Genomic DNA, 50542 nt, shown 5'->3' with positions numbered 1-50542 from the left:
GCTATCGCGAGCAAGCTCGCTCCCACAGGGGATCTCACCGTTCAGGCATCAGGAGTTCACCATGCAACGCATTGACCATTCACTGCCCTGGAGCCACCTGGGCACCGAACGTACCCTCAGCGTGTTTCGTTACGGCGCGGGCACGCGCAAGGTCTACATCCAGGCCAGCCTGCATGCGGATGAACTGCCAGGCATGCGTACGGCATGGGAGCTGAAAAAGCGCCTGGCCGAACTCGAAACCCAGGGGCAGTTGCAGGGCGTGATCGAACTGGTGCCGGTGGCCAATCCGATTGGTCTGGACCAGCACCTGCAAGGCAGCCATATGGGCCGTTTTGAACTGGGCAGCGGTAAAAATTTCAACCGTTCGTTCGTGGAACTCGGCGCACCCGTGGCTGAGCTGATCGGCGACCGGTTGGGCAACGATGCGCAGGCCAACATCGCGCTGATCCGCCAGGCCATGGGCCAGGTGCTCGACGGTTTGCCAGCACCCGCCTCGCAGCTGGAAGCCATGCATCGCTTGCTATTGCGCCATGCGTGCGATGCCGACATCACCCTCGATCTGCATTGCGATTTCGATGCGGCGATTCATATTTATGCGTTGCCGCAGCACTGGCCGCAGTGGCAATCCCTGGCGGCACGGTTGAAGGCCGGCGTGGCATTGTTGTGTGAAGATTCCGGCGGCAGCTCGTTCGATGAATCGTGTTCGTCGCCGTGGTTGCGCCTGGCGCGAGCGTTTCCTGAGGCGGCGATTCCACCGGCCAATCTGGCGACCACGCTGGAGCTGGGCAGCATGGGCGACACCCGCGTCGATCAGGCTCAAGCCAATTGCGAGGCCATCTTGGGTTTCCTCGCCGAGCAGGGCTTCATCAAAGGCGAATGGCCGGCAGCACCGGACGAGTGCTGTGAAGGCATGCCGTTCGAGGGCACCCAATACCTGTTTGCGCCGCATCACGGGGTGGTCAGTTTCCTGCGCGAGGCCGGTGAGTGGGTGGCGCAGGGCGATGCCCTGTTTGAAGTGGTTGATCCACTGCAAGACAAGGTCACGACGGTGCATGCCGGAACCAGCGGTGTGTTGTTTGCGATTGATCGCGGGCGCTATACCCAGCCGGGCACGTGGCAGGCGAAAGTGGCGGGACGGGAACCGATTCGGGTTGGGAAACTGATCAACGACTGAAGTCTTTCGTTGTTCTTGAGGGCCTCATCGCGAGCAAGCTCGGCTCCTACCGAGGATGGGTGTTGTACACACCTTTGTGTTGCAACAAAGACATCTGTGGGAGCCGGGCTTGCCCGCGATGGGGCCATCAGCAACACCTGATCTATCAGGTGGCCGCAGTGCTACGCTTACCCCGGAAACCCTGCACCCTCTGGAGGTAGGCTTATGTTGAAATTTCTCGCCCTGTTGGCGCTGCTGGCATCCGCCACGGTCCATGCACAAACCACGCTGCAAACCGATCTGCCGCTCAACTACCAGGAACAGACCACCGCGGATTCAAGCCATCAGCCACTGGTGATTTTCATCCACGGTTACGGCAGTAACGAGCAGGACCTGTTCGGCATCAAGGATGATCTGCCTGCCACCTACACTTACCTGTCGGTGCGTGCGCCAATGACGTTGGAAGAGGGCAGTTACCAGTGGTTTCGCCAGAAGGGCGAGGGCGCTTATAACGGCCATACCGACGACTTGAAAACCGCCGGCCAGATCCTGCTGGATTTCATCGCACGCGCCGCAAAAAAATATCACACCGAACCGCAGAAGGTGTACCTGGTGGGTTTTAGCCAGGGCGCGATCATGTCTTACGAGGTGGGGTTGCGTCATCCCGAAGCAGTCGGCGGGATTGCGGCGTTGAGCGGACGGATTTTGCCGGTGCTCGAATCCGAACTGAAACCCGATGAAAAACTCCAGAAACTGGCCATTTTCATTACTCATGGCACTGAGGATGACATCCTGCCGTACAAGGATGGCACTGACGCCGAGAGCCTGTTGCAGAAACTCTCACTCAAGCCCGAGTTTCATGCCTACGAAGGGCTCGGCCACACCATCAGTGCAACCGAGATCGAGGATTTGAACGCCTGGTTGCAGCGCCTCAACCCTTGACGCTTACTTGCTGACGATCTGTTTGATCAACGTCTCATGCGCGGCCATGTCGCCCGGACGGGAAATGACCTGAACCACGGCCATGCGGTTGCCGGACGCGGCCATCAGTGTGGTGTTGAGGGTCATGCCACCGCCCTGTGTGGCCGTGCTGTCAACCTGGCGAAGCCCCAGCCCGGTACCTCTTTGCGTCAGGCTTTTTTCGCTGAGCTTGTTGAAGTCCGGCAGGGCGTTGCGTTGTGATGCGTCGAAATCGGCGACCGTACCGTCGAGAAACGCACCGTCGTTGTCGGTGACGCTGACGTCTTTCGGCAGGTTGTTTTCAGCGGTGATCACCACGGTTTTGGTGGTTTCGTTGGTGTACATGGTGCCGCTCGCGCCGGTCGGGCTGGACGGCAGGGTGTTGGCGGTAAAGCCTTTGGGCAGGGTGAAGGTGAACTTGCCGCCCAGCATCGAGACTTTCTGAGCCGGCTCGTTATTGCTGGCAGGGGCCTTGGCCGCCTGTGCATGCAACGCGCCCAGACTGGCAACCGCGGTCAGCAACAGGACAGCGGTTTTTTTACTCAACAGTGACATGCAAAAACTCCAGGGATGATCGCGCTTTGACGGCGATCATCCCATGGACGTTGTAAAGCATTCCAGCGCGGTGTCGGTTTACACCTCGCGGCGCGACGGATAGCTGCGGATCACTTCCAGAAACTCGATCCGACGCTCCTTGGCCAACAAGTCCGGCAATAGCTTTTCGTATTCCTGGCGATACGGTTTGCTCAGGTGACGCGCGATGAAGTCTTCCTTGCTGCAGTTCCAGGTTTCGTAGAGCACCAGGGTGTTCGGTTCGTCCTGCAACTGGTGGACCCAGGTGTTGACGAAGTCTGGCTCGGCGGACATCTGGTGCACCACGTCCAGCAGCCGCTCTTTGGTTTCGGTGAACCGTTCGGGTTTGGCCGGCAGGTAAACGATAAACGCGACGTGATCACTCATTTCATCACCCTCGAATGCCGTAATTGGTGGATTAAGCCTGGTTCTGCGGGAACAGGTTGCGACGGGTTTCTTCGTCGAACTCAGCCTTCAATACCAGTTTTTCTTTCAGGCCGTGGGCTCGCTGCGCGGCCGGGCGGGCACTGATTTCATCGAACAGGCGCTTGACGTTCGGGTATGCCGCCAGGCCGTTCTCGCCAAGGATGTACGGTGCGTAATTGGCCCAACCCCAGAGCGCCATGTCGGCGATGCTGTAAGTGTCGCCGGCCAGGTATTGATGATCGGCCAGACGCTGGTCGAGTACGCGGTAGTGACGCTCGACTTCTTTCAAGTAGCGGTTCTTGGCATAAGGCAGGTCTTCGGGGGCGTGGTGCAGGAAGTGCACGGCTTGCCCCGAGAATGGCGACAGGCCGGTCGCGATGAACATCAGCCACGACAGCAGTTCGGCATTGCCGGCCGCGGTGGTCGGCAGGAAGCGTTGATGTTTTTGCGCCAGGTGCAACAGGATCGCCTGGGAGTCGAATACAGTGGCGTCGCCGTCAACCAGTGCGGGCACCTTGGCGTTCGGGTTGATCGCCAAAAAGGCTGGCAGGTGTTGTTCGCCTTTGAAGGTGTCGACGCCGATCAATTCATAAGGCGTTTGCAACTCTTCGAGCAGCAGGGCCACTTTCATCGGGTTAGGCGAAGGGTGGAAAAAGAATTTCATGGTGTAGGCCTCAGTCAGTGATGGGGGGTGAACTGAGGTTGATGTTGCGGGAAACCTGTTCGATTGACGTGCGAGGTTGTTGCTCTACTCGTGCGAAGTGATCGAACGTGTTGCAGGGCTTTTGTCGGTGGCTTGCCACGTGGCAATCACCGCCCCGGCAATAATCAGCAGCGCCGGAATGATCAGGGTCGGCCCGGCATAACCATGGCCAACGACGATCAGCAGCAGGGTCGACATCAATGGCGCCAGATAGGACAAGGCCCCCAGCGTCGCCAGGTGGCCGTGTTTGGTGGCGTGGTCCCAGGCAAAAAACGCCAGGCCTGCCGGTCCCAGGCCGAGGACAATAATGGCGACCCATTGCGCCGAGTCGGGCCTCACGGTGGTTTCGAAGGCCAGGTGACAAACCAGCCCCGCAGCCGCGGACATGCCACAGATGCCGCCGATAATGCTGCTCGGGACTTCACTGAAGCGGCGGTTGAACACCGAGTATCCAGCCCAGATCAACGCACAACCGAACGCCGCCAGATACCCGGCCAAGGGCATTGCGCCAGCGGTGTGCGTCGCGCGTTGCTGCATGATGAACGCCGTGCCCGCCAGGCCCAGCAAGGCGCCGAGCACTTGGCGCTTGTGCAGCTTTTCTCCGGCGGCGAACGCCGACAGCAGCACCAGCAACAGCGGCCACAGGTAGTTGATCAGGCTGGCTTCGGCCGCCGGTGCGACCTTGAGCGCAAAAAAATACAGCGCGTGATAAACGAAAATCCCGACGAAGCCAGAGGCCCATACCGCCCAGGGTTGGCGCCAGCTATTGAAACCGGCCACCCCGCGGCGCCCCAGAATGATCAGGCTCGCGGCAAACGCGACGCCGAAACTCAGGGTCAGCAGTTCAAAGGGTGGAATGCCTTCGGTCAGGGTGGTCAGCAGCGCAAGACAAGACCAGAGGAAGATCGCAATCACGCCGACGGCCGTCGCCGGTCCGGCATTGCGCACGCGAGACTGAGTCATGTCTGTTCCTTCAGCGCATAGGGGCGGGCAACATCCTTGCCCGATGACTCGTTGGAGCTTAGTCCTTGATCGCTGTTCGTCCAGCGCCCGACGTCGCGCCGACCGGCCGCGCCAGCAAGCGTTTGGTCACGGCCAGCATGGCGACCGACACGGCAACGCCCAGCACAAAAGCGTTGAGCCCCATGTGCGGCAACGCCAACGACAACACCAGGCAAAACGCCGCGAACGAATACATGCCCGTGGCCGTCGCTCGCAGCAACGCCGCTGTGAACGCCGGGCCTCGGGTTTGCTGGGAAAACACCGCCATCACGCTGCCCAATACCGGGAAAACCGCGAGCAGGCCGCTCCAGCGGTCACCGACGGTGCTGGCCAGGAAGGTGACGATCAAGGTGAGCAGGGCGCCGGCAATCATCCGCAGGATCAGTTTGTCGGACTTGGGTGCCGGGCCGCTGGTCAAGGGCTTCACGGTCGGGAACAGGTACGGTGCGGCGAGCAGCGCGGTCGCGGCGGCGCACACGGAGAACAGCAGGGACGCAGGGATCAGCGCCAGTACCATCGCCACCCCCATCCAGACTGACAGTGAAACCGTCAACGCCAACGGCCATCCGGTCCGTTGGGCGACCTGGGCATAGGTCACGCAGAAGGCAATCATCGCGAACATCGCCGACAACGCCGCCGTGGCCGATTGCGCGGCGAACGCTTCACCTTGTTCGAGGGCGAGGAACAGCAGAATGGGCCCGACCACCACCGGCAATCCCGACAGCCAACCGGCCACGCTTGGCCCCCAGCGTTTACCGGCCAGTGAAATCAGCAGCAGAAATCCCGGGATCACCAGCAGTTTGAGGATCAACACGCGCACATCTCCGATCAGGGTGAGGTGGCAACGGTAACATTGCATGCAGTAGATTGCGCTACGGATAGGGTGATTTTGTATACAAAAATAAGAGCACCGAAAATTGTACGAAACCCGCTTTTACACATACGTTTTATCAAGGCATTCCTCGAGGGGGGCGAGCTCAGCATGAACCGCCAACAATCATCACTGCGCCATGGTCTTTGGCTGCTGGCACTGCTCGGTTGCCAGGCGCTGGCTAATTGGCAGGAGGCGTTACCCGGTGCGCAGCTCATTGGCAGCGGCGAGTTTCGCAAGTACGGTTTTGACGTCTACAGTGCGCGGCTCTGGAGCGTGGAGCGACCGTTCTCCAGTGATAAGCCGTTTGCCCTTGAGCTGATTTACCAGCGCTCGATCTCCCGCGAGCAGTTGGTGCAAGCGACCGTCAAGGAAATCAAGCGAGTCTGCGGCGATACGGTCAGTGCCGAGCAGTTGGCGGCGTGGCAGGCACTGATGCAGCAGTCGTTCATCGATGTGCAGCCCGGCACGCGATTGACCGGCGTCTATCTGCCAGGGCAGGGCGCGCGTTTTTTTGTCGGTCAGCAATTGTTGCGTGAAGTGAACGACCCGCAATTCGCCCGGGCGTTTTTCGCGATCTGGTTCGACCCGCACACGAGCAATCCCGAGTTGCGCCAGCAGTTGCTGGGCGTTGTCCCGTAAAGTTTGCGATGATCTGCGCGCGACCCCGCGCCTTACCACCTGTTGATGGATCATCGTGTGAAATTCAGTTTGCCGAAAACCGCTACTGCGCCGTTTTGCCCGCCAGAGGTGGCGGGCTCCGTCCCGGTCGACCCTCGTGCGTCATTCTTCAAACGTGTGTTGCGCTTTGCCGGCCCAGGCTTGCTGGTGTCCATCGGTTACATGGACCCCGGCAATTGGGCGACCGCCATCGAAGCCGGTTCGCGGTTTGGTTACAGCCTGTTGTTTGTGGTGCTGCTGGCGAGCCTGGCCGGGATGGCGGTGCAGTGTTTGTGTTCGCGGCTGGGCATTGCCACCGGGCGCGACCTGGCGCAGTTGTCCCGTGAGCGCTACAGCACCCGTACTGCGCGAACTCAATGGGTGTTGGCGGAAATCTCTATCATCGCCACCGACCTCGCTGAAGTGCTCGGCTGCGCGCTGGCGTTCCATCTGTTGCTGGGGTGTTCGCTGACGTTTGGCATCGCACTGACCGCGTTCGACACGCTGCTGGTGCTGGCCCTGCAAAACCGTGGTTTCCGTCGACTGGAAGCGATCATGCTGGTGCTGGTGAGCACCATCGGCGTGTGTTTTTTTGTCGAACTGTTGCTGATCAAACCCTACTGGCCGGAAGTCGCCCGAGGGTTCACACCGTCACTGTCCGCCATCAGCGAGGCCGCGCCGCTGTATTTGGCGATCGGTATTCTCGGGGCCACGGTGATGCCGCATAACCTGTATTTGCACACATCCATCGTACAAACCCGGTTGATTGGCAAGGACCTGGCCAGCAAGCAGGATGCGGTGAAACTGGCGCGCATCGACACCATCGGCTCGCTGGCGTTGGCGTTGCTGGTCAACGCGGCGATCCTGATTCTCGCGGCGGCCGCATTCCACAAGACCGGGCATACCGATGTCGTGGACATTCAGGATGCCTATCACCTGCTGGACCCGTTGGTCGGCGGGGCGATGGCCAGTGTACTGTTCGGCGTGGCGTTGCTGGCATCGGGGCAGAGTTCGACCTTTACCGGGACCATCGCCGGGCAGGTGATCATGGAAGGCTTTCTGAACCTGCGGATTCCGTGCTGGCAACGACGCTTGATCACCCGTGGGCTGGCGTTGATCCCGGCGTTCATCGGGGTCTGGCTGATGGGGGATGATGCGATCGGCAAGCTGCTGGTGTTGAGCCAGGTGGTGTTGAGTTTGCAATTGCCATTTGCGTTGTACCCGCTGATTCGCATGACCAGTGATCACAAATTGATGGGGCCGTTTGTGAATCGGTGGCCGACGCGGGTGTTGGTGTGGGGGCTGTTTGCGGTGATCAGTGGGGCGAATAGCTGGTTGATCTTCCAGTTTCTGGCCTGACGCTGATCGTTCCCACGCTCTGCGTGGGAATACCTCAACGGACGCTCCGCGTTCGGCTCTGGATGGGACGCGGAGCGTCCCGGGCTGCATTCCCACGCAGAGCGTGGGAATGATCAGCGTGGATTATTTCTGGAATGCGCCTACCACAAAATCAATAAACACTCGGGTCTTGGCCGGCATCAGCGTTCGGCTCGGGTAATACAGCGAAATCGGCCCCGCGTCCGCGTGCCAGTGGGGCAGCAAGCGCACCAGTTCGCCGCGCTGGAGGTTGGCGATCACGTCCGGCAACACCAGCAGCGTCACACCCAGACCGAGTATCGCGGCTTCGCGCATGGCCGCCGGGTCATTGAGCACGATGTTTTCACTCAGATCCGCCGACGCTTCACGGCCCGCACCGTCCTGCATCACCCAATGACGAATCCGCCCGGTGCGGCTGCCGCGCATCACGATGCCGCTGTGCCTGGACAAGTCCGCCGGATGCGCGGGCTCCGGGTGCACGGCCAGATAGGCCGGGGAAGCAACCGCCACCACGTGCGCCGACGCCAACGTCCGCGACACCACACCGGGCGTCAATTCGAAGCCGCCACCGATGGCCGCGTCATAGCCTTCGGCAATCAGATCCACGGGGCGGTTTTCGAAGTGCCATTCCGGTCGGATCAATGGGTATTGCTCAAGGAATGCTGGCAACAGCGGCAAGATATGACCGATGCCAAAGGTCGGTGCGAGGCTGACTTTAAGCACCCCGGCGGGCTCACCCCGATCACTGTTTACCGCGCTGATTGCCGCCTGCAACGCCTCAAGATTGCCGCCGATGCTCGCCAGAAAACGCTCGCCGGCCTCGGTCAGTGAGAGCTTGCGGGTCGAGCGTTGGAACAGCCGCACACCGAGGTTGCGTTCAAGCATCGCCACGTTGCGGCTGACGGCTGCCGGTGTCAGGGCCAGCAATCGCGCGGCTGCCGAAAAACTGCCGGTTTCGGCGCTGCGGGCAAAGCACTCGAGGTTGGCAAGGGTTTCCATGTCGGTTGCCTGATAGCAATGCTTGAAGATGATTCAAGGCATTACCGGCTAATCACGCGCTAATGGCAAGGGCAGTATTCATCCCACCGTTAATCACTTGAGAGGAATACACCATGAGCACTATCGGAATCATTGGCGCTGGGGCCATCGGCGCAGCATTTGCCAGAGCCCTGTCGCGCAAAGGCATTGAAGTAGTTATCGCCAACAGTCGCGGGCCGCAAACCCTCGCGTCACTGGTGGCAGAGCTGGGGCCGACGGCGCGTGCCGGCACCCGTGAAGAAGCCGCCGCCCAACCCATCGTACTGGTGGCGGTGAACTGGTCGAAATTGCCAGCGGCGTTGGCGGGGCTGTCGGATTTCGGCGGGCGGATCGTGATCGATGCCAACAACTCGATTGAGGCGCCATCGTTCAAGGCTGTGGACTTGCACGGACGCATGTCCAGCGAAGTGTTTGCCGAATGGGTACCGGGGGCGCGGGTGGTGAAGGCGTTCAATCACCTTCAGGCGCGGTTGCTTGAAAGCGACCCAGGCGCGGAGGGTGGTCGCAGAGTGCTGTTCATGTCGGGGGATGATGTCGAGGCCAAAGCCCGGGTGGCGGCGCTGATCGATCGGTTGGGATTCTTCGGCATCGATCTCGGGGCGTTGAGCATCGGTGCGCGGCTGGTGCAGTTTCCAGGCGGGCCGTTGCCAGCACTGAACCTGGTGAAGTTTGACTGAGCGCACGATCTGTAGCAGCTGGCGTAGCCTGCGTCCGGCTGCGAAGCAGTCTTAAAACCCGAGCACTCGGTCTTCCTGATGCACCGCATTGCCTGACTTTACGACTGCTTCGCAGCCGGACGCAGGCTTCGCCAGCTGCTACACAAGGTTATGTGCCAGCTGCTACAAGGTATGCGGTAGAACCCGGTGCGAGGTGAATCGCACCGGGGGTGTTACCAGACTGCGACGGATCTTCGTGGGTCCCCGCGCAGTCTGTTGAACGCTTTAGGCCCGTTCGATTGCCAAGGCCACGCCCTGACCACCGCCGATGCACAAGGTGGCGAGGCCTTTCTTGGCGTCACGCTTGATCATTTCATGCAGCAAGGTCACCAGCACGCGGCAGCCCGATGCACCGATCGGGTGACCCAGCGCGATGGCGCCGCCATTGACGTTGACTTTGTTCAAGTCCCATTCCAGTTCCTTGGCCACCGCCAGCGATTGTGCGGCGAACGCTTCGTTGGCTTCGATCAGGTCCAGTTGGTCGATGGACCAGCCGGCCTTGCTCAGGCAACGACGGGTGGCGGACACCGGGCCGATGCCCATGATCGACGGGTCTACGCCAGCGTTGGCATAAGCGGCGATTTTCGCCAGCACCGGCAGGCCAAGGGCCTTGGCTTTGTCGGCGCTCATCAGGATCACGGCAGCAGCACCGTCGTTCAGCGACGAAGCGTTGCCAGCCGTCACCGAACCGTCCTTTTTGAACGCTGCTTTCAGCTTGCCCAGCGCTTCAGCGGTGGTACCGGCGCGTGGCTGCTCGTCGGTGGCGAAGGACAGTGGGTCGCCCTTGCGCTGAGGAATCAGGATCGGCGTGATCTCATCGGCAAAACGCCCGGCTTCAATGGCTGCCGTGGCTTTTTGCTGGGAGGCGGCGGCAAAAGCGTCCTGCTGCTCGCGGGTCAGGTTGTACTTTTCAGCCAGGTTTTCAGCAGTGATGCCCATGTGGTAATCGTTGAACGCATCCCACAAGCCGTCGCTGATCATGGTGTCGACGATTTGCGCGTGACCCATGCGCAAGCCAGTGCGAGCGCCCGGCATCACGTAGTTGGACAGGCTCATGTTTTCCTGGCCGCCGGCAATGATCACCTCGGCATCGCCGCAGCGAATCGCCTGGGTCGCCAGGTGCAAGGCCTTGAGGCCCGAGCCGCAGACCTTGTTCAGGGTCATGGCCGGTACGGTGAACGGCAGGCCGGCCTTGATCGCGGACTGGCGCGCAGGGTTTTGCCCGGCACCGGCGGTCAGGACCTGGCCCATGATCACTTCATCGACTTCCGCCGGGTTTAGGCCGGTTTGCGCCAGCAACTGACGGATCACCGCCGCACCGAGGTCAACCGCGGATACGCCAGCCAGGGAACCCTGGAAGCTGCCGATGGCAGTGCGGGTGGCGGCAACAATTACGACGTCTTGCATGGAAGGATTCCTCACTGGGCAGCGAACTGCATTTCCGGGACGTGATCGGGAACAATCAGTTTACCCGCCGTCTTGGCAACGATCTCCTCGACGCTGACGCCCGGCGCACGTTCTTTGAGAATGAACGCGCCGTTTTCGATTTCCAGATACGCCAGGTCAGTCAGCACGCGCTTGATGCAACCGGCGCCGGTCAGCGGCAGGCTGCAATGGTCCAGCAGCTTGGACTCACCATCCTTGGACGCGTGGGTCATGATGACGATGATGTTGTCTGCGCCGGCGACCAGGTCCATGGCGCCGCCCATGCCCTTGACCAGCTTGCCCGGGATCATCCACGAGGCAATGTTGCCTTGTACGTCTACTTCAAAGGCGCCCAGCACGGTCAGGTCGACATGGCCACCGCGGATCATTGCGAAGGACTCGGCCGACGAAAAGATCGAAGCGCCGGTACGTGCGGTCACGGTTTGTTTGCCGGCGTTGATCATGTCGGCATCGATGGTTTCTTCAGTAGGAAAAGGACCCATGCCGAGCAAGCCGTTTTCCGACTGCAGCATGACTTCCATGCCTTCGGGGATGTAGTTGGCAACCAGGGTCGGGATGCCGATGCCCAGGTTCACGTAAAAGCCGTCCTGCATTTCGCGGGCGACGCGTTGAGCCATTTGTTCGCGGGAAAGTGCCATTGTTGTTATTCCTTCATTCGGTCCGGGGGCAGGGGATCACTTACGCACGGTGCGCTGTTCGATGCGCTTCTCGAACGTGCCGCAAATGACCCGGTCGACGTAGATGCCTGGGGTGTGGATCTGCGCCGGGTCCAGCTCGCCGGGTTCAACGATTTCTTCGACTTCAACCACGGTGATCTTGCCGGCGGTGGCGGCCAGCGGGTTGAAGTTCTGGGCGGTGTGGCGATAGATCACGTTACCGAAATGGTCGGCTTTCCAGCCTTTGACGATGGCGAAGTCGCCGGTGATGGATTCTTCCATCAGGTACTGGCGGCCATGGAATTCGCGCACTTCCTTGCCATCAGCGACCGGAGTGCCGACGCCAGTGGCGGTGAAGAAGGCCGGGATGCCGGCGCCGCCAGCGCGCATTTTTTCGGCGAGGGTGCCTTGCGGGGTCAGGACCACTTCGATGGCGCCGCTGAGCAGCTGCTCTTCGAACATCTTGTTCTCGCCCACGTACGAGGCCACAACTTTGCTGATCTGCCGGTCTTCCAGCAGCACGCCGAGGCCGAAACCGTCCACGCCGCAGTTGTTGGAAACCACCGTGAGGTCGCGAGTGCCTTTGCGCTTGATCTCGTTGATCAGGTTTTCCGGGATCCCGCACAGGCCGAAGCCGCCAGCGATCACGGTCATGCCGTCTTCAAGACCGGCCATGGCTTCCTCGTAGGAACTCACGCGCTTGTCGAAACCTGCCATATGCACCTCTTTTATTCTTTGTGGGCGGCTGGCTAGCCGTATGCGATGAAGTGTCGCGTCACTGCATTCATTTGTTAAGTTGATTTTTAAGGTTGATTGATAGATAAAACTCACTAATCAATCGCCCGTAATACGTTGGAGCCACCGGTCATGACAGTCAAGCAGATCCGCGCCTTCCTGGCTGTGGCCCAGAGTCTGAGTTTTGCCGTGGCGTGCGAGCGCTTGCACCTGTCGCAATCGGCGTTGAGCCTGACGATCAAGGCGCTGGAAGACGGGCTGGGCGGGCGCCTGTTCACCCGCAACACGCGCAACGTGGCGCTGACCGCCGAGGGCGAGTCGCTGGTGCCACTGGCTCGCCGGTTGATTGCTGACTGGGACAACGCCGAGGATGAGCTGCGCCAGCGCTTTACCCTGCAGCGTGGCCGCGTGACGCTGGCTGCCATGCCGTCGTTTGCCGGCAACCTGCTGCCGCCGATTCTCAAGACGTTCCGTGCGCGGTATCCCAAGGTCAACGTCACGGTCAATGACGTGATCAACGAGCAGGTGCTGGAAATGGTCCGCGACCGCCAAGTGGAGCTGGGCGTGGCGTTTGAGCCGACGCAGAGCTCGTCGTTGGCGTTCACGCCGTTGTACATGGACCGCTTCGTGGCCATCGTGCCCAAGGACTCGCCGCTGGTCGAGCTCGATGCCATCGACTGGCAAACGCTGCTCAAGGAGCCGTTCATCACCTTGCAGCGACCCTCTACGGTGCGGGTGATGCTGGAAGAACATTTGCAGGCGCGGGGCATGAAATTGCCGGTGGAGTTTGAAAGTCATCAGTTGGCGACCGTCGGGCGGATGGTCGCCAGCGGCCTGGGCGTAAGCGCGGTACCGGCGTTGTGCGCCGGGCAGATGCAAGAGCTGGGCGCACACTGCATTACCTTGCGTGATCCGGTGGTGGAACGGGCGATTGGCGTGCTGACCAAGCCAGGGGTAGAACTGTCGGCGGCGGCGCAGGCGTTGTTCGACATCCTCAAAGAAGGACTCGGCCAACAAATCTCCCTGCACTGATCACAATCCCCTTGTGGGAGTGGGGGGCTTCAGTGATGAAGATCGTTCCCACGCAGAGCGTGGGAACGATCAGTATGGGTTTCGTCAGGTGGACAGTTTTTGGGCCAGCAGGGGCAGGAGTTTCTCGCAGGACCCTTCAATTTTCAGATCCAGAATGTCATCTGCCCGAGTCTTCCCCAGGTTCATCGCAATCAACGGTTTGCCTTGATCCGCCACCGCCCGACACAACCGAAATGCCGAATACGCCATCAACGACGACCCGACCACCAACAACCCCGCTGCCTTTTCAACCGCCGCCATGGCCTTGGCCGCCGTCGCCTGCGCCACGTTCTCGCCAAAAAACACCACATCCGGTTTCATTCGCTCGCCTGCGCAATGCGGGCAGTGCGGTACTTGAAACCGAGCCTCAAACGCGGCGTCCAGCAAGGTGTCGCCATCCGGCGCTTGTACCGCATCGACACCCGCCAGGTAGGGGTTCTGCGCCTCCATCAATCGTTGAATGGAATCGCGTTCGCTACGTTCGCCACAATCCAGGCACAGCACCCGGTGCAGGCTGCCATGCAGCTCAATCACATCGTGACTGCCGGCCTGGTCGTGCAAGGTGTCGACGTTCTGCGTGATCAGCCCACTGATGTGCTGCGCGCTTTGCAAACTGGCCAACGCCTCGTGCGCCACATTCGGCTGCGCCAGACGTACGCGCGGCCAACCGAGCATCGCCCGGGCCCAGTAGCGTCGACGCGATTGCGGGGCCGAGAGAAACTCCTGATACATCATCGGTTGCCGGCCGCGTCGCACGCCCTGGTTATCGCGGTAGTCCGGAATGCCCGACGGGGTGCTGATGCCGGCGCCAGTCAGGACCACGAACGGCTGCTCGGCCATCATTTGGCGAAGCTGTTCGAGTTGTTCGCGCAGGAATCTGTCGAGCATGTTCAACACTCCGGAGAGAGCCATGAGTGCTTGCAGCGTAGCAGACCGGGCACCCGGACAGCTCGTCTGTCCGGGTGCGGATCGACGGCTATTTACGCGCCTCCAGAATCAGGTTGAACGGTGTTTCCGTCGCCCGCCGGAACGTCTTGAACCCGGCCTCGGTGAAGACCTTGCGCAAGCGCGCTTCACCGGCCTGGGCGCCGAGCCCGAGGCCGACTTCCTGGGACAGCGAATTGGGCGTGCAGATAAAGGTCGAAGCGGCGTAGAACAGGCGTCCCACGGGTGTGATGTTGTCGTCGAGGGAGTCATTGGCGAACGGCTCGACCAGCAACACCGTGCCGTCCGGTTTCAACGATTCATAGGCATGTTTGGCCGCGCCCACCGGGTCGCCCATGTCGTGCAGGCAGTCGAAGTAGCAGACCAGGTCATAGTCGTCGCCGGGATAACTCTTGGCCGTACCCTGGAAAAACCGGGCGCGTCCGGCCACGCCGCCTTCTTCGGCACGCTGGGTGGCGACGGTGACGGAGGGTGCGTGATAGTCGAAACCGACAAACCGCGAATCCGGAAACGCCTGGGCCATGATCACTGTCGAGGCGCCATGGCCACAGCCGATGTCCGCGACTTTCGCCCCAGCCTCCAGTTTCGCCACCACACCCTCAAGGGCCGGCAACCATTCGCTGATCAGGTGCGCCTTGTAGCCGGGCCGGAAAAACCGTTCGGTGCCGCTGAACATGCACGGGTGGTGATCGCCCCAGGGCAGGCCGCCATCGCCGCGCATGGCCTTGACCAGTTTGTCCTTGTCATGGAAAAACGAGGCGACCACGCCGATACCGCCGGCCACATACACCGGCGAATCTTCGTTGGCCAACGCCAGGGCCTGTTCTTCGGGCAGGCGGAACTGGCCGTCGCGGTGTTCCATGTAGCCGGAGGCTGCGTGGGCGCTGAGCCATTCGCGCACCAGTCGGGGGTTGCAGCCGGTTTTCCCGGCGAGTGTTTCAGGGCTGATGGGCTGGCTGTCGGCCATCGCCCGATACAGGCCAAGTTCCTCGCCGAGGATGACGTTGGCGAGCATCGCCGCGCCGCCCATGTCATTTACCAGTTTGCCCATGAAATCATTGAGTCTGGCCTCGTCCATCACGTGTGCTCCTTCAGCAGGATCACGGTCCGGAGGCCTGTTTTTCGAGGCATTTGCCCCTGGACAGTGGTCGTTGGAATGAACAGGACGCCAAGCGCGTCCTGGGTGCATTAAGTTTAGTCCGGGCCTCGAGCGTCGTGGTCTGCAGCGACGAAAGCCCCATTTCCCAGCCTGACACCGAACCCTTGTGGGAGCGGCGGTGCCTTGGGGGATTGGTGCTGTGTATCGCACTGTATCTAACCGCTGTCCCGATACATTCCACTTCATTCCCGACCATTGCCGAACACAGCCCGGATACAAACTTGCGATGAACTGTGAAGACCGTCCAGCGCCTGAAACCCGGATCTGCCTGGGCACTTTTCATGGTCGTCGCAACAGGCGGCCGTCTTCGCTTCTGACTCCGTTATGGGAACCCCCAATGACAACGCTCCTGTCTGAATCCAAGCCTGTCGACCGCTTGCGCGTCGACCATTACACCCAAGGCATCATCGGCCCAAGCCAGCCCATGCTCGGGCCGCTGGCCGACGGCGGTACGCTGATCACCGGCACCCCGCCGGGCTGCTGGGGGCCGATGATTACGCCGGCCTTCGAGGGGGGCCACGAAGTGACGCAACCGGTGGCCATCGCTGGCGCGGAAGTCGGCGATGCGGTGGCCATCAAGATCAAAAGCATGCGCGTGACGTCGCTGGCGACGTCGTCCGGGGTCATGAGTTTTGTCGAGGGGCGCTACAACGGCGATCCGTTCGTCTCCAAATTCTGCTCCAGGTGCGGCACCGACCACCCGGCCAGCCACGTCGAAGGCATCGGTGAAGACTCGATTCGTTGCAACAACTGCGGCGCCGAAGTCAGCGCGTTTCGTTTCAGCCACGGTTACGTGATCGTGTTTGATGCGCAAAATCAGGTCAGCCTGACCGTCAATCAGGACGTTGCCAATCGACTGGCCGGCAACGCCTCCGAGATGTCGGCACTGCCGGATTTCGCCGCCCAGCACTCGATCCTGTCGCTGGCCCGCGCCGACATCCCCGGCGTCGCCGCGCACATGCGCCCGTTCCTCGGCAATATTGGCACCACGCCGTCCCGTGACTTGCCGGACTCGCACAACTGCGCCGATTTCGGCCAGTACCTGATCAACGCGCCACACCGTTTCGGCATGACCCGCGAAGAACTGCACGCGGCGAAGACCGACGGCCACATGGACACCAATTCGATCCGCGAAGGCTGCGTGCTGATCTGTCCGGTGAAAGTGCCGGGCGCCGGCGTGTACATGGGCGACATGCATGCCCAGCAGGGCAACGGCGAGATCGCCGGGCATGCCACCGATTGCTCCGGGGAAACCGAAGTGCAGGTGGAAGTGATCAAGCACCTGACGCTGGAAGGGCCGATTCTCCTGCAAAACCTTGACGACCTGCCGCCCATGGCGCGCCCGATGACAGCCGAACAGCGGCAGAAAGTCCGCGAACTGGGCGAACGCTGGGGGCAGCACGAGATCGAACAGAGTGGCCCGATCACGTTCATCGGCAGCGGCGAGAACCTCAACGTCGCGGTCGAAAACGGTCTGAAGCGCGCCGCTTCGGTCACCGGCCTGCCGTATGACGAAGTGCTTAACCGCGCGACCATCACCGGCTCGATCGACATTAGCCGCTTGCCCGGCACCGTGCGCGTGACCTTCCTGTGCCCGATGACCGTGCTGGATCGCATCGGCATCGGCCACTTGGTGCGTGAAAAATACGACCTGGCATAACGCCCAACAACGGGTCTGTACCCAAGTGTGTACAGACCCGTCGCTGATACATCCCACCCGATTTTCTGCCGCAACCGAACACAGCCCCGATACAGCGCTTCGATTAACTGTGATTCCGTTTCGGCAATCATTGAGATCGACACCATGCAGACCTCATCCACATCAACCAGGGCCACCGTCGGGCTCGGCCTGCGCCGCGGCCTGATGAAAGACCTTCAAGCCGCCCGTACCGGTGATTTCGACTTCCTGGAAGTCGCGCCGGAAAACTGGATTGGCATCGGCGGTGCCCATGGCCATGCATTTCGCACCCTGGCCGAGCGATTTCCGTTGTCTTGTCACGGCTTGTCCCTGTCATTGGGTGGCCCGGCGCCACTGGATGTCGGGTTCCTGCAGGAAGTGCGGGTGTTCCTCGATCAATACAACGTGCCGCTGTACAGCGAACACCTGAGCTATTGCAGCGATGACGGTCACCTTTACGACTTGCTGCCGCTGCCCTTTACCGAAGAAGCCGTGCATCACGTGGCGGCGCGGATTCGCCAGGCTCAGGACATTCTTGGCCGGCGCCTGGCGGTGGAAAACGTTTCCTACTACGCCGCGCCACAGCAGGACATGGACGAAGTGGCATTCACCAACGCGGTGTTGCGCGAGGCCGATTGCGACCTGCTGCTGGACGTCAACAACGTGTACGTCAACTCGATCAATCACGGATTTGATCCGCAGTCGTTTCTGGCCAGCATCGATTCAGGCCGGGTGGTGGCCATGCACGTGGCCGGGCACTTCGATGAGTCCGACACTTTGAAAATCGACACCCACGGAGCCTCGGTGAAACCGGCGGTCTGGTCGTTGCTGGCGCAGGCGTATGGCCGATTCGGCGCGCAACCGACACTGCTGGAGCGGGACTTCAACTTCCCGGCATTCTCTGAATTGGTCGCGGAGTTGCAGACCATTCGCCGCTTGCAAACCGAGGGGATTCACCATGGATAAGCCGAGCCTTTCTGAACAACAAACTACCCTGGGCCGCTACCTGCGCGATCCTGATCACTGCGCGCCACCCGGTGAAATGAACGCCGCGCGAGCCCAGGTGTATCGCGACCTGATTTTCGCCAACCTGTCGACGTTGCTCAGCGGGACATTTCCAGTGCTGATCAAGATTCTCGGTGATGAGCAGTGGCGCACACTGGTGCGGATCTTCCTGCGGGACTACCGCGCGCGCACGCCGAAATTCGGCGAGATCGCCCAGGAGTTTGTCGAGTTCATTGCGGCTCAACCGCCAGCATTGAACGAGGGCGCATGGCCGCCGTTCATGGTCGAGCTGGCGCATTACGAGTGGGTCGAGATGGCATTGCAGCAGTCTGATGCCGAGCCCTTGCCGGCAAGCGATGCCGGGCAGTTGCTGGATCGACCGTTACAGGTCTCGGCGTTGGCCTGGCCGCTGGCGTATGCCTGGCCGGTGCAGTGGGTAGGGCCGGACTACCAGCCTGAAACGACACCGGTTCAGCCGACGTTGCTGCTGGTGCGCCGGGCCGAGGACTGGAGCGTGAAGTTTTCGGAGCTGAGCCCGTTGGCGTGGCGGTTGTTGCAGCGGATCGAGCAGTTTCCTGAACTGGAGGGGCGTGCTCAGTTGGAAGGGCTGGCGCTGGAGGCCGGAGCAACCGGGTCGGCGGAGTTTATGGCCAGTGGTGCAGCGTTGTTGCGCCAGATGCACGGCGAAGGCGTTTTGGGACTGGCATGATCGTTCCCACGCTCTGCGTGGGAAAGTCTCACCGGACGCTCCGCGTCCGCTTCAGGGACGCGGAGCGTCCAGGGCTGCATTCCCACGCGGAGCGTGGGAACGATCATCGGTGGTGCGGGTTACGCGGAGAAAAAATACCGCGTCAGGTGAAAGAAGATCGGCGCCGCAAAGCAGATCGAATCCATCCGGTCCAGCATGCCGCCATGTCCTTTGATCATGGTCCCCCAGTCTTTTGCACTGAGGCTGCGTTTGATCGCCGACATGACCAGCCCACCCAGAAACCCCATCACCACAATCACCAACGACATCAGCAGCGACTGCCAGAAACTGAAAGGCGTCATCCAGAACATGCAGCCACCGATCAGCGTTGCCGATAAGCCGCCACCCACCAGTCCTTCCACGGTTTTCGATGGACTCACCAGCGGCGCGACCTTGTGTTTGCCAAAGAGCTTGCCGAACACGTACTGCAACACGTCACTCAACTGAACGACAAACACGAGATAGAACAGCAGCAATGCGTTCTGTCCTTTGAAGCCTTCCAGATCCAGCAGCAACAGGGCCGGCGCGTGGCTGATGCAGTAGATGCAAATCATCACCCCCCACTGGATCTTGGCGGCACGCTCCAGAAAGCTGTCGGTGTCCTGACTCAGCACTGCAATCGCCGGCAGCAGCAGGAAGGCGTACACCGGAATCAGCAGTGTGAACAGCGAATACCAGTGCGTACCGATCAGCACGTATTGCAGCGGGATCAAAATGAAAAACGCTGAAAACAGTGCGTTATGGTCGCCGGGGCGTGTCGGCGTCAGGGTAATGAACTCCCTGAGCGCAAACAGTGAGATGAAGCCGAACAGGATGACCGTCGCATTCCCGCCCAGCAGGTAGGAGACGAAGAATATGATCACCATCCCCCACCAGGCATTCACTCGCTGATTGAGGTTTTCGATGGTCGAGATCGAGCCCTCGGTTTTCGCCCGCTTGGCCAGCACGTGGCCGATGATCGAAGCCACCGCCAGCAAGCAGGCGATGGCGCCAAAGAACCACAAGAATTTTTGTTCAAGCGTCATGCCGACAACCTCACGATGGCGTCACGCGCCCGTTGCAGAAACACCTGTTTTTCCTCATCGGCAACCCGTTGCATCGGGTCGCCGATACGGATCGTGCAGATGATGGGCAACGGCACGTGTTTGCCTTTGGGCATGGAGCGGTGCAGGTTTTCCAGGTAGATGGGCACCAGATCAACCTCGGGGAACGCCTCGGCGAGCCGGTACAGGCCGGATTTGAACTCTCCCGGTAATGCCTGGCTGGAACGCGTGCCTTCCGGAAAGATGATGATCGAATGTCCGGCCCGCACCACGTCGAAAATAGGCTCAAGCACGTTGGTGCCGGGTGTCGGGTTGCGCTCAATCAACACGGCATTCAAGCCTTTCTGCGAGATGTAGCGCAGGAAACGGTTCTTGCCCCAGTAGTCGGCGGCGGCCACCGGTTTCACATTGACCCGGGCTTCAGGTGGCAGGGCGGCAATAATTGCCAGCGTGTCCATGTGGCTGGTGTGATTGGCAAAATAGATACGCTGGCGGGTCAGGTCCGGCGGGCTTTCCCAGCGGGCCGTAACACCGATCAGGAAACGCAGTACGGAAATCAGCGCATTACTGATCCACATGGAGATTCCCCTTTAGCTGACGCGAAATGGCCAAGGTTCGCGTGACGCAGGTTGCGGCGGATCCGACAGCAATGATCAGCAGCGCGATCAACAGCACGTAGTGAGTGCCATACACCGTTGTTTCGACTGCATTGAGCAACAGCCCGGCGGTCATCACCGCCATTCGATGCTGCTTGGCCATGGGGCCCATGAACGTCTGCTTGAGGCCCAGCGAACCGCCAAAGACGCGAACATAAGCCGTCAGCGCCGCGGCCAACGCCGCGAACCATCCGAGGTCGACGTGCCCAATGGCATACCCGAGCCCGATGATCAGCAGGCTGTCGGCAATACGGTCGGGGAATTCGTTGTAGAGGCTGCCGATGTCGGACTGCTTGCCACCTTCGATGGCCACCATGCCGTCGAACAGATTGCACAGCAGGCGCAGTTGAATGCCGACGGCGCAGAGGAGTGAGCCAATGAGGCCGTTATCAATATTTAGCGCCAGCGCCCCGGCGAGTGCGAAGGCGATGCTGGCGACGGAAATCTGATTGGGGGAAATGTCGCGTTTCACCAGCCGGTCGGTGATACGTTTCGCCCAACCCGCCGAGCGCGTCTTGATGGGCCTTCTGTTGTCATCCATTTGCCAATGTCCATATTAGTGATGAGGCGTTGCCAGTTGCGCCGCAGGGACGAGCCGACCGACAGCGTCCGACAATATAAAGGCTTTCCCTGGCCCTTGCGTTTATTTACTGACTGACAGGTCGAGCCGGCAATTTCAGCTCCGCACACAACCCACCCCCCTCGCGATTGCTCAGCGTCAACGAGCCACCGATGGCGATCGCCAATTGCTGCGCAATCGCCAGGCCCAGCCCGGTCCCGCCGGTGCTGCGGTTACGCGAGTTTTCGACGCGGTAGAACGGTTCCATCACGTGCGCCAGTTCTTCCTCGGAGATGCCCGGCCCGCGATCCATGACTTTCACCGACAGGTTGCCGTTTTTGCTTTCAACCCAGAGTTCGGCGGCTCCGGCGAACTTCAGCGCGTTGTCGGTGAGGTTCACCAACACTCGACGTAACGCATGGGGACGGGTGTCGATCACCGTGGCACTTTTGCCTTCCAGCGATACGTCTTTGCCCATGTCCTGATAGTCGAATACCAGGCTGTCGAGGAACGAGTCCAGGTCGGTGCGACGGCTTTCTTCGGTGGCACCATGGACGCTGCGGGCATACGCCACGCCTTCGCGTACCAGATGCTCCATCTCGCCGAGGTCGTTCCACAGTTTGTCTTTCTCGCTGGAGTCGTCCATGAATTCAGCGCGCAGTTTCATGCGGGTGATCGGGGTTTGCAGGTCGTGGGAAATGGCTGCCAGCAGTTGCATGCGTTCTTTGAGGTACGCGGCGATGCGCGCCTGCATGGCATTGAACGCCTTCGCGGCGTGGGCAACTTCGGTCGGGCCTTTTTCGTCCAGGTGCACGGGGTGGGCGTTCGGGTCCAGGGTGTCCACGGCTTGCGCGAGGCGCGTGAGGGGGCGGATGGCGATTCTGACGGCCAGCCAGGTGCAGGCAATCATCAACGCCAATTGGCCGAGCAGGACGAACGGCAGCCACGGCGACAGCGGCACCATCGATGGGCGCACGTCGATGGTAACCGGGCTGCCATCGGCCAGTTTCAGATGAACCTGGAAGTGTTTGATCGGGCCGGGAATGTCGGTCACGGTCATTGGGTAGTCCTTGCCGATGGCGTCCTTGATCGAGGTCACCGCAATCGGCGTGTCACTCATGGCCGTGCCCGGCGAACCTTCGTCCAGCAAATAGCGGTAATTGCGCCGCTCCAGTTGTTGCAACCAGCTTGCCCGTTCCGCGGCGGGCAAGCGGTCGAGGATGGCGATGGACGTCGAGACATCGGTCTCCAGATTGCCGAGCATGGTGTTTTTCGCGGTTTCGTAACGCTCGTAGTACTGCGCGCCGAAGGACAGCGCTTGCGCCAGGATCAAGCCAATCAGGAAGATCAACGACAGGCGTGAGGCGAGGGTGCGCGGCCAACGAATCGTGACGTTCATGAGGGCGCCCCGAGTACTTCCACCGCCAACGAAAACACATAGCCCTCGCTGCGCACGGTTTTGATGTAGGCCGGTTCGCGGGCATCGTCCAGCAAGCGCTGGCGCAAGCGGCTGACCAGCAAGTCGATGGAGCGGTCAAACAGATCGGCGTCGCGGCCCTGGGTCAGGTTCAGCAATTGATCGCGATTGAGCACCCGCTGCGGGTGATCGAGAAACACTCGCAGCAGGCGATATTCGGCACCGCTCAGCGCCACCATGGTGCCGTCTTCGTCCAGCAGGTGCCGGGCCGAGGTGTCCAGGCGCCAACGACCGAACGCCAGCAGGCGACCGCTCTCGGTCACCACCAGGTTCGGCGGCAGCATGCGCGTGCGGCGCAGCACGGCGTTGATGCGGGCGAGCAACTCGCGGGCGGCGAAGGGTTTGACCAGGTAATCGTCGGCGCCCATTTCCAGGCCGATGATGCGGTCGGTTTCGTCGTTGCGCGCGGTGAGCATCAACACCGGCGTGGCCTTGTGTTTGCCGGCGCGCAATTCACGGCAGAGCATCAGGCCGTCGTCGCCGGGCATCATGATGTCGAGCACGATCAGGTCCACCGGCGTGGTTTCGAGGAAGGTGCGCATTTGGCGCCCGTCGGCGACCACGGTGGTGCGCAGGCCGTTCTTCTTCAGGTAGTTGCCTACCAGCTCCCGGATCTCGCGGTCATCGTCGACGATGAGAATGTGATCGACGTGTTCCATGGGGCCTTGCCTCTGTCAGTAGGGGAATGCTGCCCAGTCTATCGAGCCTTGGCCCGCTTGCCCGCCGCCCTTTGTATTGCAGTGTATCTGGCTTGGCGGCGGATACACGCAGACGCAAAAACACGGTTTTTCAGGGGTTTTGTATCGCTGTGTATCAGGGGGCGGCTTTGATACGTACCGATTTATACGCGTCTGTTCTCGACACAGACCAGATACCTCGCAGGCTTCTAATAGGTTCCATCGAGGCACACCAGACCGCCTCGGCTCAATTGAACGACCTACCCATTGAAGCCTTGAGGAAACCGCCATGAACACTAAAGCCATCTACGCCGCTTGCCTGTTTGCTGCCCTGAACATCTGCACCTTGTCGGCCCGTGCCGAAGCAGACGTTACCGCCAAAACCTACACCTACGGCACTCACCTGGACATCAGAAAGGTCGTGTCGCTGAAACAAGACGCGACCCCGGTCTGCGGCGTGGTGGATGCGCAACTGACTTACCTGGATTCGCAGAACAAAACCCAGGTTCTTGACTACCGAAAAGTGGCTGACAACTGCAACTCGGACAACTGATTGCTGCGATCACCCATTGCCCACCCCCTTCGAAACAGGAAGACCCTCATGAACAACGTAAGCCGCTATTTGACCGCCATTGCCTTCACCGTCGCCGGCACCGCCGCCCATGCCAACGCCGCTGTGGAACAAAGCAGCTGTGGCAGCGCCACCTGCTTCCAGCTGACGCCAGTGGCGCACAAGGATTCCACCGCATTTCTGGCCGAGGACGGTTATAGCCGGACGCCGCAGGGGCAGATGGTGGCAGAGAACGGCGCAAGCCGGACTCCCCAGGGGCAGCAACTGGATAGCCAGACTGCCTGATGCCAGACACAACTTATCCAACCACCACCACCCACTGTGGGAGCGAGCTTGCTCGCGATGGCTGAGTGTCAGTCGACATCCATGTTGGGTGTACTGACCTCATCGCGAGCAAGCTCGCTCCCACAGGGATTTTCAGTGTGCCGCGCTCTTTATTTCAAAGGTGATCCCATGTTCCTCATCGCTTTCCTGGGCGGCATATTGACCGTCCTCAGTCCTTGCATCCTGCCGGTCGTACCGTTCCTGTTCGCCGGGGTCAAACGTACACGTTCCTCCATTCTGCTGACCCTCGGCGGCATGGTCCTGACCTTCGCCCTGATTTCCAGCCTGGCCGTGGTCAGCAGCGAGTGGGTGGTGCAGGCCAACAACACCGGTCGCCATGTGGCCCTGATCGTGATGGGGCTGTTTGCCTTGTCGTTGATCTCTGCCCGGGTCGGAGACTGGCTGGCCCGTCCGTTTGTGGCGTTGGGCAACCGTCTGGATCCGGATTCGCGCAAAATCTCCGGCCCGTTGAGTTCGGTCATGATCGGTGTGGCCACCGGCCTGCTGTGGGCACCCTGCGCCGGGCCGATCCTCGGGGTCATCCTCACCGGCGCCATGCTGCAAGGCGCCAATGCGCAAACCAGCCTGTTGCTGGTGGCATACGGCCTGGGCAGTGCGTTGTCGCTGGGGGTATTGATTTTCGCCGGTCGCGGCCTGGTCAATCGCTTGAAAGCGTCGATCCCGGTCACTGGATGGCTGCGTCGTGGTGCCGGTGTCGCGGTGCTGGCTGCCGCCGCGGTGATTTCCACTGGCGCGGACAAAACCTTGCTGGCCAGTACATCGTCCGAAGGCGTCAGCAGCCTGGAGAAAGGTGTGCTGGAAAACGTGCCGAAGGTCGTCGATTACTTTGTCAGCAAAGTCAAAGCCGACCCGATGGACAACGCCCAAGGCGCGATGCCCTCACTGAACGGCGCCGTCGAATGGATCAACTCACCGGCCCTGACCCGCGAATCGCTGAAAGGCAAAGTGGTACTGGTGGATTTCTGGACCTTCGACTGCATCAACTGCCAGCACACGCTGCCGTATGTGAAGGACTGGGCAAAGAAATACGAGAAGGAAGGCCTGGTAGTGATTGGCGTGCACACTCCGGAATACGGTTTCGAGCGCATCATCGACAACGTCAAGGATCAGGTGAAAAAACTCGGCATCACCTACCCGGTGGCGATCGACAACAACTACACGATCTGGCGTGCATTCGATAACCAATACTGGCCGGCGCATTACCTGATCGACGCCAAGGGTCAGGTGCGTTACACCCACTTCGGTGAAGGCAGCTACGAGACGCAGGAGAAGATGATTCAACAACTGCTGGAAGAAGCCAAAGCGCCTGCGGCGTAATCCTCCAAATCAATGGCCCACAGGCTCCGCGCCGTGGGCCATTGATTTTTTCTCCTGATTACGCCGCCACGCAGCGGGTGGCGTACCGAACTCGCGGCGAAAGGCCCGGCTGAACGCCGTATCGGTCTGGTAACCCACCTCTTCGGCGATGCGTATCAATGAGCTGTTACTGCTGCGTAACAGGTTGGCCGCCAGCAACATCCGCCATTGCGTCAGGTACTGCATGGGCGAGCTCCCCACCAATTGCTGAAAGCGCTCGGCCAATACCGATCTTGACGTCCCGGCCGTGCGCGCCAGTTCATCCACGGTCCAGGCGTGACAGGGCTTTTTGTGCAGGGCATTCAACGCGGCGCCGACAATCCGGTCGCCGACACCCGCCAGCCACCCGGTTTGCCCTTCGCCCTGTTCTTGCATGTACAGGCGCAGCACTTCGATGAACAACACCTCGGCCAGTTTGGCCAGCACGCCTTCGCCGCCAGGCCTGGGCGAGCGGGCTTCGGCCAGCGCATAACGCACTGAAGACTCCAGCCAGATCCCGGCATTCGAGCCGCGCACGTTGACCCGGACCACCGCCGGCAGGCCCGTCAGCAACATGCCCGCCAATCGCGTATCGCACGCCAGATAGCCGCACACCAACCGCGTGACCGCGCCGCCCCCGCCATAACTCAATTGCCGTGGACGCCGCGCCAGCACGACGTCCAGCCGCGCACCCGTGGCGGGCGGCAGTCCGGGTTTAGAGCTCATGCGATGGGCATGCCCCTGCGGAAACACCACCACATCGCCAGCCGACAGCAGCAGCGGCGGATCATCACCGAGTTCGACGTAACACTCGCCTTCGGTGATCAGGTGGAAAATCACCACTCGCTCGGCACCGGGTTCCAGAAACGGTGCCGCCGTGTCGGCGCTCGGCGACTGATAGCACCAGGGCGCGGTGAACCGGGCATTGATAAAAATCGCGCCGACCAGGCGCACGACACGCAAGGTTTGGGAGAGGGCGTCCATGGAGGTTTCCCCGTGTACGAATGGTGTTGATTGTGAGCCTGTCACCGCGCCGCGCCAAACCTCCGGACGATCGGACAAGGTTGGCCGACGATCGGGCAGGACGCGGGCGTGCGCCGGGGCGATAGTTTGCCTACAGGTTCACTACCGACCCTGTCATCAATAACAAGAATGAGAGGTTGTCATGCCGAAGTTCGTCATAGAACGCGATATCCCGGGCGCTGGAACACTGTCAGAACGGGATTTGAAAGCCGCCGCGCTAAAGTCCTGCAGCGTGTTGCGCGAATTGCCAGAGGTGCAGTGGCTTCAGAGTTACGTCACCGGTGACAAGCTCTACTGCGTGTACATCTCACCCAGCGAAGCACTCATCAAAGAACACGCGACCCGTAGTGGTTTCCCGGCCAGTCGTATTTCCCAAGTGGCAAGCATCATCGATCCCACCACGGCGGAATAGGCCGCGGTCGGTTGCCATCCGTACGGAGCAGACTTCATGAGTACACCGATTGATCTAACTGCCCTGAAAAACCGTCAGATGGCCTCTTGGGCCAGTGGCGACTACACCGTTATCGGGACCACTTTGCAGATTGTCGGTGAACAACTTGCCGAAGCCTGCGACCTGCTCTGTGACGAGCGGGTGCTGGACGTGGCCGCCGGTAACGGCAATGCAACACTCGCCGCCGCACGCCGAGGCTGCGCTGTCACCTCGACCGATTACGTCGGCGCGTTGCTGGAGCGTGGCGAAGAACGGGCCAGGGCCGAGCGTTTGCCAGTGACCTTCCAGGTGGCCGACGCCGAGGCGCTACCGTTCGAGGACGCGAGCTTCGATGCCGTGCTGTCGACCTTCGGCGTGATGTTTACGCCGGACCAACCCAAAGCGGCCGCAGAACTGGCGCGAGTGTGCCGCCCCGGTGGCCGGATCGGCCTGGCCAACTGGACGCCGGAAGGTTTTGTCGGCCAGGTGTTCAAGACCCTGGGCCAGCACCTGCCGCCACCGCTGGGGGCACAACCGCCGTCCAACTGGGGCTCCGAGGCCTGGCTGCATTCACACTTTGATGAACACGACTTCCTGGTCCAGGTGACGCGTCGTGCCTTCAATTTCCGCTATCGCTCGCCGGCGCACTTCATCGACGTCTTCCGCAACTGGTACGGGCCGATCCATAAAGCCTTCGCCGTGCTGCCTCCCGAGGGCGCCGAGGCCTTTGAACAGGACCTGACCGAGCTGTTGAACCGGATGAACCGGGCGGGGGAGAAGTCGCTGGTGGTGCCGAGTGAATACCTCGAAGCCGTCATCACAAGACGCTGACCCGGCGTAGATCTAACTGTAGGAGCCGAGCTTGCTCGCGATGGCGGCGTATCGATCGATATTTATGCTGTCTGACACACCGCCATCGCGAGCAAGCTCAGCTCCTACAGGGGATTTTGTATGTTTTGGAGGTTACACGATGCTGGCGCCTCGGGCCGCCAGCAGTTCGCGCAACACCGAGCGGTGACAGTGCGCCTCTTCCTCGCAATAACAACCCACGGCCAGCGAAGTGTGATGGGAGAGGGCGGCCAACAGGTCCAGTAACTGGCTTGGCGCGGGTTGGTTCATTTCTGCCTTGAACTTGCGTCTGAAGGCCTCCCAGGCCTTGTCGTCCGTGGCCGCTTTGGCTTCAGCCACCAATTCTGCACTCGGCGACAGCAGTGGCTGCCACACGTCGTAAAAATCACGGCGGGCAAACTCGGCCTTCGGTACGCCACGGGGTGGACGGCGCACGGTGCCCAGGCGCAAGCCTTCATCAGGGGAGCGCGGCGAGCCGAGGCGGACGATATGAATGGCCATGGCGTTACGGGTGCCGCGAGCCGTCATGCCACTCCAGCGCCGTGCGCCAGAGGCAGATCCCCAGGAAATACGCCGACATCAGCAACCAAAGCCCCATCACCATCGGATTGATGACGGGATGGTTGATCACCAGCGACAAACTGCACAGCAGCCAAATGGCCGTCACCGCAATGTTGATCGGCATGAACTTGCGCACGCGAAACGGGTGCAGGAACTTCATCCGTGTCACGGTCAACAAGGCCAGGCCAATGACGGTGAGCAAGGTGATCCATGGCGTCGGCGCGATGATGTACAGGCACAGCGCAACCACATTCCACGCGGCCGGAAAGCCCTGGAAGTAGTTGTCTTTGCTCTTCATGTTGACGTTGCAGAAGCAGAACAGCGACGACACCAGAATCAGCGACACGCTCAGCAGCAGCGTGTAGTCCGGCAGCGGGATGTAGCGATGGATGAACAGCGCCGGGATAAACACATAGGTCAGGTAGTCGATCACCAGGTCCAGAATCGAACCATCGAAACTGGGCAGCACCGATTGCACATTGACCTTGCGCGCCAGCGCGCCATCCAGCCCGTCGACGATCAGCGCGACGCCCAGCCACAGCAGGCACTGAGTCGGCTGGTTATCCAGCAATGCCAGGGTGGCGAGGAAGGCAGTCACCACGCCGGTGGCGGTAAAACCATGGGCGCCCCAAGCTTTGAGCCTGGCAATGTGTACGGTCGAAATCACGGGGGCGTTCTCCAGTAAATGAAGCAAGCCTGTTATCACCCCTTCAAGTGGGGGTGTCGGCAAACCGGGTCGGTTGCAGGTATCGACCGGGAATCCGGGGATAAGGTTCAGCGTCTGTAAATCTTAGCTGCATGGCAAGAAAATACCTCGGATAAACGCCGGGCGTTCGAGGAAACGCCGACGCTGGCGCAGCGTCTGATTTCAGCAGCCCAATGGTCGTGGCGCATTTGTCGGTGAGGACTATCGTTGCCTGACCGGATCAACTTCTCTTGAAGAGGACAGCGTCATGAACACCAGCGATCTGCTCGAACAATTGCTGCGGGCCGGCCAGGGCTCGCTGGGTCAACAGGGCGGCGGTGGCGCGTCGTCTCAAGATCCGCTGGGCGGACTCGGTGGCTTGCTGGGTGGCCTGGTGGGCGGAGGGGGCGGTTCAAGCAGTGGCGGTGGCGGCCTGGGTGGATTGCTCGGCGGTTTGCTCGGCGGTGGTTCAGCGACGGGTGGTTCGACCCAGAGTCGCTCCGGTGGCGGCCCCAATTACGCGGCCTTGGCGTCGCTGGGAATGATGGCATTCCAGGCGTATCAGAGCTGGCAGCGCAGTCAGGCTTCGGCACCCCGACAGCCGCCGCGCACGGCTGATCTATTGTCGGGGCCGGAAATAGAAGACCACAGTCATGCCGTGTTGCGTGCATTGATTGCGGCGGCGAAAGCCGATGGCCGCATTGATGCGGCCGAGAAGCAGCTAATCAGCGCTGAAATCGGCAAGCACACCGATGACCCAGACCTTCAGCAATGGCTGGATGAAGAGGTGGCCCGGCCGCTGGATGCCGTCGATGTGGCGGTGTCGGCAACGGACCCGGCGATTGCGGCGGAAATGTACCTGGCGAGCGTGATGCTGGTGAACGATCAGGGGGACGCCGAGCGGACCTATCTCGACGAATTGGCAGCGGCGCTGGAGATTGATCCTGAACTGCAAGTGCATCTGGAGCAGCAGGCCAAGGGAGGCGCGGCCTGAGCGGCTGTAACGGACGCTACAGCAGAAACGTAACGCCATGCGCCGCGGCGATCTCAAGGATCCGCGGCAAATCCTCCGGCACCCGCAGCCGATCCACCGCCGCAAAGAACTGCCCGCCCCTTGGATCGGAGACTACACCAATCATTTTCGCGGTCGGGCTGAGGTTCTTGTAAGCATGGATCGCCCCACCGGGAATATGCACGTAGCCCCCGGCTGACACCGTGGTGGACGTGCCCGCTACCGTCACTTCGACCTCGCCGTCGACCACATAGAACGCTTCATCCCACGGATGAAAGTGCGGCGGCGGCCCGCCCCCTTGCACGCCTTCCTGAATGTGCATTTCAAAAGGCTTGCTCAGATCGCCGCCGGCGAGAATCGTGATCGCCTCGCCGACGACATTCACCGGTGTCGGCGTTTGGGCTTGCTCGATGATGTGAACCGTTCGCATGATTGCTCTCCGCAGGATGAATCCGCACTGGCTGAGTATATTCACCCGCGAGCCGTCGGGTGCCGCGCCTGAGGCCCGTTTGTCCGGACGGTTTGAATGCCGATGGAATTTTTATCTGGCCCGGTTGCTCTGCTGATTAGAGACGCCTTCATGACGGCGGCATCGGCAGCAGGTATGCCATGAACAAGACCCTGGATGACTACAACCGCTTGCGCGATTTTTCGGCGACCTCAGAGCCCGTCGCGACCAAACGCCTGGCCAAAAAAAACGCGAAAGACCACGCGTTGCAGTTCTGCATTCAGAAGCATGACGCCTCACGTCTGCATTACGATTTTCGCCTGGAACTTGAGGGGGCGCTGAAAAGCTGGGCGGTGCCTAAAGGCCCGTCCCTGGACCCCAAGGTCAAGCGTCTGGCGGTTCACGTCGAAGACCATCCGCTCGATTACGCGACGTTTGAGGGCAGCATTCCCGAAGGGCATTACGGCGCGGGCGATGTGATCGTGTGGGACCGCGGTGTGTGGATTGCGCAGGAGGATCCGGTCAAGGCCTACGCCAAGGGCAAGCTCAAGTTCGAACTGCAAGGCGAGAAGCTTGGTGGTCTATGGAGCCTGGTGCGCACGCACATGCCGGGCAAACAGGAGCAATGGTTTCTAATCAAGCATCAGGACAGCGCGGCCAAGCCCGAGAGCGATTACGATGTGGTCACCGCCGAGCCCGACAGCGTGCTCAGTGATCGGACCCTCCTGGCCAAACAATCGAAGTCGACGGTTAAACCCAAACCCGTCAAGCAACCGGCACGCAAAGTGGCGACTAAAGAGACATCGGCGCCACTCACCGGCGCTCGCAAAGCCAAACTGCCAGAGCAGCTCAAACCCGAACTGGCCACGTTGGTGGAGAAGGCTCCGGACGGTCAGTGGCTTTACGAGATCAAGTTCGACGGTTACCGGATCATGGCCCGCATCGACCACAGCGACGTCAGGCTCTTCACCCGTAACGGTCACGACTGGACCCACAAACTGCCCAGACAGGCCGAAGCCTTGGCGGCATTGGGCCTCGAATCAGCCTGGCTTGACGGTGAAATGGTGGTGGCCAACGAGCAGGGCGTACCGGACTTTCAGGCGCTGCAAAATGCCTTCGACGCCGGTGCCAGCGCCAACATCGTGTACTACTTGTTCGACCTGCCTTATCTCAACGGCGTGGACCTGCGCGAGGTGCCGGTCGAAGAACGCAGGGTGGCGCTGTCGACCGTGCTCAAGCTCAATCATGACCCGCTGCTGCGCTTCTCGGATTCATTCGCTGAAGCACCAGACGCCTTGCTCAACAGCGCCTGCCAAATGCAGATGGAAGGGTTGATCGGCAAGCGCATGGGCTCACCTTATGTGTCACGACGCAGCAGCGACTGGATCAAGCTCAAGTGCAAACATCGGCAGGAATTCGTGGTGGTCGGCTACACCGATCCGAAAGGGTCGCGTCATGCATTCGGTGCCTTATTGCTCGGGTTGCACGACCGTGACAGCGCTCAATTGCGTTACGCCGGGAAGGTTGGCACCGGATTCAACGAGACGACGCTCAAGCGCATCTTCGAACAGCTCAAACCCTGGCAGACGAAGAAGCCGTCGGTGGTCAACCCACCGAGCGGTTTCGAGGCCAAGGGTGTGCACTGGCTCAAGCCCACGCTGCTGGCCGAAGTGGCGTTTGCTGAAATGACCAAGGAGGGCTCGGTGCGCCATGCGGTGTTCCATGGCCTGCGCGAAGACAAACCCGCCAAAGGCATCACTGAGGAGCGTCCCCACGTGGTGAAGACCCCAGAGAAAAAAACCGCCGGTGCGCAACCTGCACCGTCGCAGGCTGGCCTGGTCAAGGGCGAGGTGCGCATCACCCACCCCGACCGGGTGATCGACGCCACCACCGGGACCACCAAAGTTCAGTTGGCCGAGTATTACGCCAGCGTTGCGCAGTGGATTTTGCCCGAGCTCAAGGACAGGCCCGTGGCACTGGTTCGTGCACCGGAGGGGATCGCTGGTGAGTTGTTTTTCCAGAAAAATGCCGAGCACTTGGCCATTCCAGGCATCACCACGCTGGACAAGGCACTCACCGGCCAACCGGTGATGATCATCAACAACGCCCAAGCGCTGATTGGCGCCGTGCAAATGAGTACCGTGGAGCTGCACACCTGGAATGCCACCGCCGATAATCTCGAGCGGCCCGATCGTTTCGTGCTCGACCTTGATCCGGACCCGGCGCTGCCCTGGAAAAGCATGGTCGAGGCGACTCAGCTAACGCTGTCGGTGCTCGATGAACTGGGGCTCAAGGCCTTCCTCAAAACCAGCGGCGGCAAGGGTATTCACCTGGTGGTGCCGCTGACCCGCAAGCAGGGTTGGGACGAGGTGAAGGACTTCAGCCATGCGATTGTCAGCCACATGGCGAAGCTGTTGCCGGAACGCTTTTCTGCCGTCTCGGGGCCGAAGAATCGGGTCGGGCGGATCTTCATCGATTACCTGCGCAACGGTCTGGGTGCCACCACCATTTGCGCCTACGCCGTGCGTACTCGTGAAGGTTTACCGGTGTCGGTGCCAATCTTTCGCGAGGAAGTGGCCGAGCTCAAAGGGGGGAACCAATGGAACGTGCACAATGTGCATGAGCGTCTGGCCGAGGTGGGTGAGGGGCCTTGGGCGGGCATGAGGAAAACCCGGCAGACGATTACGGCCGAGATGCGGCGACGGGTGGGGATGAAAAAGTAATCGGCAGTGAGGATGCCGGCGCCCCTTCAACAGGGCGCCAGCCGGCGCTCTTTGTTACTTGATGAATTGCAGGAGGTCGGAGTTCAGCTTGTCGATGGCCGCTTTAAAATCCTTGGCAGTGACGTTCTGGCTTTCGTTTTCCAGGGTGGTACCAAAGACCTTGCGCACGACTCTGCCCACGGTCTGGTTGGTTCTGGCATCGACGAATTCAGCTTCGATATACAGTTCGGTGTCCTGGTCACGATGACCGGTGGCTGCCTGTGTCGCCCCGACAACGGCAGCGATCGGCACCACTTCATACCACTTCATGCCTTCGTTCGAGGCGCTGACCCCGGTGATCGCCGCACGCAAGATCAAGGTTCTGGAGCCGGCCGGTGCTGACGCCGAGTTGGTCACAACCCGGTATTTGGTGCCCAGCGTGGCTTTGGCTTTGCTGGTCATGTAGCTCTGAATATCGGCCAGCGTCTGCTGATTCACCCGCTCGTTGGGTTTCGGCGCCGGGTAGAATTCCAGCTTGTTGAACGCCACGGTGTCATACGCATTCGGGTTCCACGATGGGCTCACCCAACGCATTGCCGTACCACCGCTGGGCGTTTCGACTTCCTGCAGGTTGTTGTAGCTCGACAGGTAACCGGAATATTGTTCCTTTTCCGTGACCTTCGAAGTACAACCGCCAAGCAAGACGCCGGTCAGTGCAGCACCGATGAGCAAGTTTCGTGACAGATTCATAGTGGTGTTTACTCCATGGTTTGAGTCGTGTTGTTCATTGCAGTGCATCAAAAACGCCAAGTCATGTTGCCGGTCAGGGCTTGAATCCAGGCTTTGTCGAATTGACCGGAAATTCGATCGCCTGACACGGCCTTGGTCTGGTTGTCGGGCATGTCGTCGAGCCAGATCATGGCCCAGCTGACATTCACGTCGGTGTCCTTGTTCAGAGCATAGGTGGCTCCTGTGGCAATGCGCCAAGATTCGTTCATCGGCAAGATAACGGAGCGATTGCTGTCCGAGACCGCGCTGCTGTCGTAGGCCATACCGACGTTCCACAACCATTGTTCGGTGGCCTGGTATTGCGCGCCCAGCGAAAGGTGCCAGGTGTCCTTGAACCCGGCGTCGACCGTTTTCGATTGAGCCCCCAACGCGCTGGTATCGACCTCCACCCCGATCTCACCGAACTCAGACCAGTCCTGCCAGTTGGCCGAGGCCAGCAAGGCCCATTGGCGGTCGAGTTGCTGGTACAGGCTCAGGGTCACGGTCTGCGGCACTGATGTGTCGATTTTAGTGTTGGTGTTGTTGATGCGATCCAGCAGGCGGCCGTCGCCTTTCACATCCAGCCGATCCTCGAAGTCCAGATCGACTTTGCTGGTGTAGGTCAGGCCGATGCGCGTACCGGGTTGTGGTGCGTAGATGACCCCAACGTTGGCGCCATAGCCCCAGGTGCCATCCTTGTATTTGAACTGGCCATCTGCGCGGTCGGTGAAGCCGAAGGGAGAGCGGTCAATGGCGGTATCTGCCTTCAATATGCCGTACATGGCTTTGATGCCCACGCCCACCGACCACTGCTCATTGAAGCGGTAGGCCACGCTCGGCACCAGGGACAAACCGAGCAGGCTGACGTTCTGTGCGAAGTACCGCCCGGACCAATCGTTGTCGTAATTGAGTGCCAGCCCGAAGTCGCCGTACTGGCCGAAACCGACGCTCCAGTGATCGTCGAGTTCATGCGTGACAAAGAAGCTGGCGCCGGGAATCGGATCGAGGGCATTGCCACTGTTACTGCCTGAAACGTTGGTGCCGGAGTCTCGATCGAAACTCAAGTCGCCATAAAGCACCTGCAAGCCTGCGGTGATTTGCGTGCCGGGCAGGTAACTCATACCCGCCGGATTGCTGGCGATGGTCGAGGGGCCTTGAGCGCGCGCAGCGGCACCGGCGTTGGCCAGGCCGGCGTTATCGGTGCCGATTTCGTAGAGCATGATTCCGCCAGCCCAGGCTTGCTGGCAGCAGAGCGCAAGAAGGGTGAAAGTGGGTAAAGCAACTGTTCTTGTTCGCATGGTTTCCCCCCAGGAAATGTCCCTTCAAACAAGGGTGGCTGGCGCCAGCCACCCCTGGATTCTGCTGGTTACTTGGCCATGGCTGCCCGGGCCGCTTCGATCTTGGCCTTGACCGAGTCGAGGTTGAAGCTCGCGCCTTTTTGCATCGGCGGGAACTCGATGGCGGTTTCAGCCAGTTTGGCGACCTGTTGCTGGACAAACACAAAACGCCAGAACTGATACTTGAACCAGTCAAAGTATTGTGTCGAACCTTGCGCGGCCCCATTGTCCGCCCAGCCCATGCGTTCGAACGGGTCGAGCCGCAGGTTGGTCAGGTACGGCACGTCCACCGCAACCTTAGCTCCCAACCAGGCACTTGGCTGGTCAATGAAACGATATTTGTAGTCATCGATGCGCACTGCACCGAGGGTGCTCTCTCCAAAGTAGAAGATCTCGTGGCGGTTCGACGGACCCTTTCCGGTAATCATCGGCGTCTGGTCGTAACCGTCGAGGTGCACTTTGTAGGTGGTATCGCCCAGTTGTTTACCCTTGAGCAGTTCGGCGGTGATGTTCGGGTTACCCGCTGCCGCGACCAGGGTCGGGAACCAGTCCATGCCCGACATGATGCCGTTGGCGACCTGGTTGGCCGGTACTTTGCCCGGCCAGCGAATAATCGCCGGTACCCGGAAGCCGCCTTCCATAATGGTGCCTTTGCCCATGGCAAACGGGGTGGTGCCGCCATCCGGCCAAGTGAAGTTCTCCGCGCCATTGTCGGTAGTGAAAATGACGATGGTGTTATCGGCCAGCCCGTCTTTTTTCAGCTTGGCCATGACATCGCCAACGACGTCGTCAAGTTGCGCCATGCCGGCTTCCTGTTCCGACCAGCCGTTTTCCGAGTTGCGCATGGCTTCGTATTTATCGGACAGGTGGGTAACGATGTGCATGCGAGTTGGATTGAGCCAGACGAAGAAGGGTTTGTTGTCCTGCTTGGCCTTGTCGATGAAGGTAAAGGTCTTGTCGCGGATCTCCTCGTCGACGGTTTTCATCCGCTCTGGATACAGCGTGCCGGCGTCTTCGATTTTCTGTTTGCCGACCTTGCCCCAACGCGGCATCACGGTGCTGTCATCGGTGGTGGTGGCCCAACTGTGGACCATGTTGCGTGGGCCGACAGTCGCTAGCAGGTCTTGCGGATAGTTGGGGTGCGCCGGGTCTTCCATGGCGTCGAGGTGATAGAGGTAGCCAAAGAATTCGTCGAAGCCGTGTACCGTCGGCAGGCGAGCCGGCCTGGCCGACCGTGGTCATCCCGGTGCGGATCGGCAGTTCACCGGTGATGAAATTGGCGCGCCCGGCCGTGCAACTGGCCTCGGCGTAATAATCGGTGAAGCGCATGCCTTCGGCCGCGAGCTGGTCGAGGTTGGGGGTGCGGCCGGCCATCATGCCCTGGTTGTAGACACCGATATTCGACCAGCCGATATCGTCGCCCATGATCACCAGGATATTAGGGGCCGATTTGTCTGCTGCCTGGGAGATGCCGGGTAGAGCCATTGCAGACAACAGCACCGATGCGGCGAAGAGCCTGGAAAGCTTTGTCTGGTTCATGTGGAACTCCTGCTTGCGGGAATGGGGTGTCGAAACAGGTCCCCCGACCGGTAGTGAAAATGGCTTTCCCCCGCAAGAGCGTAGTACGACCTGCGAAATATTCAGCAGCAATTGGCCGAAAAAGTGCCGTTGTCGCTCAGGCAATCAGTTTTTTTTCTTATTTGATGATGATTTTCATCGGGTGGAGGTGGCCGGGCTTGCACGCAGTGGTCATGGGCAATGGCGGGATGATCGGAAAATATTCCGTCTGGTTCCGGGGCATTGCTAGACTTTAGTGCTCCAACAGATCTCGGTGGAGAGCAAGCGATGCCGTCTTTCCCAACGCAGGCCCGATTGTTCTTCTTTGGCTGGCTGGTGTACTTGTTTGCCGGTCCTTTGCACGCGGCACAACCCGCTGTTGAGGCGGCGCCAGCCATGCAACTGGAACCCAAGGCGCTGGACGTTCTCAAGGCCATGAGTGCCAAGTTGACGAGCACGCCGGGCATGAGTTTCAAAGCCATTACCACTTACGAAAAACCCAGCCGACCGGGGCCACCTCTGGCCTACAACACCGTCGCGTTGGTGACCGTGCAACGGCCAGATCACCTGCGCGTTTTAACCTCGGGTGACGGCCCGGCGACCGAGTTTTACTACGACGGTAAACAGGCCTATGCCTACGCACCGAAGGAAAACCTGCTGGCCCAGGCGGACGCGCCACCCACTATCGATGCGACGCTGGAGGCCGCGTACCAGCGAGCCGCGATCTACTTTCCCTTTACCGATGTGATCGTCGCCGACCCCTACAAGGATTTGTCGAAGGACCTGCGCCTGGCGTTTTACATCGGTCAGTCCACGGTGGTTGGCGACACCACCACCGACGTCATTGCCTACGCCAGCGATACCGTGTTTGTGCAAGCGTGGGTCGGTACGCAGGACAAGTTGCCGCGCATGCTGCGTGCCGTGTTTCGGGATGATCCGACGCAATCGCGGCATCAGGTTGCGTTCAGCGACTGGAAGCTCGAATCGGCGATGCCTGAGCAGTTCTTCAAGCCACAGAACAGTGAGAAGGCGCAACGCATTCAGTTTGCCCCGCCACCGGGCATGCGCGCCCCTGCAGGGGTTAAAGAACCGGTGGCAAAACCGCAAAAAACCGAGTGAGGTGACTGAGCCATGAGTCGATCAATCTTGACGCTTGCCGGGGTGTTGATTGCGCTACTGAGCTGCAACCAGGCGGCGGCCTGGTCGCATGCCGGAAGTTTCGGTCGTTCGTGGGGGGGCGGGGGAGACTGGAACCGCTCCGGCGCGTTCGGCTCTGCCTCGGGTGGAGATGGCAGCTGGAGTGGAGAGACTAATCGCGGCGGGTCGGCTTCGGGCGGTGACGGCAGCTGGAACGCGTCGGGTTTTCGAGGAGGCTCGGCATCGGGCAACGATGGTAACTGGAGCGCCAGAGACGAGAATGGCGGGACGGCCTGGGGGAGTGATGGCTCGTGGCGCGCCCAGGGTGAAAATGGCGGCACTGCCGCCGGTTATCGCGCAGACGGCTATGGCACCTCGGTATACCATCCGGCCACCTATGGAACCGGCTATTACCATCCGCCAACGGCAGTCATTGGCAGCAGTGGTTGTTACAACTGTGGCTACGCCCCGGCAGCCGTGGCCGCTGCAGGAGCGGTGTCGGGCGCGGCTGTCGCCAGCGTCGTTGAAGACAATGCCGATAATGATGCCTATAGCGCCGGTTATAACGCTGGAATGGTCGCTACTGCCCCCGAGACGCTGCCCATGGGGTCGACCTTTGCCACGCTTCCTTCCGGCTGCGGGTTGATCGCCGGCCCAGCTGGCACGTTTTATCAGTGCGGGAATTCTTGGGTGCGCCCTGCCTATGGTGCCAACGGCGTCTACTACACCGTGGTGCCGACGCCATGATCCATTGAGCGGTTTTACCAGCGAAACATCGGCAATGGCTTGAGCGGGGAGCGCAGGAACTGCCGCGCCGTGAGCCTGATCAGCATCCTGTGAAAGCCATGATTGGGAAACGTCGCCTTCACCGTTTTGATGTAAGCCCTTGGCAGGCCGAACGTCATCAACCCCAGGGACACATCGATCACATCGGCTCGCCGGAAAGGCTCGACGCTGAGTGCATGGGCGGCGCGGTAAGGCCGCACTTTGTGGTGTTCCAGGATAAGCGCCGTCACTTCGTCGCCAAGGTCCGTCAACTGCCGACTGGCGAGGTACTCCATGGCCTGCTGGACCGACGGTTCCAGGTAGTCGATGGTCCCGTCAGTCCAGATGCCCAGGTCATGAAACGCCGCCGCAATCTGCACCGCCTCCGATGGCAGTGAATCAGTGCCGCTGATCGCGACATAGAAGTTCAGCATCCGATAAATATGATTGCGGTACGCCGTTAGATCAGCACCGATGGCCAGGGCGTAGGACGTCAGTATGTCGTCGGTGACGGGGAACTCCATCACGAGATTCATCGTTACTGCCCTCAGGCATCACGCAACAGGTCGTTGGCGTTGAGGATGTCATAAGCGATTTCCGGGCGATTCTCCAGGCCTCGGCGAATCGCGGCCGGGATTGACTGGCGGGTTTTTCGGCACAGCCCGGGCTGTTCGCCGAGGGTGATGCCGATGCCGCGCATGGTGCGTACTTCGTTGAAGCTGGGGACGATCTCGACGCGGATGCCCAGTTGCTCGTACATGCGGTTTTGCAGGCGTTCGAGGTCGGCCAGGCTCTGCAAGTTTTCCAGTCGATCGAGCAGGCGTTTTTCTTCCTGGCGGGTCAGAAACAGGATGCGCACGTCCGCGCCCGGTGTTTCCAGCAGCGGGTCACGCCCGCAGGTGCAGGCGCCGGGCGGGCAGGGTGAGCGGATCGGAGCGGAGGTCGTCATGGGGTTCAATCATAGAGCGCTCTAATCCGGTTTGCCCATAGGTGATTGGTCAGTCGGAAACATCGGTCGTCGGAATGATTTGCTCATCCTCGACCGGTGCACTGATGGCGGTTTTCTTTTCCCGCCGATCATTCATCCAGTTGTTCAGTTGGGCACCGAATTCGGCAGGCGCTTTGCGCCCGACCCTTCTGGCCAAATCGAGAATGGTTTGCTGGGCGAGCGCTTCTTCCATGCGCTTTTGCGCGGTCATCATGACCGCGTGCACCGCGCAATTACCGTCCAGGGCCCACTCCGGTGGGGAGCCGTCGAACAGGGCGCAGCGTCCACGGATTTCGCGGCAATCGAAGATCCGCTTCTGGCCGTCGATGGCGTTGACGATGTCCAGCACGCTGATTTCGTCCGCCGGGCGCGCCAGTTTGAACCCGCCGCGCACACCTTCGGTGGCGATGACCAGTTTGGCCTTGGCCAGTTTGGTGAAGATCTTGGCCAGGTAATCCAGCGGCACGCCTTGCAATTCGGCGAGGTCGCGCACGCTCGCCTCACGGCTATCGCCGTAATCGCCTACCAGAAAAATCAGGCAATGAATGCCGTATTCAACGCCCGCGCTGTAAAGAGACATTGATATCTCCGACTGAATGAGTCGCCAATGTTATCAGTCGACGGATAGGGAAGCAACGAGCCGTCGACACCCCTAATTAGCCTGGGCGGTCGATGGATGAGAGCTGTTGGCCGGATTGTCGAGGTATCAGGGCAGGTGATGGTAACGATCGATGGAAGGTCGTTGCGTGTTTTAACTCGGATCACTATAGTCGCCGTTGTCGGCTCAACAACGAGCAGAGTCTTTGGTCTTCCCCGGAGTTAAAACGATGAAACAGCACATTCTGGTAATCGGCGCAGGTTTCGGCGGCATGTGGACGGCGTTGAGCGCCACGCGCCTGTTTGACCTTCATGATCATGACGGCTTAGAGCTCACGGTACTGGCGCCTCAGGCCGAGCTGCGTGTGCGTCCGCGCTTCTACGAACCGAATGCTCATCAACTCGCCGCACCGATCGGTGAGCTGTTCGATGCCGTGGGTGTGAAGTTCATCAAGGGCTCCGCAGAGACCATCGATGTGCAGCAAAAACGTGTCGGTTACACCGATGTTTCGGGCACTGCGCAGACGTGCAGCTACGACAAACTCGTTCTGGCCACCGGCAGCCGCCTGGCCCTGCCGGACACCCCGGGTGTGGCCGAACATGCCTTTGATGTGGATCAGATCGAACAAGCCGTGCGTCTGGAAAACCACCTCAAATCCCTGGTCAACCTGCCTGCCAGTAAAAGCCGCAACACGGTCGTGGTGGCCGGTGGCGGTTTCACCGGGATTGAAACGGCGACCGAAATGCCGGCGCGTCTGCGGGCCATCCTCGGCGAGGCCGCGGACATCGAGGTGATCGTCGTCGACCGTGGCGAAAAGGTCGGTGCTTCGATGGGGGCTGAAATCAGCCATAAGATCGCTGAGGCAAGCACTGAGCTGGGCGTGAAATGGCGTTTGAAATCGTCGGTCGTTGCAGTCGACGAGAAGGGTGTGACCTTGGCCGATGGCCAGCGCATCGACGCCAAGACCGTGGTCTGGACCACCGGTGTGCGAGCCAGTTCGCTGACTGAGCAAATCCCCGCCGAACGTGATGCCATGGGCCGTCTGCACGTGGACAGCCATCTGAAAGTCATCGGCCAGGACGACATCTTTGCCACGGGGGATGTGGCGTACGCGGCCAGTGATGACATCGGTAATCATGCCTTGATGACCTGCCAGCACGCGATCTCGCTGGGGCGTCACGCAGGGAATAACGTGGCGGCGCAAATCCTGGGGGTGGACCCGACGCCGTACAGCCAGCCCAAGTACGTCACCTGCCTGGATCTGGGGGCCTGGGGCGCGGTGTACACCGAGGGTTGGGATCGTCAGGTCAAACTGGTCAAGCAGGAAGCCAAAGACCTCAAAACTCAAATCAATACGGTCTGGATCTACCCGCCGGCAGCTGACCGTGTCACCGCATTGGCAGCCGCGGACCCGATGATCCCGGTAGCTTGATTCGATAACGCTGCGTGAATAAAAAATCCCGCTCAAGTGACCTTGAGCGGGATTTTTGTTTTAGATACGGAAAGCCTGGCGGCCAACCAGCAGCCATTGGCCGCTTTTCTTTTGCCAGATCTGGAAGTTCTCGATTTCGGTCGGGACCACTTCGGTGCCTTTGAGGGCTTGCGCCGAGAAATGATTGCGCACCAGCGCGACATCGCCGGAGACGCTGATGGTCTGGTTTTGCATTTCCAGGGTTTTGAACGCGCTTTTGCCCGTTTCGATATCAGCGATGAAGTCGGTCTTGTCCTGAACCTTGCCGCTGGAATGCCCATAGGTCAGGTTCTCGGCGGTCAGCGCTTTAAGCTCGGTGATGTTCTTGTGCAACATGGCTTGGGTCAGATGGTCGACAGCGCTGGCGACCTCTTTCTCGCCGGAGGCGGGGGCGGCCGCTACGTAGCCACTGAAGAGGCATAAAAAACCGACCAGCAGTTTGACGTTCTTCATAGGTGTTTCCTTGTTGTTATGGGAATGGGTGACTCGTCGGTCATCGTACAACCTATGAAGAATTAAGAGAATACCGGCACGACCTGTATTTCAGGCCGCGCCGGGCGTCGTGCATTTCAGGCCAGCATCGACAGTAAACCGCCCTGACGATCCAGTTTGGCCAGGTCATCGAAACCGCCGACATGGGTGTCACCGATGAAAATCTGCGGCACGCTGCGACGACCGCTGCGGTCGAGCATCTCCTGGAATTTGCCGGGATCAACCTGAACGTTTATCTCCTGCGCGGTGACGCCTTTGCTGCTCAGCAGCGCCTTGGCGTTACGGCAATAGGGGCAGGTGTCGGTGGTGTAGATCGTCACGTTGTTCATTGTCAGTACTCCTGAAATCAAGCGCCGGGTTCAAGCCTCGATGGCGGGGAAGTCGATATCGGTCAGGGCGAGGTTGTTGAGGTAGTTGGTCAGCGTCTGCGAGGCCACATGGGCAATCACTTCAATGATCTTGGCGTCGTTGATGCCGGCGGTACGTGCTGCGTCGATTTGTTCGAGGCTCAGGTGGCCACGGCTTTCGGTGATTTGTTGGGCGAGCGTGGCGAAGGCATTCAGTTGGCCGTGCCGGGCGCTGAGGATGTCCTGCGCCGACAGTCCGGCTTTACCGGCAAACAAGGTATGCGCCGCCAGGCAGTAATCGCAGCCGTTGACCTGCGAGGTGGCCAGGAAAATGGCTTCTTTTTCCGTCGCACTCAGGGATGTTTTACCCAGCGCCACGCCTTGTTGCAGGTAGGCCGCCAATACAGCAGGGGCATGGGCCAGGGTTTTGAAGACATTGGGCAAAAAGCCGATTTTTTTCTGCACGCCTTCCAGCAGCGTGCGGGTGGTTTCAGTGGCGTGTTCGAGGCTCAGGGCGGTGATGCGGCTCATGGTGTTGCTCCGTCGATTCAAGCGCGGTGTGCGCTGGGTACGGGGTCTATGCTATGCAACGGCGGTGGCGTTTAGGGTGCAAATCGTCGAGGATATGCAACAGATCGTCCAAACCTGTCCCCCGGGAGTCGTTCCATGGATCGCTTGTCCACCTTGCTCACCCACTTCGGCGTCAGCGCCGGGAGCTTCTTCAGTGGGCGTTTTTGCGACGCCGTGGTCTTTGATGGTGAGCAGTCAACGGGGCACATCCACCTGCTGCAGGCGGGCGAATTGACGCTGAAGTTGGCCGATGAACCGGACCGTTTGCTGACCGAGCCCACGCTGATATTTTTCCCGCGACCTTATCGTCATCGCTTGTTCGCCAGCGAAGCGTCGGGCACGCAACTGGTGTGCGCTTCGCTGGATTTCGACGGCGGCGCCGGTAATGCCCTGGCGACCGCGTTGCCTGACTATCTGCTACTGCCACTGGGCAGCGTTCCGACGATGGCCAGCACGCTGGACTGGTTGTTCAACGAAGCGTTCGGCGACACCTGCGGCCGTGAAGCGATGATGGATCGACTGTTCGAATTGCTGGTGATTCAGTTGCTGCGCCACCTGTTGTCCAGTCGCGATCAGCGTCCGGGCATGATGGCCGGCCTCGCGGATGCACGGCTGGCGCGGGCCATGAACTTGATGCATGACGCGCCTGAAAAGCCTTGGACCGTCGCCCAATTATCGGCGGTGGCCAACATGTCGCGCGCCAGTTTTGCCGAACACTTTCGGCTGGTGGTCGGGCAGACGCCGGTCGACTATCTGGTGAGCTGGCGCATCAGCCTGGCGCAGAAGCGCTTGCGCCAAGGTAAGTCGATTGCACTGATCGCCGATGAAGTCGGCTACGAAAGCCCCTCGGCCCTGGCCCGGGCCTTTCGCCGGAAAACCGGCATCAGCCCGCGTGAATGGGTGCAAGAAGGCAAGCGCGCGCGATAACGCTCGTGGGGTGACGGGCTGTTTGAGGTTCGTGAGATAGACTGATCAGCGGACATCGAACGATGGGAGTGTCGAACGTGGCGCCATTCAAATGGACTCGTTAATCACCGCTGCTGCCCGAGCGCTGGCAGCGGGTGATCCGCTCGGTGCTTTGAACCGGGTGGCCTTGCGCGATGATGCACCGGCGCTGGCACTGCGCGGCATCGCCATGGCCCAGCTCGGCGATCTGGAACGGGCGAAGGCGTTGGTCAAACGGGCGGCGCGTGCATTTGGTGCGAAAGAGCCCATGGCCCGGGCGCGGTGCGTGGTGGCTGAGGCCGAAATTGCGCTGGCGGCGCGCGATTTGAGCTGGCCGGTAAAGGCCCTCGACGCGGCACGGGCGACGCTGGAAGCCCATGGGGATTGGGTGAATGCGGCACATGCGCGGTATCTGGAGATCCGCCGGTTGTTGCTGATCGGGCACCTCGATCAGGTCGAGCAATTACTCGTCCGTCTCGACCCCGCGCCGTTGCCGCCGGCCCTGCGTGCCGCACATGAACTGGTGGTGGCCGGCATTGCGATGCGTCGGCTGGAGATCAAAAAGGCCCGGTCTGCGCTGCAAAGGGCTGAACACTTTGCCGCCGAAGCCGCTATCCCCGCACTGACGGGCGAAGTCGAAAGCGCCGCTCACGTCATGAACGCCCCCGCAGCCCGGTTGATCAGCCGTGGCGAAACACGACCACTGATGCTGGATGAAGTCGAAACGCTGTTCGCTTCAACCTCGCTGGTGGTCGACGCGTGTCGCTACACGGTGCGCGGCGCCGGCATGTCCGTCTCGCTGGGCAGTCGCCCGGTGTTGTTCGCCCTCGCACGGGTGTTGGCTGAAGCCTGGCCGGCCGATGTCAGCCGCGAAGTGCTTATCGCCCACGCCTTTCGCTTGAAACTCAGTGATGAATCCCACCGTGCGCGCTTGCGCGTGGAGATCGGACGGCTGCGGGCGGCGCTTCGACCGTTGGCCGACGTCACTGCGACGAAGCGCGGGTTTGCACTGGTGGCGCCCGACGTCGTGGTGCTGGCGCGACCGGTCGAGGAGCAGCACGCGGCGCTCCTGGCTTTTCTGGCAGACGGTGAATCGTGGTCGAGTTCGGCCTTGGCGATGGCGCTTGGCACCAGTCAGCGTAGCGTGCAACGGGCGCTTGATTCGCTGGCAGTCGCCAGCAAAGTGCAGGCGTTCGGTCGCGGCAAGGCGCGTCGCTGGATGACGCCACCGATGCCGGGATTCGCGACGACTTTGTTACTCACCGCTTTGTTGCCGGGTGATTAGGATCCACTCCACACACCCAGTGAAGAGGATGTACCCATGAAACGTTCATCAGCTGAAATCATCCGCGAATACGGACCTTTTCCCGACGTAAAAAGCGTGCACGGCGTCTCGTTTGACGGCCGGCACGTTTGGTTCGCTTCCGGAGACAAGCTCAACGTCTTTGACCCGGACAGTGACAAGCCGCTGCGTTCGCTCGACATAACCGCAGACGCGGGAACCGCCTTCGACGGCAAGCATTTGTTCCAGATTGCCGGGGAACACATCAACAAAATCGATCCAAAAAGCGGCCGCGTGCTCGCGACAATTCCGGCGCCCGGCGGCGGTACCGACTCGGGATTGACCTGGGCAGAAGGAACGCTGTGGGTCGGTCAGTACCGGGCGCGCAAGATCCATCAAATCGACCCCGAGACCGGGAAAATCCTGCGCACCATCGAGTCCAACCGTTTCGTCACCGGCGTGACCTGGGTGGACGGCCAAATGTGGCACGGCACCTGGGAGGAGGAAGAAAGTGAATTGCGGCGAATTGACCCGATCACCGGCAAAGTCCTGGAGGCTATCGAAATGCCGTCAGGCGTGGGGGTGTCAGGGCTTGAATCGGATGGTGGCGAGCGGTTTTTCTGCGGCGGTGGCAACAGCGGCAAAGTCAGGGCCGTTCGCCGGCCCGTGTCTTCCTAGAACGTAAACTGACGCGACGAGCGGGATGTGCTCTGGGCCAGTTCGATCTCCAGCAGATGTTCAGCCAGCACGTCATTGAGAAAGCGGAACTGATCGTTGAGGCCGACCACTTCGTTGCTGAAGTGGTTGGCTGCTGCCGGTATCAGCAACGCCTCGTAGTGTTTGTCGAACACTAATGACAGCGCTTTGCGCGACACAGATTCCTGTGCGTAGTAGTTGCTGCCGAACACCGGGAAGCTCACTGCCAAAGTAACGGAGTGGATCATGATGCTTGCTCCTCGGTCTGGCCGATGTCCAGGATGAAACGGGAAAAAAGTGTCAGCGTAACGGCCGTCAGGGTCAGGCAGGTCAGGAGATGGATCAACATGATGTGCCCCTCCGATGCGGGGTTTGCGTTGTGATGGGGGGATCGTGCGCCTGACGGTTTTATTGCGGAAGGCATTCGTCGCGATGGTGAATATCGACGGCAATGATGGGGCCCTCAAATCCGCCTTCGATCCAAAGCGAACAAACACCGCGACCTATACTCAAATAAATAGGCCTCTGAGTACCGGGCATTCTGCCCAAGGGCGATTGTAGGAAACCGCGATCTTGAACCTGCGTTCGCTGATCGTCGCCGTATTGGTGGTGTTGGCGGGATGCGCCACGCCTGAGCGTGCCCCGGTGGTGGCGCCGGTTGTGGTGGTGTCCGAGAGCACATGGCGACAGGTGGATCGCGAAATCGTCGTGGCGTCGCAATCGGCCACCGAGCAGACCCGAATCTATGCGCGCGGCGCCATGGATTATTGGCGAACACGGGTTTACCAACTCACCGAAGAGAACTTCATCCCCTGGTTCAGCAGTTACTGGACCCAGGAATGGCTGTCGATGAAAGTCAGCTGGTACACCATCAGCGCCAAGGGCGAGCAGGACGCCTCGGCCAAGCGCCTGGCGGGCTATTTGCTGGAACAATACCAACAACGCGTACTGGCGCCGGTCGCGGTGGAGATTGATCCCGATGCGATTCTCGGCCTGGCCACCGCGTTCTACGTCGATATTCTTCAGGAAGCGCTGCAGAAAACCTCCCAGCGTCACGGCATACCGATGGCCCAGCTCAACGGCCGAATCCAGAAAATCCCGGCCATCGCCCTCGGGCCGCCGCCGGCGCGCAATGCCTCGCTGTATCAAGTCGTGCACACGGCGCCGCTGGACAGCTTGCCGGCCTATGCCGCGCTGATCGACAAGATCCACAAGGCGGGTGGCGACAAGGGCGTGGGCTCGACCGACACCGCCATGGCGCCCGTGGCCAAGCGCGCCAGTCAGCGCATGGAGGCCGAAATGGCCCCCCGCGGTGCGGCCAGCGCCGTGGCGGCTGCTGCCGGGAAACTCGCGGGCGGGTTGATTACCGTCGGTGTGGCCGGGATTCGCGCGCTGATTCAGGCCGCCGACCGGCCTGACAGCGAAGCGCTGATTCGCAGCAGCCTGGGCAACACGTTCGATAAGGCCTGGATGCAGTTGGTGAAAAATCCGACGACCGGCGTGATGGCGGGGACTTTGTACATAGCGGGGCAGGTCGAGGGCAATTTGGCGGCGAGCGCCGAACCGCCGGTCGGCCAGGATCCGGCCACTGTCGAATGGACTCCGAGCCAGTCGACTAACCAGCAGATCGACCCTCAACCCCCCGCAGGAGAATGACCATGTCTTATGTCGATGGCTGTGTGATTGCTGTACCGACCGCCAACCGCGAGCAATTCAAGAAGCACGCCGAAATCACCAGCGCGATTTTCAAGGAGAACGGCGCCTTGAGCATTGTTGAATGTTGGGGTGACGACGTGCCGGACGGCAAAGTGACCTCGTTTCCGATGGCGGTAAAACTCAGGGAAGACGAAACCGTGGTGTTTTCCTGGATCATCTGGCCAGACAAGTCGACCCGCAATGCCGGCATGCAGAAAATGATGGCCGACCCGCGCATGCAACCGGACGTCAATTCAATGCCGTTCGATGGTCAGCGCATGATCTTCGGCGGCTTCAACATCATCTATCAGTCCTGACGCGAACCGTCGGATCACTCCGCGCTCGGGGTGATCCGGCAACTCTTGCGATTACGGATCTCGTTATCCGTCGGCCGCTCCCTGACGAACTCGAAACGCGGCTCACCTTCGCTATAGTGAACCAGCCAGCCCCATTCCAGCTCGGATTCATCCTGCCCCGGTTGTGGCGGCATTGCCCACCATGGCTCTTTGCTGATGATCTCCCGCATGGCCCCCTCCCGTTGTTTTCGGTTGGTTCAACTATAACGTGCATGTCAGGAGGTGCCAGGCATGAGCGACGAATTCCGTGAACCGTTCAAGCGGCTGTTTTTCGCGCTGAGCTGCCCGCCAGAGCAACGCCGGGCCATCGCGCAGTGGCGCAACGCCCTGCAACTGCGCAGCGGGCGCCCGGTGCCGGCGGACAACTTTCACCTGACGCTGCTGTTTTTGGGCGCGGTCGGTGTGGCGCAGATCGGCGAGATCTGCACAGCTGCCGCAAAGGTGCGCGTGCCGGGAGAGCCGTTGCGGCTGGTGCTTGATCGACTGGATGTCTGGCGCCGGGCCGGGGTGTTGGTGCTCGCACCCGAGCAGGCGCCGCCTGAGCTTTTGCGCTTGGTCTATGCGCTGGAGCAGGCAATGTTGCCGTTTGGGTTTGAGGATGCGCCGAAGGAGTTTCGCCCGCATTTGACGTTGATGCGCGACTATCGGATGCCGGTGCCCGAGTCTGCCGCTGCGCCTGAATTTTTCCTGCGTGCTGATCGATTCGTGCTGTTTGAATCGCATAAGGGGCGTTATCGGGCGTTGGCCGAATGGCCGCTCGTTCCTGCATAAAAAAAGGCGCCCGAGGAGGGCGCCTGAATTCACCTAAACCGAGGAAGCCAGGTGAGGCCGTTCTGCTTCAATAGCGTGCAGCGGTGGTAAGGCGCTGCGGGAACGGAAAACTGTAAAGCTGATGATCGTTCCCACGCTCCGCGTGGAAATGCAGCCCGGGGCAAGCCCGGCTCCCACAGGGTTGGCGTCGTAGACAAATCTGTGTTCCAGCACGGAACCTTGTGGGAGCCGGGCTTGCCCGCGATGGCTATCTCAAATTCAGCGATTATTTGCCGAGCTTCACCTTGGTCCAGCCACGGGTCATGATCCGCTGGATGGCAATCGGCTGGTCGGGAATGGCATACAGTGTCGCCATCACCGCTTCCGGCGGATAGGAGCCCGGTTCGTTGCGGATCGCTTCATCCACCAACGCCGTGGCGGCCGAGTTGGCGTTGCTGTAGCCGATGTTGTTGGTGATGTCGGCAATCACGTCCGGACGCATCAGGAAGTTCATGAACAGGTAGGCGTTCTCAACGTTGGCGGCATCACGCGGCATGGCGACCATATCGTAGAAACTGCCAGCGCCTTCTTTCGGGATGCTGTAGTTGATCTTCACCTTGTCGCCAGCTTCCTCGGCGCGGGCCTTGGCCTGCAGCACGTCGCCGGAGTAACCGACGGCCACGCAGATGTTGCCGTTGGCCAGGTCCGAGATGTACTTCGAGGAATGGAAGTACGCCACCGACGGGCGAATTTTCATGAACAGCGCTTCGGCCTCCGCGATGTGTGCCTTGTCCTGATCGTTCACCGGGTAACCCAGGTAGTGCAGGGCGGCCGGGATCATCTCGGTCGGCGAATCGAGGAAGCTGATGCCGCAGGCTTTCAGTTTTTCAGCGTTTTCCGGTTTGAACAGCAAGTCCCAGGAGTTGGTCGGGGCGTTGGCGCCGAGCACTTCCTTGACCTTGGCCGGGTTGAAGCCGATACCGATCGAGCCCCACATGTACGGGAAGGCATGACTGTTGTCGGGGTCGCTGGCGGCGGCGTTTTTCAGCAGCACCGGGTTGAGGTTTTTCCAGTTTGGCAGCTTCGATTTGTCGAGCGTCTGGTACACCCCGGCCTTGATCTGCTTGGCCAGAAAACTGTTGGACGGCACGACGAGGTCGTAGCCGGATTTGCCCGCGAGCAGGCGTGCTTCAAGGGTTTCATTGCTGTCGAACACATCGTAGGTCACGCGGATGCCAGTCTCGTCTTCGAACTTCTTGACGGTGTCCGGGGCGATGTAGTCCGACCAGTTGTAGACGCGCAGTACCTTGTCATTGGCCTGGGCGCCGGTAGCCATTGCGCCCAATAAGGACAGTGTCAGCAGAGTCCTGCCAAGCATTTTCATCGGTACAACTCCATTTCTTTTTTATTCAAATACGCAAAACAGTTGCAGTCATGGCACACCCCTTGTAGCAGCTGGCGAAGCCTGCGTTCGGCTGCGAAGCAGTCGTGAG

56 protein-coding genes and 1 pseudogene are annotated in these 50542 nt (G+C 60.5%); 25 read left to right on the top strand and 32 right to left on the bottom strand.

Annotated features, from left to right (window positions below; all coding sequences use genetic code 11):
* Positions 1–61: 61 nt before the first annotated feature.
* Together AC1D2P_RS18520 and AC1D2P_RS18515 are read left to right on the top strand one after the other, a co-directional pair.
* Complete coding sequence (locus AC1D2P_RS18520) at positions 62–1174, top strand: succinylglutamate desuccinylase/aspartoacylase family protein (protein WP_477757460.1); 1113 nt, start codon at positions 62–64, stop codon at positions 1172–1174.
* Between the two features lie 204 nt (positions 1175–1378).
* A complete protein-coding gene (locus AC1D2P_RS18515; RefSeq protein WP_477757461.1) occupies positions 1379–2095 on the top strand; it encodes an alpha/beta hydrolase in 717 nt (238 codons plus the stop codon).
* 3 nt (positions 2096–2098) lie between these two features.
* On the opposite strand, the gene AC1D2P_RS18510 is transcribed toward AC1D2P_RS18515, so the two are convergent.
* The 5 genes from AC1D2P_RS18510 to AC1D2P_RS18490 all read right to left on the bottom strand — a co-directional run bounded on the left by AC1D2P_RS18510 (position 2099) and on the right by AC1D2P_RS18490 (position 5631).
* The gene (locus AC1D2P_RS18510) at positions 2099–2668 is read right to left on the bottom strand and encodes a DcrB/PsbP domain-containing protein (protein WP_109784555.1); all 570 of its coding nucleotides are present in this window, start codon (positions 2666–2668) and stop codon (positions 2099–2101) included.
* Between the two features lie 78 nt (positions 2669–2746).
* Positions 2747–3073 (bottom strand): putative quinol monooxygenase, encoded by a 327-nt coding sequence (locus AC1D2P_RS18505; protein ID WP_477757462.1) that lies wholly within the window; start codon positions 3071–3073, stop codon positions 2747–2749.
* 31 nt (positions 3074–3104) lie between these two features.
* Positions 3105–3776 carry a glutathione S-transferase family protein gene (locus AC1D2P_RS18500; RefSeq protein ID WP_460163753.1) on the bottom strand — a complete coding sequence of 224 codons (672 nt, stop codon included), beginning with the start codon at positions 3774–3776 and terminating at the stop codon, positions 3105–3107.
* Between the two features lie 84 nt (positions 3777–3860).
* Positions 3861–4778, bottom strand: a complete 918-nt coding sequence (gene yddG / locus AC1D2P_RS18495; protein ID WP_223524549.1) for an aromatic amino acid exporter YddG — start codon at positions 4776–4778, stop codon at positions 3861–3863.
* A gap of 58 nt (positions 4779–4836) precedes the next feature.
* Complete coding sequence (locus AC1D2P_RS18490; protein ID WP_046027782.1) at positions 4837–5631, bottom strand: hypothetical protein; 795 nt, start codon at positions 5629–5631, stop codon at positions 4837–4839.
* 168 nt (positions 5632–5799) lie between these two features.
* Here AC1D2P_RS18490 and AC1D2P_RS18485 point away from each other — a divergent pair, with 168 nt between their 5' ends.
* Positions 5800–6330, top strand: coding sequence for a chalcone isomerase family protein (locus AC1D2P_RS18485; RefSeq protein ID WP_223524552.1), 531 nt, complete (start codon positions 5800–5802; stop codon positions 6328–6330).
* Between the two features lie 57 nt (positions 6331–6387).
* Positions 6388–7707, top strand: coding sequence for an Nramp family divalent metal transporter (locus tag AC1D2P_RS18480; protein ID WP_046027778.1), 1320 nt, complete (start codon positions 6388–6390; stop codon positions 7705–7707).
* A 123-nt stretch (positions 7708–7830) separates the two neighbouring features.
* Here AC1D2P_RS18480 and AC1D2P_RS18475 read toward each other — a convergent pair whose 3' ends face one another.
* Positions 7831–8724, bottom strand: coding sequence for a LysR family transcriptional regulator (locus AC1D2P_RS18475; RefSeq protein WP_046027777.1), 894 nt, complete (start codon positions 8722–8724; stop codon positions 7831–7833).
* Positions 8725–8837: 113 nt separating this feature from the next.
* On the opposite strand from AC1D2P_RS18475, the gene AC1D2P_RS18470 reads away from it, so the two are divergent.
* Complete coding sequence (locus AC1D2P_RS18470; protein WP_477757463.1) at positions 8838–9440, top strand: NADPH-dependent F420 reductase; 603 nt, start codon at positions 8838–8840, stop codon at positions 9438–9440.
* Positions 9441–9704: 264 nt separating this feature from the next.
* On the opposite strand, the gene AC1D2P_RS18465 is transcribed toward AC1D2P_RS18470, so the two are convergent.
* From AC1D2P_RS18465 to AC1D2P_RS18455, 3 genes are read right to left on the bottom strand one after another with little or no spacing between them, the layout of a single operon-like run.
* Positions 9705–10886, bottom strand: coding sequence for an acetyl-CoA C-acetyltransferase (locus AC1D2P_RS18465; RefSeq protein ID WP_477757464.1), 1182 nt, complete (start codon positions 10884–10886; stop codon positions 9705–9707).
* A gap of 11 nt (positions 10887–10897) precedes the next feature.
* On the bottom strand, positions 10898–11563 hold the full coding sequence (locus AC1D2P_RS18460; protein WP_046027772.1) for a CoA transferase subunit B: 666 nt from the start codon (positions 11561–11563) through the stop codon (positions 10898–10900).
* Between the two features lie 36 nt (positions 11564–11599).
* On the bottom strand, positions 11600–12298 hold the full coding sequence (locus AC1D2P_RS18455; protein WP_046027771.1) for a CoA transferase subunit A: 699 nt from the start codon (positions 12296–12298) through the stop codon (positions 11600–11602).
* Positions 12299–12448: 150 nt separating this feature from the next.
* Here AC1D2P_RS18455 and AC1D2P_RS18450 point away from each other — a divergent pair, with 150 nt between their 5' ends.
* Positions 12449–13348, top strand: coding sequence for a LysR family transcriptional regulator (locus AC1D2P_RS18450; RefSeq protein WP_223524555.1), 900 nt, complete (start codon positions 12449–12451; stop codon positions 13346–13348).
* A gap of 84 nt (positions 13349–13432) precedes the next feature.
* Here AC1D2P_RS18450 and AC1D2P_RS18445 read toward each other — a convergent pair whose 3' ends face one another.
* Positions 13433–14275 carry an NAD-dependent protein deacetylase gene (locus tag AC1D2P_RS18445; protein WP_477757465.1) on the bottom strand — a complete coding sequence of 281 codons (843 nt, stop codon included), beginning with the start codon at positions 14273–14275 and terminating at the stop codon, positions 13433–13435.
* 88 nt (positions 14276–14363) lie between these two features.
* Positions 14364–15410: a class I SAM-dependent methyltransferase gene (locus AC1D2P_RS18440; RefSeq protein ID WP_077430347.1), complete on the bottom strand. Its 1047-nt coding sequence runs from the start codon at positions 15408–15410 to the stop codon at positions 14364–14366.
* 418 nt (positions 15411–15828) lie between these two features.
* Here AC1D2P_RS18440 and AC1D2P_RS18435 point away from each other — a divergent pair, with 418 nt between their 5' ends.
* The 3 genes from AC1D2P_RS18435 (at position 15829) to AC1D2P_RS18425 (ending at position 18883) form a co-directional block, all read left to right on the top strand.
* Positions 15829–17151, top strand: coding sequence for an acetamidase/formamidase family protein (locus AC1D2P_RS18435; protein WP_477757466.1), 1323 nt, complete (start codon positions 15829–15831; stop codon positions 17149–17151).
* A 144-nt stretch (positions 17152–17295) separates the two neighbouring features.
* Complete coding sequence (locus AC1D2P_RS18430) at positions 17296–18135, top strand: HvfB family MNIO-type RiPP peptide maturase (protein ID WP_477757467.1); 840 nt, start codon at positions 17296–17298, stop codon at positions 18133–18135.
* Complete coding sequence (locus tag AC1D2P_RS18425; protein ID WP_477757468.1) at positions 18128–18883, top strand: HvfC family RiPP maturation protein; 756 nt, start codon at positions 18128–18130, stop codon at positions 18881–18883. Before AC1D2P_RS18430 ends, AC1D2P_RS18425 begins: the two co-directional genes overlap by 8 nt.
* Before the next feature lie 119 nt (positions 18884–19002).
* Here the strand turns inward: AC1D2P_RS18425 and AC1D2P_RS18420 are convergent, their stop codons facing one another.
* The 5 genes from AC1D2P_RS18420 to AC1D2P_RS18400 form a co-directional block, all read right to left on the bottom strand.
* Positions 19003–19947 (bottom strand): phosphatidate cytidylyltransferase, encoded by a 945-nt coding sequence (locus AC1D2P_RS18420; RefSeq protein WP_046027760.1) that lies wholly within the window; start codon positions 19945–19947, stop codon positions 19003–19005.
* Complete coding sequence (locus AC1D2P_RS18415) at positions 19944–20543, bottom strand: lysophospholipid acyltransferase family protein (RefSeq protein ID WP_477757469.1); 600 nt, start codon at positions 20541–20543, stop codon at positions 19944–19946. Before AC1D2P_RS18415 ends, AC1D2P_RS18420 begins: the two co-directional genes overlap by 4 nt.
* Positions 20530–21162: a CDP-alcohol phosphatidyltransferase family protein gene (locus AC1D2P_RS18410; protein WP_046027758.1), complete on the bottom strand. Its 633-nt coding sequence runs from the start codon at positions 21160–21162 to the stop codon at positions 20530–20532. Before AC1D2P_RS18410 ends, AC1D2P_RS18415 begins: the two co-directional genes overlap by 14 nt.
* Positions 21163–21268: 106 nt before the next feature.
* Positions 21269–22579: an ATP-binding protein gene (locus tag AC1D2P_RS18405; protein WP_109784568.1), complete on the bottom strand. Its 1311-nt coding sequence runs from the start codon at positions 22577–22579 to the stop codon at positions 21269–21271.
* Positions 22576–23316, bottom strand: a complete 741-nt coding sequence (locus AC1D2P_RS18400) for a response regulator (RefSeq protein ID WP_046027756.1) — start codon at positions 23314–23316, stop codon at positions 22576–22578. The genes AC1D2P_RS18405 and AC1D2P_RS18400 overlap by 4 nt, the downstream gene beginning before the upstream one ends.
* Positions 23317–23623: 307 nt before the next feature.
* Here AC1D2P_RS18400 and AC1D2P_RS18395 point away from each other — a divergent pair, with 307 nt between their 5' ends.
* From AC1D2P_RS18395 to AC1D2P_RS18385, 3 genes are all read left to right on the top strand, one after another.
* Positions 23624–23887: a DUF2790 domain-containing protein gene (locus AC1D2P_RS18395; protein WP_109784569.1), complete on the top strand. Its 264-nt coding sequence runs from the start codon at positions 23624–23626 to the stop codon at positions 23885–23887.
* 48 nt (positions 23888–23935) lie between these two features.
* A complete protein-coding gene (locus AC1D2P_RS18390) occupies positions 23936–24190 on the top strand; it encodes a hypothetical protein (RefSeq protein ID WP_477757470.1) in 255 nt (84 codons plus the stop codon).
* Positions 24191–24358: 168 nt separating this feature from the next.
* Positions 24359–25567 carry a cytochrome c biogenesis protein DipZ gene (locus tag AC1D2P_RS18385; protein WP_109784571.1) on the top strand — a complete coding sequence of 403 codons (1209 nt, stop codon included), beginning with the start codon at positions 24359–24361 and terminating at the stop codon, positions 25565–25567.
* 9 nt (positions 25568–25576) lie between these two features.
* Here AC1D2P_RS18385 and AC1D2P_RS18380 read toward each other — a convergent pair whose 3' ends face one another.
* Positions 25577–26569 (bottom strand): AraC family transcriptional regulator, encoded by a 993-nt coding sequence (locus AC1D2P_RS18380; RefSeq protein ID WP_046027752.1) that lies wholly within the window; start codon positions 26567–26569, stop codon positions 25577–25579.
* Positions 26570–26750: 181 nt separating this feature from the next.
* On the opposite strand from AC1D2P_RS18380, the gene AC1D2P_RS18375 reads away from it, so the two are divergent.
* Entirely contained in the window at positions 26751–27020 is a 270-nt protein-coding gene (locus AC1D2P_RS18375; protein ID WP_046027751.1) for a DUF4242 domain-containing protein, read from the top strand.
* Positions 27021–27056: 36 nt separating this feature from the next.
* Complete coding sequence (locus AC1D2P_RS18370) at positions 27057–27869, top strand: class I SAM-dependent methyltransferase (RefSeq protein WP_477757471.1); 813 nt, start codon at positions 27057–27059, stop codon at positions 27867–27869.
* A gap of 132 nt (positions 27870–28001) precedes the next feature.
* Here the strand turns inward: AC1D2P_RS18370 and AC1D2P_RS18365 are convergent, their stop codons facing one another.
* Together AC1D2P_RS18365 and pcsA are read right to left on the bottom strand one after the other, a co-directional pair.
* Complete coding sequence (locus AC1D2P_RS18365; RefSeq protein ID WP_477757562.1) at positions 28002–28388, bottom strand: DUF488 domain-containing protein; 387 nt, start codon at positions 28386–28388, stop codon at positions 28002–28004.
* A gap of 4 nt (positions 28389–28392) precedes the next feature.
* Positions 28393–29115 carry a phosphatidylcholine synthase gene (gene pcsA / locus AC1D2P_RS18360; protein ID WP_477757472.1) on the bottom strand — a complete coding sequence of 241 codons (723 nt, stop codon included), beginning with the start codon at positions 29113–29115 and terminating at the stop codon, positions 28393–28395.
* Positions 29116–29401: 286 nt separating this feature from the next.
* Between pcsA and AC1D2P_RS18355 the strand changes: the two genes are divergently transcribed.
* Positions 29402–30127, top strand: coding sequence for a tellurite resistance TerB family protein (locus AC1D2P_RS18355; protein ID WP_477757473.1), 726 nt, complete (start codon positions 29402–29404; stop codon positions 30125–30127).
* 16 nt (positions 30128–30143) lie between these two features.
* Here the strand turns inward: AC1D2P_RS18355 and AC1D2P_RS18350 are convergent, their stop codons facing one another.
* On the bottom strand, positions 30144–30575 hold the full coding sequence (locus AC1D2P_RS18350) for a cupin domain-containing protein (RefSeq protein ID WP_077430337.1): 432 nt from the start codon (positions 30573–30575) through the stop codon (positions 30144–30146).
* Between the two features lie 179 nt (positions 30576–30754).
* Between AC1D2P_RS18350 and ligD the strand changes: the two genes are divergently transcribed.
* Positions 30755–33316 (top strand): DNA ligase D, encoded by a 2562-nt coding sequence (ligD, locus tag AC1D2P_RS18345; RefSeq protein ID WP_477757474.1) that lies wholly within the window; start codon positions 30755–30757, stop codon positions 33314–33316.
* A gap of 54 nt (positions 33317–33370) precedes the next feature.
* Here ligD and AC1D2P_RS18340 read toward each other — a convergent pair whose 3' ends face one another.
* The 3 genes and pseudogenes from AC1D2P_RS18340 to AC1D2P_RS18330 form a co-directional block, all read right to left on the bottom strand.
* Entirely contained in the window at positions 33371–34045 is a 675-nt protein-coding gene (locus AC1D2P_RS18340) for a DUF3313 domain-containing protein (protein WP_046027745.1), read from the bottom strand.
* Positions 34046–34092: 47 nt separating this feature from the next.
* Positions 34093–35361 (bottom strand): OmpP1/FadL family transporter, encoded by a 1269-nt coding sequence (locus AC1D2P_RS18335; RefSeq protein WP_109784577.1) that lies wholly within the window; start codon positions 35359–35361, stop codon positions 34093–34095.
* 68 nt (positions 35362–35429) lie between these two features.
* Positions 35430–36939: pseudogene (locus AC1D2P_RS18330) on the bottom strand (sulfatase-like hydrolase/transferase).
* Between the two features lie 306 nt (positions 36940–37245).
* On the opposite strand from AC1D2P_RS18330, the gene AC1D2P_RS18325 reads away from it, so the two are divergent.
* Positions 37246–38076, top strand: coding sequence for a DUF2092 domain-containing protein (locus AC1D2P_RS18325; protein ID WP_477757475.1), 831 nt, complete (start codon positions 37246–37248; stop codon positions 38074–38076).
* Between the two features lie 12 nt (positions 38077–38088).
* Positions 38089–38841: a hypothetical protein gene (locus AC1D2P_RS18320; RefSeq protein ID WP_077430332.1), complete on the top strand. Its 753-nt coding sequence runs from the start codon at positions 38089–38091 to the stop codon at positions 38839–38841.
* A gap of 14 nt (positions 38842–38855) precedes the next feature.
* On the opposite strand, the gene AC1D2P_RS18315 is transcribed toward AC1D2P_RS18320, so the two are convergent.
* From AC1D2P_RS18315 to AC1D2P_RS18305, 3 genes are read right to left on the bottom strand one after another with little or no spacing between them, the layout of a single operon-like run.
* Positions 38856–39395 carry a hypothetical protein gene (locus tag AC1D2P_RS18315; protein WP_046027741.1) on the bottom strand — a complete coding sequence of 180 codons (540 nt, stop codon included), beginning with the start codon at positions 39393–39395 and terminating at the stop codon, positions 38856–38858.
* An 11-nt stretch (positions 39396–39406) separates the two neighbouring features.
* A complete protein-coding gene (locus AC1D2P_RS18310) occupies positions 39407–39808 on the bottom strand; it encodes a hypothetical protein (protein WP_046027739.1) in 402 nt (133 codons plus the stop codon).
* 49 nt (positions 39809–39857) lie between these two features.
* On the bottom strand, positions 39858–40427 hold the full coding sequence (locus AC1D2P_RS18305) for an RrF2 family transcriptional regulator (RefSeq protein ID WP_109784581.1): 570 nt from the start codon (positions 40425–40427) through the stop codon (positions 39858–39860).
* 247 nt (positions 40428–40674) lie between these two features.
* Here AC1D2P_RS18305 and AC1D2P_RS18300 point away from each other — a divergent pair, with 247 nt between their 5' ends.
* Complete coding sequence (locus tag AC1D2P_RS18300; protein WP_477757476.1) at positions 40675–41877, top strand: NAD(P)/FAD-dependent oxidoreductase; 1203 nt, start codon at positions 40675–40677, stop codon at positions 41875–41877.
* Between the two features lie 60 nt (positions 41878–41937).
* Here AC1D2P_RS18300 and AC1D2P_RS18295 read toward each other — a convergent pair whose 3' ends face one another.
* The 3 genes from AC1D2P_RS18295 to AC1D2P_RS18285 form a co-directional block, all read right to left on the bottom strand.
* Complete coding sequence (locus tag AC1D2P_RS18295) at positions 41938–42369, bottom strand: nuclear transport factor 2 family protein (RefSeq protein ID WP_109784583.1); 432 nt, start codon at positions 42367–42369, stop codon at positions 41938–41940.
* Between the two features lie 116 nt (positions 42370–42485).
* Complete coding sequence (grxC, locus tag AC1D2P_RS18290; protein WP_109784584.1) at positions 42486–42737, bottom strand: glutaredoxin 3; 252 nt, start codon at positions 42735–42737, stop codon at positions 42486–42488.
* Between the two features lie 30 nt (positions 42738–42767).
* On the bottom strand, positions 42768–43286 hold the full coding sequence (locus AC1D2P_RS18285) for a carboxymuconolactone decarboxylase family protein (RefSeq protein WP_109784585.1): 519 nt from the start codon (positions 43284–43286) through the stop codon (positions 42768–42770).
* 135 nt (positions 43287–43421) lie between these two features.
* On the opposite strand from AC1D2P_RS18285, the gene AC1D2P_RS18280 reads away from it, so the two are divergent.
* The 3 genes from AC1D2P_RS18280 (at position 43422) to AC1D2P_RS18270 (ending at position 46230) form a co-directional block, all read left to right on the top strand.
* On the top strand, positions 43422–44252 hold the full coding sequence (locus AC1D2P_RS18280; RefSeq protein ID WP_046027733.1) for an AraC family transcriptional regulator: 831 nt from the start codon (positions 43422–43424) through the stop codon (positions 44250–44252).
* Between the two features lie 91 nt (positions 44253–44343).
* On the top strand, positions 44344–45555 hold the full coding sequence (locus AC1D2P_RS18275; protein ID WP_046027732.1) for a hypothetical protein: 1212 nt from the start codon (positions 44344–44346) through the stop codon (positions 45553–45555).
* A 36-nt stretch (positions 45556–45591) separates the two neighbouring features.
* Entirely contained in the window at positions 45592–46230 is a 639-nt protein-coding gene (locus AC1D2P_RS18270) for a Vgb family protein (protein ID WP_109784586.1), read from the top strand.
* On the opposite strand, the gene AC1D2P_RS18265 is transcribed toward AC1D2P_RS18270, so the two are convergent.
* The gene (locus AC1D2P_RS18265; protein WP_046027728.1) at positions 46227–46496 is read right to left on the bottom strand and encodes a hypothetical protein; all 270 of its coding nucleotides are present in this window, start codon (positions 46494–46496) and stop codon (positions 46227–46229) included. The two genes, AC1D2P_RS18270 and AC1D2P_RS18265, sit on opposite strands and share 4 nt — an antisense overlap.
* A gap of 325 nt (positions 46497–46821) precedes the next feature.
* Here AC1D2P_RS18265 and AC1D2P_RS18260 point away from each other — a divergent pair, with 325 nt between their 5' ends.
* Both AC1D2P_RS18260 and AC1D2P_RS18255 read left to right on the top strand, forming a co-directional pair.
* On the top strand, positions 46822–47904 hold the full coding sequence (locus AC1D2P_RS18260) for a hypothetical protein (RefSeq protein ID WP_109784587.1): 1083 nt from the start codon (positions 46822–46824) through the stop codon (positions 47902–47904).
* A 2-nt stretch (positions 47905–47906) separates the two neighbouring features.
* Positions 47907–48260: a DUF1428 domain-containing protein gene (locus AC1D2P_RS18255; protein ID WP_109784588.1), complete on the top strand. Its 354-nt coding sequence runs from the start codon at positions 47907–47909 to the stop codon at positions 48258–48260.
* A gap of 14 nt (positions 48261–48274) precedes the next feature.
* On the opposite strand, the gene AC1D2P_RS18250 is transcribed toward AC1D2P_RS18255, so the two are convergent.
* A complete protein-coding gene (locus AC1D2P_RS18250; RefSeq protein WP_046027717.1) occupies positions 48275–48469 on the bottom strand; it encodes a hypothetical protein in 195 nt (64 codons plus the stop codon).
* Positions 48470–48530: 61 nt separating this feature from the next.
* On the opposite strand from AC1D2P_RS18250, the gene thpR reads away from it, so the two are divergent.
* Positions 48531–49070, top strand: coding sequence for an RNA 2',3'-cyclic phosphodiesterase (gene thpR / locus AC1D2P_RS18245; RefSeq protein ID WP_046027715.1), 540 nt, complete (start codon positions 48531–48533; stop codon positions 49068–49070).
* A 265-nt stretch (positions 49071–49335) separates the two neighbouring features.
* Here the strand turns inward: thpR and AC1D2P_RS18240 are convergent, their stop codons facing one another.
* A complete protein-coding gene (locus tag AC1D2P_RS18240; protein WP_477757477.1) occupies positions 49336–50433 on the bottom strand; it encodes a polyamine ABC transporter substrate-binding protein in 1098 nt (365 codons plus the stop codon).
* Between the last annotated feature and the right edge of the window lie 109 nt (positions 50434–50542).

This window comes from Pseudomonas sp. P1_F1_2, from assembly GCF_056405815.1.
Note: the sequence above shows the minus strand (reverse complement) of the source record. Positions and strands in the feature narration are given on the sequence as shown.

Coding starts and splice junctions, on each gene's coding strand:
- AC1D2P_RS18470 (WP_477757463.1), top strand. CDS start 8,838: ATGAGCACTATCGGAATCATTGGCGCTGGGGCCATCGGCGCAGCATTT.
- AC1D2P_RS18300 (WP_477757476.1), top strand. CDS start 40,675: ATGAAACAGCACATTCTGGTAATCGGCGCAGGTTTCGGCGGCATGTGG.
- AC1D2P_RS18450 (WP_223524555.1), top strand. CDS start 12,449: ATGACAGTCAAGCAGATCCGCGCCTTCCTGGCTGTGGCCCAGAGTCTG.
- AC1D2P_RS18515 (WP_477757461.1), top strand. CDS start 1,379: ATGTTGAAATTTCTCGCCCTGTTGGCGCTGCTGGCATCCGCCACGGTC.
- AC1D2P_RS18430 (WP_477757467.1), top strand. CDS start 17,296: ATGCAGACCTCATCCACATCAACCAGGGCCACCGTCGGGCTCGGCCTG.
- AC1D2P_RS18420 (WP_046027760.1), bottom strand. CDS start 19,947: ATGACGCTTGAACAAAAATTCTTGTGGTTCTTTGGCGCCATCGCCTGC.
- AC1D2P_RS18305 (WP_109784581.1), bottom strand. CDS start 40,427: ATGTCTCTTTACAGCGCGGGCGTTGAATACGGCATTCATTGCCTGATT.
- AC1D2P_RS18455 (WP_046027771.1), bottom strand. CDS start 12,298: ATGGCAGGTTTCGACAAGCGCGTGAGTTCCTACGAGGAAGCCATGGCC.
- AC1D2P_RS18265 (WP_046027728.1), bottom strand. CDS start 46,496: ATGATCCACTCCGTTACTTTGGCAGTGAGCTTCCCGGTGTTCGGCAGC.
- AC1D2P_RS18395 (WP_109784569.1), top strand. CDS start 23,624: ATGAACACTAAAGCCATCTACGCCGCTTGCCTGTTTGCTGCCCTGAAC.
- AC1D2P_RS18520 (WP_477757460.1), top strand. CDS start 62: ATGCAACGCATTGACCATTCACTGCCCTGGAGCCACCTGGGCACCGAA.
- AC1D2P_RS18250 (WP_046027717.1), bottom strand. CDS start 48,469: ATGCGGGAGATCATCAGCAAAGAGCCATGGTGGGCAATGCCGCCACAA.
- yddG (WP_223524549.1), bottom strand. CDS start 4,778: ATGACTCAGTCTCGCGTGCGCAATGCCGGACCGGCGACGGCCGTCGGC.
- AC1D2P_RS18240 (WP_477757477.1), bottom strand. CDS start 50,433: ATGAAAATGCTTGGCAGGACTCTGCTGACACTGTCCTTATTGGGCGCA.
- AC1D2P_RS18310 (WP_046027739.1), bottom strand. CDS start 39,808: ATGACGACCTCCGCTCCGATCCGCTCACCCTGCCCGCCCGGCGCCTGC.
- AC1D2P_RS18335 (WP_109784577.1), bottom strand. CDS start 35,361: ATGCGAACAAGAACAGTTGCTTTACCCACTTTCACCCTTCTTGCGCTC.
- AC1D2P_RS18325 (WP_477757475.1), top strand. CDS start 37,246: ATGCCGTCTTTCCCAACGCAGGCCCGATTGTTCTTCTTTGGCTGGCTG.
- AC1D2P_RS18350 (WP_077430337.1), bottom strand. CDS start 30,575: ATGCGAACGGTTCACATCATCGAGCAAGCCCAAACGCCGACACCGGTG.
- AC1D2P_RS18270 (WP_109784586.1), top strand. CDS start 45,592: ATGAAACGTTCATCAGCTGAAATCATCCGCGAATACGGACCTTTTCCC.
- AC1D2P_RS18320 (WP_077430332.1), top strand. CDS start 38,089: ATGAGTCGATCAATCTTGACGCTTGCCGGGGTGTTGATTGCGCTACTG.
- AC1D2P_RS18425 (WP_477757468.1), top strand. CDS start 18,128: ATGGATAAGCCGAGCCTTTCTGAACAACAAACTACCCTGGGCCGCTAC.
- AC1D2P_RS18280 (WP_046027733.1), top strand. CDS start 43,422: ATGGATCGCTTGTCCACCTTGCTCACCCACTTCGGCGTCAGCGCCGGG.
- AC1D2P_RS18315 (WP_046027741.1), bottom strand. CDS start 39,395: ATGAATCTCGTGATGGAGTTCCCCGTCACCGACGACATACTGACGTCC.
- AC1D2P_RS18460 (WP_046027772.1), bottom strand. CDS start 11,563: ATGGCACTTTCCCGCGAACAAATGGCTCAACGCGTCGCCCGCGAAATG.
- AC1D2P_RS18365 (WP_477757562.1), bottom strand. CDS start 28,388: ATGGCCATTCATATCGTCCGCCTCGGCTCGCCGCGCTCCCCTGATGAA.
- AC1D2P_RS18355 (WP_477757473.1), top strand. CDS start 29,402: ATGAACACCAGCGATCTGCTCGAACAATTGCTGCGGGCCGGCCAGGGC.
- AC1D2P_RS18440 (WP_077430347.1), bottom strand. CDS start 15,410: ATGGACGAGGCCAGACTCAATGATTTCATGGGCAAACTGGTAAATGAC.
- AC1D2P_RS18475 (WP_046027777.1), bottom strand. CDS start 8,724: ATGGAAACCCTTGCCAACCTCGAGTGCTTTGCCCGCAGCGCCGAAACC.
- AC1D2P_RS18415 (WP_477757469.1), bottom strand. CDS start 20,543: ATGTGGATCAGTAATGCGCTGATTTCCGTACTGCGTTTCCTGATCGGT.
- AC1D2P_RS18485 (WP_223524552.1), top strand. CDS start 5,800: ATGAACCGCCAACAATCATCACTGCGCCATGGTCTTTGGCTGCTGGCA.
- AC1D2P_RS18500 (WP_460163753.1), bottom strand. CDS start 3,776: ATGAAATTCTTTTTCCACCCTTCGCCTAACCCGATGAAAGTGGCCCTG.
- AC1D2P_RS18390 (WP_477757470.1), top strand. CDS start 23,936: ATGAACAACGTAAGCCGCTATTTGACCGCCATTGCCTTCACCGTCGCC.
- AC1D2P_RS18410 (WP_046027758.1), bottom strand. CDS start 21,162: ATGGATGACAACAGAAGGCCCATCAAGACGCGCTCGGCGGGTTGGGCG.
- AC1D2P_RS18340 (WP_046027745.1), bottom strand. CDS start 34,045: ATGAATCTGTCACGAAACTTGCTCATCGGTGCTGCACTGACCGGCGTC.
- AC1D2P_RS18400 (WP_046027756.1), bottom strand. CDS start 23,316: ATGGAACACGTCGATCACATTCTCATCGTCGACGATGACCGCGAGATC.
- AC1D2P_RS18370 (WP_477757471.1), top strand. CDS start 27,057: ATGAGTACACCGATTGATCTAACTGCCCTGAAAAACCGTCAGATGGCC.
- AC1D2P_RS18435 (WP_477757466.1), top strand. CDS start 15,829: ATGACAACGCTCCTGTCTGAATCCAAGCCTGTCGACCGCTTGCGCGTC.
- thpR (WP_046027715.1), top strand. CDS start 48,531: ATGAGCGACGAATTCCGTGAACCGTTCAAGCGGCTGTTTTTCGCGCTG.
- grxC (WP_109784584.1), bottom strand. CDS start 42,737: ATGAACAACGTGACGATCTACACCACCGACACCTGCCCCTATTGCCGT.
- AC1D2P_RS18295 (WP_109784583.1), bottom strand. CDS start 42,369: ATGAAGAACGTCAAACTGCTGGTCGGTTTTTTATGCCTCTTCAGTGGC.
- AC1D2P_RS18405 (WP_109784568.1), bottom strand. CDS start 22,579: ATGAACGTCACGATTCGTTGGCCGCGCACCCTCGCCTCACGCCTGTCG.
- AC1D2P_RS18510 (WP_109784555.1), bottom strand. CDS start 2,668: ATGTCACTGTTGAGTAAAAAAACCGCTGTCCTGTTGCTGACCGCGGTT.
- AC1D2P_RS18255 (WP_109784588.1), top strand. CDS start 47,907: ATGTCTTATGTCGATGGCTGTGTGATTGCTGTACCGACCGCCAACCGC.
- AC1D2P_RS18445 (WP_477757465.1), bottom strand. CDS start 14,275: ATGCTCGACAGATTCCTGCGCGAACAACTCGAACAGCTTCGCCAAATG.
- AC1D2P_RS18285 (WP_109784585.1), bottom strand. CDS start 43,286: ATGAGCCGCATCACCGCCCTGAGCCTCGAACACGCCACTGAAACCACC.
- AC1D2P_RS18380 (WP_046027752.1), bottom strand. CDS start 26,569: ATGGACGCCCTCTCCCAAACCTTGCGTGTCGTGCGCCTGGTCGGCGCG.
- ligD (WP_477757474.1), top strand. CDS start 30,755: ATGAACAAGACCCTGGATGACTACAACCGCTTGCGCGATTTTTCGGCG.
- AC1D2P_RS18465 (WP_477757464.1), bottom strand. CDS start 10,886: ATGCAAGACGTCGTAATTGTTGCCGCCACCCGCACTGCCATCGGCAGC.
- AC1D2P_RS18375 (WP_046027751.1), top strand. CDS start 26,751: ATGCCGAAGTTCGTCATAGAACGCGATATCCCGGGCGCTGGAACACTG.
- AC1D2P_RS18385 (WP_109784571.1), top strand. CDS start 24,359: ATGTTCCTCATCGCTTTCCTGGGCGGCATATTGACCGTCCTCAGTCCT.
- AC1D2P_RS18505 (WP_477757462.1), bottom strand. CDS start 3,073: ATGAGTGATCACGTCGCGTTTATCGTTTACCTGCCGGCCAAACCCGAA.
- AC1D2P_RS18275 (WP_046027732.1), top strand. CDS start 44,344: ATGGACTCGTTAATCACCGCTGCTGCCCGAGCGCTGGCAGCGGGTGAT.